Here is a 56,183-nt window from a genome sequence, read left to right on the forward strand (position 1 = left end):
GGCCGGGCACACCGGCCGGTCCGCCGCCGCGCAAACGTGCGCTCAGGCCCGGGTCAGCCCCTGGGGGAAGCCGAACACCTCGTCCGGGTCGTAGTCGCGGGCGACGGAGCGCAGGCGGCCCAGGTTCGGTCCGTAGTAGGCCGTCGGCCAGTCGGGTAGCGCCGGGTCGATGTAGTTCACATAACCGCCCCCCATGCCCAGGGAGGCGAGTTTGGCCACGACCTCGCCGACGTTGCGCGTCACTGCGGCCTCGGACGCCGCCGTCGCGGCCGCATAGATCTGCGCCGTGGCGAAGGCGTTGCGGTGCGGGAAGGCGGTCTGCTGGACGCCCACGTCGGCCACCGCGCCACCGAGCGGGTCGAGGATCAGACTCATGCCCGCACGGCCGGTGAGCAGGCCGACCACGGCGCCCGGATCGTCGGCGGGCGAGCTGAGGACCCGTGAGGAGGCGACGAAGGACTCCCGGTCGGGCTTGCCGGAGAAGAAGCGCATGGCCTTGAAGTAGTCGCGGTCCTCGATCCGCTTGGTCGGTACGACGCCGCAGCGTGCGATCAGGTCGTCCAGCAGCGGATGGCAGGCGGTGCTCGGGCCGACGAAGCAGCCGGCCACCGAGCAACTCGGTTTGGTCCCGCCCGAGATGTTGCAGTTCGCCCACAGCTCACGGGGCGCTTCCTTGATCCACGGTTGCCATGCGGTCAGCACCGCCGGCACCGTGCCCTCGCGGAAGGCGAGCCGGAAGATCGTCAGCGCCGGAGCCGGATCGGTCTGGAAGGTGAACTGGGTGACGACCCCGAAGTTGCCTCCGCCGCCTCCGCGCAGCGCCCAGAACAGGTCCGGGGCCCGGGAGGCCGAGACGGTCAGGGGCCTCCCGTCCGCGGTGACGATCTCGGCGCCCACGAGGTGGTCGCAGGTGAGGCCGAACTTCCGTTGCAGTACGCCGATTCCGCCGCCCAGGGCCACCCCGGCGATGCCGACGGTGAAGCAGGAGCCCGCGGGCACACAGCGGCCCGCCTGGCCCAGTGCGGTGTAGACCTCCCGCAGCGTGGCGCCGGCGCCGACGGTCGCGGTGCCGTCCTCCCGGACGTTCACGGCCGACATACGGCGCAGGTCGAGGGTGAGACCGCCGTGCGGCGCCGAGTAGCCGACGTAGGAGTGGCCGCCGCTGCGGGCGGCCAGCGGAACCCGGTGGGCGGCCGCCAGCACCGCCTCGCGGACGTCGGACACCGACTCGCACTGCGCCACCGCTGCGGGTACGTGGTCGTCGTTGAGCGGGTTGAAGAGCTTCCTGGCGTCCTCGAACCCGGGATCTCCGGGCCGCAGTAACGCTCCGCGCATCCGTTGGCGGAGGCCTGCCCAGTCCACGTTGGCCTGGAGGGCAGCCGTTCGTGCCGCGGTCCAGGTGGTGGTCTCCTCGGCTTTCCGGGCCTTGGTGCCGGCCCGGGGCGCATGGAACAGATGGTTCCGCGCCATGGTCACCATCTCCCTCTGGTGGTACGAGGAAAGCGGGGAGAACGGGCGAGCGCAGATATCCGCACGTCCGTTCGATGCGGATACGTTCACGCTAACACGGTGTGATCACCCCCTCCAGTCGAGGGAGGGATGCCCTGTCCTGCGTTGTGCGCGCGGGGTCGAAGTCCGCTGCCGGGCCGCCGTCATCACGTTCCGTAGGACTTCTGGGGGCGGTTTTCGAGACACGCCGACTCGAAGGGGTGAATTCGTGCACCCATTGTGACGCCTCCGCCGCGCAGCCCGGATTGGGGCGATCCTACGTTTGAGGCCTTCGGGGAGATATGTGCGTCCGCCCAAGGAAAGGCCCCTAGATGGACAGCTCGACGGACCAGCAGATAGTCCAGGTGAAGATCCACCCGGCCATCGGCATCGCCCGAGTCGGCAACAGCACCCAGCCGCCCTTCATCGGCCCCGAGTCCCCGGACCAGCCGCCGCTGGCGCCCGGCTCCTACAAGGACGGCTCGGGGAAGATCATCCGTCAGGCCGCCCGCTTCCGGCTCTACGGCTACAACCAGGCGGGGGAGGTCGTACGGGAACTCACCCTGGACGACGATGACGTGAGCGAGATCAAGTGGTCGGTGCACCTGGCCAACAAGAAGGCCGCCTGGTACCAGTTCCACATCCCGCTCGACATCCCCGAGGCCGGCAGCCTGACGTCCGACAAGCGCAGCCGGCGGAACGCCGACGTCACGGGCGCGGCGCGCAAGGACCTCGTCAACGACCCCGGCCGCAAGACCATCCGCGCCTCCGCGCACGAGACCGCCACCTTCGACGGCAAGATCATGCAGAAGCCGGTCAACCTCGGCTCGGCCTCCACCCAGGACGACGGCCGCCTGCTGGTCGTCGGCGGCGTCGGCACCTCGGCCTCGTGGGCCGACCCGGAGAAGGAGATCACCGGCGTCGCCAACAACGACACCTGGTACGACGACGTCTCCGACGGCCCGGTCACGGCGGAGGTCACCATCGACGGCGCCACCAGGACGGCGTCCCCGGCCTGGGTCGTGGTCGCCCCGCCGCACTACGCACCCGGCGTGAAGACCGTCCGGACCCTCTACGACGTGCTCTACGACGTGTACGTCACCGAGCAGACCCTGCCGGTCGAGCCGAAGCCGTCGTACCCGGACGACATCGAACCGCTGCTGACCCGCTTCTGCGACCTGCAATGGGTCAACCACGGCTTCGCCACCCAGTTCGGTTGGAAGGGCCCGCACGACTTCCGCCACCCGGACATGCGCAAACGGCTCGCCGACCCGGGCACGACCAGCCGCGAGCTGCGCCGTCAGGTCTACATCCACATGCGCGACTACTGCCGGGACGGGATGTCCCCGCTGCCCTGGCCGTGGCTCTACGGCGACGCCATGTCCAGCAAGCCCAACTCCGTCCGGCAGCACATCACGCTCTCGCCCACCCAGGACACCATGCTGGCGCTGTGGGCCGAAGGCCACTTCACCACCGGACCGCCCCGCACGGGTTACCCGGACGTGGACCAGGCGCCCGTCACCGAACGGCCGGGCCTGCTGGACCGGGCCGCGCTGGAGAACTGCGCCGCCGACGCCTTCCACCCGGGCTGCGAGGTCACCTGGCCGATGCGGCACAAGACCATGTACTCCGAGCCCTTCCGCATCCTGCACCGCACGAGCCCGGAACCCGACTACGGGGATCACTTCAACCTCCAGGAGATGCTGGGCAAGAACGGTCCGCTGCACGCGCAGGGGCCGGGCGACCTGACCCGCTGGATGGCCGCTCCCTGGCAGTGCGACACGGCCAGCTGCCGCTCCGGTTATGAGGTACTCGCCAACCTGGGTCCCCGCTACAGCCCTTATCTGCCGACCTTCTGGCCCGCCCAGATGCCCAACCACGTACTGAAGATGTCGGACTTCACCACCGTCAACACCAAGCCGAGCGGCAGCGACGACACCGCCAGGGAGAAGGCGTTCGAGAACCGGGCGGTGTGGCTGCGCGGCCTGGTCGGCACCGATTTCAACGTGCAGCGCCGGCAGATGATCAAGGACTGGTACAAGTTCGGCATCGTCGAGCCCCATGAGTACACCGTGGGCGACGGCAAGTTCCCCAAGTACATCCAGGTCGAGTCGGAGCCGGGATACGAAGGCGTCCCCGACCACGCCAACCTGATCAACATCCAGGTACCCGAGGCGGGCGTACCCCAACTGGCCGCCGTGGCCGGCACCTGGCGAGGCAGCATCCCGGCCGAGGACGTCGAGGCGGATCTCGTACAGCAGACGGTCCAGGAGGTCATGGCGGCGACCGGCCAGGACGAGGCGGCGGTCGCCGCCGGATACCTGGAGAAGCTCGATCCCTTCCACGGCACCCAGCAGTGAGCCCCCCGCCCGTCTACGACGTCGTGGTCGCGGGTGGTGGCCCGGCCGGCTGCGCGGCCGCGCTCGCCCTCGTACGGGCCGGGCGTACGGTCCTGCTGGCGGACTCGGGCACCGGCCCGCCCAAGACGGGCGAGGCGCTGGTGTCCGTGGGGCGGCTGCTCCTGGCCGACCTCGGCGTCGCCCAGCCGGTCCTGGCCACCGGCCATCTGCCCTGCCACGGCAACCTGTCGGCCTGGGGCTCCACCGAACTGCACGCCGTGGACTCCCTCCACGACCCCTACGGCCACGGCTGGCACCTCGACCGTCCGCTCTTCGACCGGCGGCTGCGCGCCGCGGCCCGTGAGGCGGGCGCCGACGTCGCCGAGCACACCGCCGTACGGCGCCCCTCCCGGCAGCCGGACGGCACCTGGCGACTCGCCCTGTGCGACCGCTCCGGCGGCGGGGAGCGCACGGTCCGCTGCCGCTGGATGGTGGACGCCACCGGACGGGGCGCCGCGATCGCCGTCCGCTGCGGCGCCCGGCGGCGCCGTGACGACCGGCTGACCGCCCTCCACCTCACCCTCGACCCGGCCCCGCGGACCGCGCCCGACGGCCGTTCGCTGGTCGAGTCCGACCAGGACGGCTGGTGGTACACCGCACTGCTGCCCTCCCGGCGGCGTCTGGTGGCCTACTTCACCGACCCCGACCTGCCCGGCGCCGCCGGTGGCGCGGAGCGGTTCCGCGACCGGCTGCTGGCGACCCGGCACGTGGCGCACCGGGCCCGTCCGCACGGACTGAGCCCGCTGCCGCCACCCCGCCGAGCCCCCGCGCACAGCGCACATCTGGACCGGGTGCACGGCGACGGCTGGACGGCGGCCGGCGACGCGGCGGTCGCCTTCGACCCGCTCAGCTCACAGGGCATCCTCACCGCCCTCTACACCGGGCTGAGCGCCGGTGAGGCGGTGCACGCCCACCTGCGCGGCGACCGGTCGGCGCTGGCCGACTACGCGGCGCAGGTCACCACCGCCCGCACCGCCTACCAGCACGGCCACCGTGCCGTGCACACCCAAGAGACCCGCTGGAGCGAGCGGCCCTTCTGGGCCCGGCGCCGGCGCGACACCCAACCGAACCCCACCCGATGAAAGGCGACAACGCACCATGACCAGCCACCCCGATTCCGACCACGCGGGACACCAGCACATCCACCGCTTCCTGATCCTGGGCAAGGAGAAGCTCTTCTTCTACCACCTGGCCCTGTACAACCCGCAGTCCGGCCACGACTACCAGGCGGTGTTCAGCTTCACCATCCAGGACAGCGGTGAGCTGAAGAAGATGTACCTCGACGACCGGGCGAAGCACGAGGACCAGCGGGTCTTCTACTCGCTGCGCTGTCCGCACCACTTCGAGCTCCCGGAGCTGCAGAACGGCAAACAGTTCAAGGTCCACCTGGAGCGGGTCGTGGTGAAGCCGGACGGCAGCCGCGACTTCCAGCAGATGACGACGGCCGAGACCACGGTGGACTGCAAGAAGGAAGACGTGCTGTCCTTCCGCAGGCTGGGCGACCTGTCCTACCCCGACTACCTCACCTACCTGGTGTTCGGCGAGGGCGACGAGATCCACCTCGCCCACCAGCTCGCCGAGCGCCCGAACTGGGACGAGGCCGTCACCATCGCCCCCATGAAGGCCATCGACCCGGCGACGCTGAAGAAGGTCCCGACCCTGGTCATCGACTCGATCCAGGACGCCCACGGCCAGCTGGTCGAGAGCCCGCTGAAGAAGGGCCAGCAGTACCAGGGCAAGCTCAACGGGAACGGCGCGACGGTCGACTTCACCGTCGGCCGCCAGGGCTGGTGGAACCACACCAGCCTCAACAGCTGACCCGCACCGCACCACACCACTGAGTCTCTCCCTGGCCCGGGTCGCGACACCCTTCGCGGCCCGGGCCAGCCGGGGCGACACCCCTATGGCCCGCAGTCACCGGGCCCGCTCGTACACCGTCACCCGGCGGCCTCCCGTCTCGGCGACGCCGGTGGCGGTGAAGTGGCGGTCGAGGACGGCGCGTTTGACCAGGTCGCGTGGCGAGGGCGGAAACGGGGCGGAGCCGGCGCTCTTGTCGTCGGCGTCGCTGACGACGACGATGCGCCGGTGGGCGAGCATGGCCGCCCGGATGCGTTCGGGGGCCGCCTCGACGCCGTACAACGTCCCGGAGGCGACCGGGCTTTCGGCCAGCGCGACATCGTCGAGTCCGCGGAACGCGCCGGGCGTGACGAGCGCGGCATCCCGCCGCTGGTCGGGCAGGAACACCACGCCGTCCCCCGGGCGAGCGAGCTCCGCGACCTTGTGGGCGGCCACCCGTACGTCGTCCGTCCGGCTCGCCCAGGTCCGCAGGCCCACCTCCAGCGGCAGCAGCGCCAGGAACGCGACCGCCATGACCCCGGCGAGCAGCGCCCCGCCCCGCACCCGGCCCCACTCGCGGCCCCGCGCCCGGCCGTACGCCGGCACCGCCCGCACCGCCCAGGCGACGGTGGAACCGACCAGCAGCGACAGCCCGATGTACGTGAAGAGCACATAGCGGTCGACATAGAGCGGCTCGACGAGCAACGAGGCCAGCAGCAGCCCCAGCTGCGGCACGGCGAGCAGCGGCAGCCCCACCGGGACCGGCGACGGCTCCTCCGGTGCGCGGCGCGGTATTCGGGCGCACACCAGGCCGACCGCCAGCATCGCGGTCACTCCCAGCAGGCTTGCGGCGGAGGCCGGCGGTATCCACGCCACCTGCGACGCCTGCGGACGGCTGGCGAGTATCAGCGGCAGCGTCCCCGGCACGATCACCACCGCGGTCGTCAACCACCGTGACAGCAGCGGGCGTCGGCCGTGGCGCCGGGCGAGGACGACGGTCACCCCGTGGGCCGCCCATGCGAACAGCGAGAGCCAGTTGAGCAGCGCGGTGACGAGCACGACCGCCGCGTAGGCGCCCCAGCGCCACCCCCAGGCGCCCCGCCACCGCCGGCCGTCGCGGGCGGCCGTGGTCCCCGCCGGGTACACCGCGCCCACCAACAGCCAGGTCGCCACCGCCACCCCCGCCGCGACCAGCGCGAAGGAGCGTCCCTCCTGCGCATACCGCTGCATCACCGGCAGCAGGGCCAGCACCAGTCCGGCCGCGAGTCCGGCCAGGGGCCCGCCGAGCCGGCGGCCGGTCGCCGCGGTGGCCGCCACGGCGACGACCAGGCCCAGCACCGAAGGCAGCCGCAGCGCCGCCAGACTCGCGCCGAAGACCTCGAACACGGTGTGGACCAGCAGGTAGTAGAGCCAGTGGACGACGTCCACCTGCCCGACCAGATGCCAGATCTCGGGTATGGACCGCCGTGCCACCTCCCATGTGGCGGCCTCGTCCCGCCAGATGGCGCCCTGGCGGCGCAGTCCCCACAGACCCAGTACGAGTGCCAGTAGCGCGGGCACCCCGCAGACCACCAGGCTCCGTGCCCGGGACGCTCCGACGCGGCCGCGGGCGGCGCTTCCCCCGAGGACGGCGGTGGTTCCGTGGCCAAGATCGAGAGACATGCCGGGCACTCTATACTTGATGCATACATGGCACGCCTGAGCGTGCAGACGCCGCGCACGTCCCGATCGCCCGCACCTTGGGACGGATCCACCACACCAGAGGCGCCGCAGCACGATCCACCAAGTCCGGGGAGTCACCCCCTAGACTCGCCGGATGGCGAAGTATTTCGACGTGCACCCGGAGAATCCTCAGCGGCGCACCCTCAGCAGTGTGGCCGACAGCATCCGCTCAGGCGCTCTCGTCGTGTACCCGACGGACTCCTGCTTCGCGCTGGGATGCCAGCTGGGAAGCCGTGACGGCCTCGACCGGATCCGCTCGATCCGCAACCTCGACGACCGTCACCACTTCACCCTCGTATGCCAGAACTTCGCGCAGCTGGGGCAGTTCGTGCACGTCGACAACGACGTGTTCCGCGCCGTCAAGGCCGCGACCCCGGGCAGCTACACCTTCATCCTCCCCGCGACGAGGGAGGTACCGCGCCAGCTGCTGCACCCGAAGAAGAAGACGGTCGGAGTCCGGATTCCCGACCACGTCGTCGCGCAGGCCCTGCTGGCCGAGCTGGGTGAGCCACTGCTGTCCAGCACCCTGCTCCTGCCCGACGAGGACGAGCCGATGACGCAGGGGTGGGAGATCAAGGAGCGGCTCGACCATGTCGTGGACGCGGTGGTCGACTCGGGCGACTGCGGCACCGAACCGACCACGGTCATCGACTTCTCCGGCGGCGGGTTCGAGATCGTACGCCGGGGCGCGGGCGACACCGCGCGGTTCGAGTAGCCGCGACCGGCCCGGGGCCGTCGGACGGCCCCGCCGCGGTGCTCCCCGCGCGGCCGGGACGGCGTGCGCCTAGCGTGGGAAGTCGGAGAGGAGTGAGCCACACCATGACCGATTTCCCCGAAGGCGCCCCCTGCTGGGCGGACGCCATGTTCAAGGACGTCGAGGGCGCCAAGAGCTTCTACGGTGAGGTGCTCGGGTGGACGTTCGGCGAGGCGTCGAGCGAGTACGGCAGCTACACCCAGGCCTACTCCGGCGGCAAGGCCGTCGCCGCCGTCGTCCCGCCGATGCCCGGCAGTGAGGACTCGCCCTCCGCCTGGTGTCTGTACTTCGCCTCCTCCGACGTGAACAGGACCGCCGAGAAGATCAAGGGTGCGGGCGGCACGCTCCTCATGGAGCCGATGCAGGTCGGCCCGTTCGGCTCGATGGCACTTGCCAAGGAGCCCAGCGGTGCCGTCTTCGGCGTGTGGCAGGCCGGCGAGCACCACGGGTTCGAGAAGGCGGCCGAACCCGGCGCGTACTGCTGGGCCGAGCTCTTCACCCGCCGGCCGGACGCGGCCGACGACTTCCTGAAGAAGGTCTTCCCCTACTCCGCGCGGAAGATGGAGCCCGGTGACGACCCCGAGGCCCAGGGCATGGACTTCAAGGTCTTCAGCATCGGTGGCACCGACAACCCGGTGCTGGGCCGGATGAAGATGGGCGAGGAGTTCCCGGAGGAGATGCCCAGCTACATCCAGATCTACTTCGACGTCGAGAACTGCGACGACGCCGTCGGCAAGGCCAGGAAGCTCGGCGGCCAACTGCACTTCGGCCCGATGGACACCCCGTTCGGCCGCTTCGCCGCCCTCACCGACCCGCAGGGCGCGGCCTTCGCGGTGATCGACATGCGCACGACGGTCGGCGAGATGCCGCAGATGAGCGAGGCGTGACGGGGTCGGTGCCGCCCCGTTCTTCCAGGCCGGTGGGGGCGCCGGGTCAGCCCGTTGTTCCCACGCGGACAGCCGCTCCGCTGTGGCGCTGCGGACGTCAGCCCGTATCCCCGTCCCCGTCCGTGTCGGTGGCCGTGTTCGCGTGGCGTACGGCGTAGCCGAGGGCGCGCTCGCCCAGCATCTCCTCGACGAGGTCGAGGAGTTCCAGCGCGGCCCCGGCGATCTCGTCGGGTTTCTCACCCGCCTCGATGCGCCGGCCGATCTCGCTGTAGAGCAGTGCGTGGAACCAGCCGATCTGGCTGGCCACCAGGCGCGGTGTCTGGTCGTCGGGGGCGGCCGCGGTCTCCTCGGCGAGGACGTGGGCGAGCGCCTCGGTCATCTGCCGGCCGAGGTCCTCCAGGCGGGCGGTGAGGGTGGGGGCGGCCCGCATCATGGTGAAGACGCGGCCGAAGCCCGCGGTCAGGCCCACCTTGCGGTCACGGCGCCGCAGTTCGTCCCGGAGACGGTCGAGTACGGCCCGCGCGGCGGACTCGCCCGGCTGCCGGTCGCGGACGATGTCGGCGAGCCGCTGCGGGGAAGCCTGGTCGGGCGGCAGGACGAGGTCTTCCTTGGCCTCGTAGTAGTTGTAGAGGGTGTTGACCGAGACCTCCGCCGCCGCGGCGACCTCGGCGATGGTGACGTGGTCGAAGCCCCGCTCCACGAACAGGCCGACCGCCACGTCGGAGATGCGCTGCCGCGTCTGCCGCTTCTTGCGTTCCCGCAGCCCTTCGCTCATGCCGCAACCCTAATCGCCCTACCGTGGTGCACTCGCTCCCGTTGCTCAGCCGAAGAACACCAGCAGCAAGGACACCACGGTGACGACGGCGGCACCGATCGCGAACCCGGTGATCACCTTCCGCTGCCAGGGCGCGAGAGGGCCACCGCGCAGCGCGCTCCCCATCCGGCCGTACTGATCGATCCGCCCCGTGGGCGTGAGCGGATCCGTCGGTCCCTGAGGCATGCCCTGTGTCCAGTCGGGTCCCGGCTGCGGGTAGCGTCGCCGCCACCCCTCGTCCTGTCGCCACGGCAGTGTCATCTGTTGCTCCTTGCTTTTCGTTCCGTGCCCTCGGCTACCCCGGATCTGTCGCCCGATGCGGCCGGACCGCAGCCGTTCGCGCAGGTGAGGAGGTCGGCCTCGCGGTGGGGCAGCTCGGTTGCACGGTCAACCACTTGCCAGGGTCCTAAGCTGGGAAGGAGCCCATGTAGGGAGGTTCGCCGATGTCAACAGGCACCCTTCTGGCGATCATCATTCCCATCGTGGTGGTGCTTGCGCTGATCGCCGTCGCGATCACGCTCAACGTTCGACGACGCAACCAGCTCCGTGAACGCTTCGGCCCGGAGTACGAACGCACCGTCGAGTCCGCCGACAGCCGGCTGGCCGGTGAGCGGGAGCTGAGATCACGCGAGAAGCGCCACGATTCGCTGGACATCAAGCCGCTGCCCAGCAGCAGCCGCGAGCGGTACAGCCGCGACTGGGTCAGCGTGCAGGAGGAGTTCGTCGACCGTCCGGAAACGGCCGTGCACGATGCGGACCGTCTGGTGACGTCGCTGATGCACGAGCGGGGCTACCCGACCGAAGACTTCGACCAGCAGCTGCGGGACCTCTCCGTCGAGCACGGCCGCACACTGGAGCACTACCGCGCCGCCCATGAGGTCGACGCTCTCGGTACCCAGCACAAGGCGACCACCGAGCAGCTGCGGGGCGCCATGGTCCACTACCGCGCCCTCTTCGACGAACTGCTCTCCGACGGCGGCCAGGCACGCCACGCCCCCGCCTGAACGCACACCGTCCGCCACGACACCCGAGGGACGAAGAAATGCAACGAGCACCCCACACCGGCCGCGAGCCGGGTGGACTGACCACCGAGGATCTGGCCCAGCCCGGCGGGCGCGAGCCGCCTCCGGACGAGGAACCGCAAGCGACCGCCGACGCGCCCACTCTCCCCGGCGAGGCCACCGCCGTGCAGACGGAAGCCTCGGCGGCGCCCGCCCCTGAGGATGCCGGCGCCGCCGAGGAAGAGGCTCCGCAGCTGCTTTCCCCCGAGGACGCCGACGGCTTCCGCGGTCGCTGGCAGGAGCTCCAGAGCAGGTTCGTGGACGACCCGCGCGACGCCGTACAGGGTGCCGACGCACTGGTCGCGGAGGTCATGCAGAGCCTCGCTGCGACGTTCGCCGACCACAAGCAGACGCTGGAAGAGCAGTGGAACCGCGGCGATCAAGTGGACACCGAGGGCCTGCGCATGGCGCTGCGCCACTACCGGGCCTTCTTCCACCGCCTGCTTGCCGAGTAGGCCCGTCGAGCGGCCGGGCGTCCGCCGCCACCAGATCGGGGCGACGGCAACCCGCGAGCCTTTGACCACACGCCGACCTGCGAAGAACCGGCCGCGCCCGATCACTGCCGTGGTGGGGGCGGGCCCTCCAGGCTCGGCTCGGAGAACGCGGCGAGGTCGCGGCGGCGCAGCTCCTCCTCCTCGGTCTGTTCGATCCTGCGCATCGCGATACGCAGGACGGGGGGAGCCATCACCGAGGTGACGACCGCGACCAGGACGACGACGGTGTAGGTGGCCGTGGTCAGTACACCCAGCCGCAGGCCCGCCGTGGCGACGACGATCTGGATGACACCGCGCGCGTTCATTCCCGCGCCCATGGCCAGTGCTTCCCATGCCCCGAGCCGGGCGAGGCGCGCCCCGAGGAACGCTCCGGCGAACTTCCCGAACACGGCGACGGCCAGCACCACCAGTGCGGCGACCGCCACCACGGGATGGGCCAAGGCGGCCAGGTCGATGTGCAGGCCGGCGGTGGCGAAGAACAGCGGGGCGAACACCGCCATGACGACCGCCCGGAGCGGGGCGAGCTTCCTGAGGTCGACGTTGCTTCCGGAGCCGATGAGAACGCCGCCGATGAACGCTCCGAGCATGGCCTCGAGGCCGAGCGACTGCGTGGCGGCGGCGCCCAGTACGAGGACCGTCGTCACCACGGCGATCGTGGGCCCGGCATCGCCGGCCCGTTCCGCCATGGCCAGCGCCCGGCGCACCAGGGGCCGGACGACGGTCAGTGCCAGGATCACCACGCCCGCCATGTACCCGACGGAGAGGAGCACATGGCCGGCCCGGACCTGGCTGCCGGCCATGGCCGACACCACCGACAGCAGGAGCCAGCCGATGGCGTCGTCCACCATGCCGGCCCCGAGAATGAGCTGCCCCACCGTGCGATGAAGCAGGCGCATGTCCGCGAGGATCTTGGCGATCACGGGGATGGCGCTGACGCACAGGGCCACACCGAGGAACGCGGCGAACACCGGCTGCTCGCTTCCCACGGCGACCAGTGACGACGGCAGCCAGAACCCCGCCGCCACCCCGAGCCCCAGCGGTACCAGCAGCCCGGTGGTGCCCACGGTCAGGGTCGCCGCTCTCCTGCGGCGAAGCATCTTCGTATCGATCTCGATACCGGTGGTGCCCACCAGGAGCACCACACCGAGCTGTCCGATCGAGTCCAGCGGGCCGTGCGGCACGGCCGCGTCGGGCAGCCAGGTCGACAGGGCGGGGACGGCGTGGCCGAGCACCGAGGGGCCCAACAGGATCCCCGCGCACAGCTCACCGACCACGGGCGGCATGCCGACACGTACGGCCAGCCGTCCCAGCACCAGGGCCGTGGCCAGCAGCACGCCGGCCTGTACGAGAAGTCCGCCGCTCATTCCGCGCTGACCACTTCCCGGGGGCCGCCCGTCGCCCGCACGGCGGTCACGGCCTCGAAGACGGAGACCCGGTCCGCGATGTCGGGAAGCGGCCTGCGCTGGCGGAGGCCCTCCGGAGGCGTACCGATGTCCAGCGAGCCCAGTAGTCGTTCCTCTTCCGCCATGTGTAACAGGCCGCGCACGCCGGGGCTGGTGCACAGCCGGCCGGTGCGCCAGATGCTGCCGTAGCCACGGGCGTGCAGCAGCATCATGAGCGCATGCGTCATGGAGCAGCTGGCGGCGAGCTGCTCCCATTCGGGAATCTTGTGTCCCGGAACGGGGGCGAAGACCAGGAGCGCCCGCAACGGCGGCTCCGGCAGGCCGGCCGAGCCCTGCTCGACGGCGCGGGGTTCCCTGGGGACCAGCGCGCGAGCCAGAGCGGCGCGCGCTTCACCGCGTACCAGTATCCAGCGCCAGGGGCGCAGCCTTCCGTGATCGGGCGCCGTGGCCGCGCCGCGGAGGAGGTACTGGAACTCCTCGTCGCTCGGGGCGGGTTGGGCGAGTATCTTCTCGCTCCTGCGGGTGACGATCGCGGTCATGACGTCCATGGGGCGTCGGTTCCTTCCAGGTCGGGTGGCGGGCGGACTCAGGACCAGGCGACCAGATCACCCGCCGGGGTGAGGCCGAGGAAGAACGTCACGGTGATCCGCCGGCCCTCCCCGCCCGGCCCGTTCGGCAGCACGCGGTGGTAGTGGTTCGGGTTGAACAGCAGGGCGTCACCGTGGCCCGGGGCGATGGTGACGCGCCGACAGCCCTCCACCACACGGGGGTCGTAGCCGTACCGTTGGCGATGGACGTCGTCGGACGCCTCCCAGCGGTGCTGCCACAGACTCGTCCCGCCCCCCTCCTCCGGCACCACCAGGTAGGCGTTGTAGGTGAGCTCGGAGACGATCTCCTGGTCGAAGAGGCCACCCGGGTATTCGAGGTGGATGTCGTCGTAGTGCAGCAGGGTGCCCGCGTTGATCTCGCGCATCATCCCCGCGAAGGCGGGGCGCCCACCGATGGTGGCGGTCGTCACCGTCGTCCCCCATGCCTTGCCGAGCATGTCCAGGGACACCAGGGTCGGATCCGGCTCCATGCCGGCCTCCCGCCACATCCGCTCCGCGGCGTCGGCGTCCGGCCAGTAGCGATCCGCCTGCAACACGCCCTGGGGAGTCCGGTAGTCGTTGAGGGCCGGGCCGAACCTCGTCATGGCGACGCGGACCGGGTAGTAGTCGACCGTGGGCAGACGGTGCAGTGCGGCCGTCATGCTGTCGAGGGTCGCCCGGTCGAAGAAGCCGGGAATGCGGGCCGCGGCGAGTTTGCCCGCCGCGATATCGGTGAGGTGCTGCCTGGAGAAGGCGGAGACGTCCTCGGCGGAGAAACTCGGGTCGAGTGCTGTGCTGGGCATCATGCCTCCACATCCGATATCAGGACTGGGGTGCCGGGCTTTGCAAAAGGCAAGGCGGAGCAGCGTCTTCGCACACGGGAACGCATGGGCTCCTGACATTGGCGGCGCAGCGGGCAGCAACGGGGCGGTCGTCAACTCCCGGCGTGAGGAGCCTGGTGGATGTCGGCCGCACCACGATATGCCCCGCTGATTATTCGCGCGAGTGGGCAGCGTGGCAACGGGCTCTCGGTAGAACGTGGTCGTCGAACCGTCGAGAGGTCGAAATTGGCCGTCGTGCGATTCGCGCCACGTTAATCGAACGAGGACCGGGTGAGCGGCCCGGAAGATCCATCACGTCGTGTCTCGAACGCCCGTCTGCCCATTCCCCGAAAGTCGATCACCCACGACTTCGCGGTCCGGCGCCGGTCGCGCTTCCCCCAGCGGCCACAAGTGCCCGGAGATTGTCCCCCGAGTTGACCGGAATCCACGCCTTCACGTGATCGTGTGGTTGATCAGGGCCGGGAAGCGCACCTACGGTCCTGAACGCGTGTTCCACCAGGCACCACCTCTGATCAGTGCAGCCGATCCCGCATTCACCAGCCGAACATCGGAGACCCTTCGTGAGCGGTAACGGACTTGGCCCCAAGAGCGTCTGCACCCCGCTGGACAACAGCGAAATCCGCCGGATGTCGCACCATTACCACCGGTACGGCATCGCCACCGTAACCGACCTGATCGAAGAGCACACACGTCAACTGGTGCGGACCGAAGCGGAACGCCTCCTCGAGAAGCACGCCGAGCGACGCGACTTACGTCTCCAGACCACCGACTACACCCGCCGTTCCATGTCCGTGGTGCCCAGCGAGATGATCGCGGCCAACAGCGAACTGGTGACCTCGCTCTATGCGAACCCCGAGCTCTTGGGTGCTCTCGAAGCCCTCGCCGGTGAGAAGTTGCACCCCTGCCCCAAGGCGGACGAGGAGTTCCTGATCACCCGCCAGGAACAGCGTGGGGACACGCACGGATGGCACTGGGGCGACTTCAGCTTCGCTCTCATCTGGGTGCTCCTGGCACCGCCGATCGACGTCGGCGGTCTGCTCCAGTGCGTACCCCACACCACATGGGACAAGGCGTCACCACGGATCAACAGCTATCTCGCCGAAAACCCCATCAACACCTATCACTTCGCTTCGGGAGATGTGTACTTCCTACGGACCGATACCACGCTGCATCGCACGATCCCGCTGCGCGAGGACACCACCCGCATCATCCTGAACATGACGTGGGCGGGCGAACGGGACCTGAAGCGCGAGCTCGACGCGGACGACCGGTGGTGGGACGACGCCAACGTCTCGGCGGCGTCCGCCATCAAGAAGTGAAAGTGCCCGACGCCGATTCCCGTCCACGAAGAGAGACGACGATGACCGAGCTGAACACCCCGGACTCCACCGCCACAGCCGTATGGGACCACTTCGACAACGTCGAACCGGGAATCCGCCGCCGGATTGCCGTCCAGGACCCGGCAATCAAGGAATACCTGGACGGCATGCTGGCCCGCATCGCCGGGCACCGTGGTGTCGAACACCCGTACCTGAACGCCTATCGCACCACGCGGCTCTCCCCCGAGCAAGAGCGCCTCATGTACAGCGAATGCCACTACTTCTTCCGCCATCTCCCCTTCTACATCACCGGGATGGCGATCAAGACCCGGGACGAGATGATCCTCCGGGAGATCATCCTGAACGTGGCCGACGAGGTCGGCGGCGACCCCACGCACTCCGTCCTTTTCGGCGACTTCCTCGCCCGGATCGGAATCGACAAGGAACACCTCGACCGTTACGAGCCGCTCGAGGTCACCAAGCGCCTGAACGACGGAATCCGGATTCTGTACACCGAATCGTCGATCCACAAGGCCCTCGGCGCGCTGTACGCGGACGAGACCATGTCGTCCATCATGGTCTCCAAGATCAATGACGGGCTGGGCAACCAGGGCTACGACAAGGACCTGCGCCACTTCTGGCAACTGCACATCGACGTCGAGGTGGGCCACAGCAACTCCGTCTTCAACGCGATCGCCCCCTATGTGGGATCGCCGGCCACCCGCGCGGAGTTCGAGGAGGGCGCCTTCGAATTCCTCGGGCTGGTGGAGCGCTACTGGGACGGCGTGCAGCAGCTCGTGGGCCTTGAGGTATGACCCTCGAGGCATCCGGGGAGTCCGGGGACATCGGGTCGGCCCGCGGCCTGCGGCACATCGCCGTCGGCCGGCCCATCCCCGGCTCCATCCACTCGGTGTCCGTCTCGATCCCCGACGTCGCGGCGGTCGTCGGCTACGAGTCGGGCGACGCGGCCACCCGGAGCCGCATCTCCTGGGGCTATCCGCGCTTCCGTACCCATCCGTATGTGACACGGGTGGCGGGGCTCCTCGCGCAGGACGGCATCGGACCGGGCGAGGACCTCGTCCTGACCCGCTCGGCACGAGCCGCGGAAGCCGCCGCGGCCTACGCCGGGCTCTCCCCTGACGCCGCGTTCGACAGACACGGCCTGCACGGCGTGCGGCTCCCCGCCGACGGCCCCTCGGCCGCACGGGTCCGTGCCTACGTACAGCACACGGGCAGCCACCTGTCCTCGCGCGAGGCGGAAGACGTCCTGCTGGACGCCGGTCTGATCGACAGCCGGCAAGCCGAGGCCGCGGTCGAGGACGCGCCCTCGGAAGCCGTCAGGGCCGTCCTCGCCCACGCCTACGGTGTACGCGACACAGCGGACGTCTCGCTGCACAACAGCGGCATGAACGCCGTGGCGGCAGCCATCGCCGCGGTCTCCGGGATCCAGCGGGAGAACGGCCGGCGCAGATGGCTCCAGCTCGGCTGGATCTTCTTCGACACCATGAGCCTGTTGGAGAAGCGCGTCATCGACGTCGAACACACCACGGTCCCCGACCCGTTCGACCTGTCGGAGATCGCCCGCGTCGCCGACGCGCACGCCGGGGAGCTCGCCGGCATCATCGCGGAGGTCCCGAGCAATCCGAGCCTGCGCGCCCCGGACATCCCGGCCCTGCGGGAGATCGCCGCCCGGGCCGGCTGCGCACTGGTGGTCGACGCGACGATCGCCACCCCCTACAACGTCGAGGTGCTTCCCCACGCCGACGTGGTCTGCGAGAGCCTCACCAAATACGCCACCGGCTCGGCCGACGTCCTGATGGGCGCGGTCGTGGTCAACCCGGACTCCTCCTTCGGGCCGGACCTCCGCACCGAGCTGCGGCGCCACGGCGACGAGCCCTACCACCGCGACACGGCACGCGTGGCGGCCCGGATCCGCGGCTATGCGGAACGCATGGAGCGGGTGAACGCCAACACCCTTGCCCTCGCCGCCTGTCTCGAACGCCACGACCGGGTCGTCCGACGCGTCGACTGGGCGTACGACGCCCACTCCGAGGGCAACTACCGCAAGGTCGAACGCCGGCCCGACGCGCCGGGGGGCCTGCTCATGGTGGACCTCAAAGTCCCGCTCGAGCAGGTATACGACCGCCTCGCGGTGGCCAAGGGCCCCAGCTTCGGTGCCGAGTTCACGATGGCGTCACCACAGATCTTCATCGCGCACTACGACCTGCTCTCGACGCCGGAGGGCCGTGCCGCTCTGCGAGCCAGAGGACTGCACCGGGACATGCTGCGGATCTCCGTCGGGACCGAGGAACCGGAGCGCATCGTGGAGACCTTCGAGCGGGCCCTGCGCCCCGGCTGAGCGAGATGAACCGCCCTGGTCACGCGGGGCGGTTCATCGTCTCGGGCCGGCCTCCCTCAAGCACGCATCAAGGACGCCTTCGCCGCCTTGCTGTACGCGTCGGCGGCCTCGAAGGTGGGCGCCAAGGCGGTCAACTCCACGAAGCCGCAGGACTTCAGGGCCCCCAGCACATGCAGGGCCACGCCCTCGCCCTTGTCCTGCTCGTAGAGCAGCCCCTCCGCACGCAGCCGCTCGACAGCGGTCCTCGGGTCGATCCTGCCGAGCGCCTCCGGTTCGTGCAGCCGCCCGTGGACGTAGCACATCGGCTGTCCGTCGCTCCGCCGCAGCAGTCCGTCGTCCCCGACCTCCCTGCCGACGAGTGCCTCGGCGTACTTCAGCACATGACTGGGACCGACCTTGCGCAGGTTGATCTCCACCGCGAGCGGTCCGCGCTCTCCCGCGATCACGAAGTCGATACCGAACGTGCCCCGGTGACCGAGCTCGGCCAGCACCGCACCCGTGCGCGCGACCGCGTCGTTGATGACGGGCCGCCACCGCTCCTGGGCCGGGAACCGGCACCCCCAGTACTGGCCGCCCGACAGCACCTGGTCGTGGCTGGCGACCACCTTGACCGTGCCGTCCGCGCGGATGTCCCCGAGCCCGCTGGGCGACGAGGTGACGTCGTCGAGGAACTCCTCCACGATCGCCCCTCCTTCGGCGAGCTCCCGGTAGAAGTCGTCGGAGGGCATCCGGATCACCTCGGCCGCCGCGAGGAGATCCCCGGTGCTGCCGAGCTTGTCGCAGTCGACCAGCACATTGCCGATCGAGGCGGCGTAGGTGTCCGGGCTCAGCTTCACCATGACGCGCCGCGCCCGGCGCGGGCCCGAGGCGAGCCGCTCGATCTCCCGTACCACGGCCTCCTCGCTGCGCAGTTCCTCCGCCGTCCCGTCGGGCACCGCGACACCGGCACGCAGGAGGATCTCCTTGCCGCCGGCCTTGCTTCCCCAGCGGGCGACGAAGGACCGGTTGCCCTCTTCGAGATCGGCACCGACCCGGCGGGCCAGCTCGTCGAGGGAGTCGGAGGCCATGAAGTGGACGATGGACGTCTGCGCGCTCTCCTGCGCGGCGCCCCGCAGCGCGTCCACGATCCGGCCCTCGTCGAGGACCAGATCATCGAGCGGGCGCGGCTGGTGGGAGCTCGGCGTCAGCAGGGTCAGCCGCTCACGGGCGCTTTCGACCATGCGGTCGTCGAACCGGAAGACGTCGCGGAAGTGGTACTCGAGCGTGTAGGGATCGACCGGTTCCGACGTGATGACGACAGCCCGCACCGCCGGGTCGCGGAGGTCCCACAGGAAACAAAGGCTCCGCTCCGCCGAGTAGCGAAGGTACGAGACCTCCTGCAGTATCCGGTCGGCGTAGTTGAACGCATAGATCAGAATCCGCGTGAAGTCGTAATCAGCCATAAGAAGCGCTCTGCCTCGCTTGTCTGGGTTGCGGCCGACGGTCCGCACAGATCCATACGGACCGGGTGCTCCAGGTGAGGCTACGAGCTTGTCGGTAAAAGTGGGATCGGAATTACCCGTTCCGGTGATTTCTCGCAAGAAAGTACGAGTGATCGTCGCAACGTGTGTGGCCAGAAACGACCCGAAACCCCTTTATTTGCGTCTGGGGCATTTGCTCCGGACATGCGTCGGTGACACGATCGGGCTCGTGAAGATCCCGAAAGCCATCTGGGCCCTGGCCCTTACCGTCTTCGCGTGGGCCTCGGCCTTCCCCGCCATTCGCGTGGGCCTGCAGGGCTTCGGTGTCGCCGGCCTCTCGCTGGCCCGCCTCATGGTCGCCTCGGTCGCCCTGGCGATCGCGGCACCGTTCCTCGGCGTACGCGCACCACGCCGCCGCGACCTGCCCATGATCGTGCTGTGCGGTGTGAGCGGCATGTCGGCCTACCAAATCCTTCTGAACTGGGGCGAGGTACACGTCCCCGCCGGCACCGCGAGCCTGCTCATCGCCGTCGCACCGGTGTTCAGCGTGCTGCTCGCGGCGGCCTTCCTCGGGGAGCGGATCACCTGGTTGAAGTCCGTCGGAAGCGTGGTGGCGATCGTCGGCGCGGCGGTGATCGCGGTGGCCGGAGGTCATGCCCAATACACCGCCTCGGCGTGGGTCGTCCTCGCCGCGGCCGTTGTCCAGGGCGTCTACCACTTCGCGACCAAGCCCCTCCTGGCCTGGTACACCGGCCTCGAGGTCGCCTGTTACGCGATGTGGGCGGGGACCCTCTTCCTGCTCCCCCTCGTCCCCTGGATGGTGCACGGCTTCGCGACCGCGTCGGCGGCGTCACTGGCGTCCACCATCTTCCTGGGACTGTTCCCCTCCGCGGTGGGCTTCGTAGTCTGGGGGTACGCGGTCGCCCGGCTGTCCATGGCCTCGTCCACCGCGGCCCTGTACCTCGTGCCACCGGTCGCCCTCGTCGTCGCGTACGTATGGCTGGGGGAGGTGCCGTCCCCTCTGGCACTGGTCGGCGGGGCGCTCGGGATCACGGGCGTCGCACTCATCAATCGCCGTCCGCGCCGGGAGGCCTCCGGCGACGCCCCCGACGCGCTGACCGGAGAGCCCGAAACGTCCCACACGGACGAGTGGGACGGGGCGAGCGGGAAGGAGCCGCCGTCCCAGCACAGAACGGCGCGACCGGCCGAACGGCGCGGACCGGCGGCACCGGGGCTTAAATAATTCGCCATTTCCGCCCCTCGATCTTCTCTTGTAGCGCACCATGAGCACTCTCCCGCAACACACCGTGAGCCATACGGAAGGCACCCCAAAGACAGTGGGCACGCAGCACAACGTCTATCTGACCCAGACGTACACCTACGAGGCCAAGAGCAGGATTCTGAGTTCCGCGTCGAGCGCCGCCGGGATTCGACTGGCCCTGGTGGACAACATTTTCCATCCGCAGGGCGGAGGACAGCCGAGTGATCGGGGCTGGGTCGACGATATTCCTGCCTCCCCGGTCCGTGACCCCGAATCGGGATGGGTCTACGTCGACCTGGTCCCGGAATCCGGCAACGACGACCTTGGATTCTCCGAGGGTCGAGTGGTCACCGCGGCCATCGACGCCGAACAACGCCGTCTGCACGCCGCCCTGCACACCGCGGGTCACCTGGTCGACGCGCTGATTCGCCCGTTCGGCGTGCGGCACGTGGGCAGCAATCACTTTCCCGGTCAGGCTCGGGTCGAGTACGAGCTGGAGGGCGCGGAAGTGGACAAGCAGCACTTGGCCGATTCCCTGCGGGAGGGAGTGGCCAAGGCCATCGCGCAGGGCCTCCCGATCAGCTCCGGTGAGTGCGACGGGCGGCGGACGATCACCATCGAGGGGCTCGCGACGGAGTTCTGCGGTGGCACGCACGTCACCGACCTGAGCTGCCTCACCGATGTCTCCATCCGCTCCGTCAAAATCAAGTCGAGCCGGCTGAAGGTCGGCTATGAGGCGGTCCACGTGGCGCTCGACTGATCGGCGCCGGCCCGGGCGCCGGTGGAGCGTCCGTCCCGGGCGTGATCGAAGCCGCGCTCCACGAGGAGGCCGACGGCCACTGCGGAGACTGCCGTGGCCGCGGCCTCTTTGCGTTCCCGCAGCCCTTCGCCCCTAACCGGTGGCCGGACCGTACGGTGACGGGAACTCCGTCGGGAGCCAGGAGGCGGAGTCCCGGGCCCGGGCCGTGAGATGGGCGACGTAGGCGTTGCGGACCTCTGCCGCGGTAGCGAATCCCGGTTCGTCGGTGAGCCATGCGTCGGGAATGGCGGAGACCACTTCGCGCAGCAGTCCCGTGGTGATGCGGGGGGCGAACTCGGCGTCGGCCGCGGCCATGTCGGGCCGTCGGGTGCCGAGCGCGTGGTGCCGGAGGTCGTACGCCTTCGTGGTGGTGTCGGTCGCGGTGTCCCATCGGTGGTGGAAGACGAGGGCGGCGCCGTGGTCGATGAGCCACAGACGGGGGCGCTGGTGGCCGGAGGACGGCCAGGTCATGAGGTTCGGGCTGTGGGCCGTGCGGTCGACATTCGCGGTGAACGCGTCCAGCCAGATGACCCTGGCCGCCTCCGCCGGATCGACCTCGACGGCGTCCGCGGCGTCGGGGGTGAAGTCGGCCGCTCCCGGCAGACAGTCCATGCCGAGGTTGAGCCCCGCGCTGGCGTGCAGCAGGTCCTGCACTTCCTGGTGCGGTTCCTCCGCGGCGACCGAGGGGTCGAAGTCGACCAGCACCAACTCCGGTACCCGCAGGCCGAGTCGCCGGGCCAGCTCGCCGACGACGATCTCGGCGACGAGCGCCTTGCGTCCCTGCGCCGAGCCGGTGAACTTGACGACGTACGTCCCCAGGTCGTCGGCCTCGACGACGCCGGGGACCGAGCCACCGCTCCGCAGCGGGGTCACGTACCGGACGGCGGTCACCCTGCGCAGCGCGTCCGACGCTGTGGTGGTCATGCCTTCCCGCCCCTGCTTCGTCATGGGCCCACCGGGCCCGCCTCGGATAATAGTGAAGCCTACTCCAAATATGCAGTGCATTATAGTTTTCGTGGGGCGTGTGCGTCGTACCGCGCGCGCCCGCACACGACGGACCGCTGCGACGGGAGATGCGAACATGGCGACGCCGAACGGGCACGATGCGGCGGTGCGACGCGCCGACGAGGCCCTTCAGACGTACACGCTCTCGGGCGAGGGCTGGCGCCGCAGCCCCAGTGAGACCTTGCAGCAGGTGCTGGCCGATCTGCTGCACTGGTGCGACGACACCCAGCGGGACTTCGACGCCGCCCTGGCGCGGGCGCGTACCGAGCACGCCCGGGAGGCCGGGCGGGCGGCCGGCTGACGCCGGGGCGCGCACGTCGCCCGGGGAGCCGCCCGGGGCCGGGTGTCGGGCATCCGGGCCCGGGCGGTCGCGGACCGCACGGATCGGTCGGTCCTGCGGGTCAGCCGGTCTTCGCGAGGCCCTTGAGGAAGCCCATGCTGGGCATGAAGAAGTATTCGCCTCCCTTCATGTGCACGGACTGCTTCAGGCTCAGGGTGACCTTCTTGTCGGAGCCGTACTTCGCGGGCCACTGCTGGGCGACCGGTTTGCCCTGGCCGACCACGGGGTCCAGGCCGGTGGGCGGCTTCGACTGGACGAATTCCGGGGCGTTGACCCAGGCCGACTGCATGAACTCGAACTGGTTCTGGATGTTCCCCTGGACGCACAGGAAGAGCAGGCCGACCTTGCCCTTCTTCTCATAGCTGATGGCCCGGCGGGAAATGCGGTGGGTGCGCTCCTCTTTGAGCGTCCCGCCCAACTTGGTGGTGTCTCCGCGCGGGTTCGTCTTGCGAATGTGCGACTGGAACGGGCACTTCAGTCCGCCGGTGTCGGCGCTGAAGTTGAAGTTGTTGGGAATGTCCTTGTCGGCGCCGTCGGGAGTCGCGTTCTCCGAGACCGGGAATCCGTCGGGGAAGCGTCCCACCAGGTAGGCGCCCGCCAGTTCGCGGTCGGCGTGGTTGGGTTCGGTCCGGTTGTCCTCCTTCGCCAGGGCCTTGGCCAACTCGTGCCGGTCCATGTTGAACTGGTCGACGTTCTGTTCGAGCTTGCGGTACACCAGGAAAGTTCCGTAGCCGGTCTTGGAGTGCCCGCCGGGGTCCTTCACCAGTGCGAGCTTGAGCGGCGCCCCGGGGTTCCACTGCTTGCTGTTCTTGGGGATGTCCTTGGCGAAGAACAGCGGATCGCTCACGCCGTCGACAAAGCCGAAGTGTTCGTGGACGGGGCCGTTCTTGCCGCGCCGCAGGGCCCGGCCGACCTCGGTGTTCACCACCTTGCCGCTCTTGAGGGAGTCCGCGATGGCCTTGGCCTCGGCGGCGACCTTGCCCGGGTCGTCGTCCGCGATGACGACGAGCGCGTGCAGGTCCTCCTTGAAGGGCGTCTCCCAGTCCTTCCGGGGAGGGTCGGCGAGCCTGCTCACCGCGCCGGCGGCGCCCCCGCCGAACGTGGTGTCCGTCGGCTTCTTGCCGCTCAGGCCGAGGGTGTCGTACCCCTTGGCCGACAGCATGACGTTGACGAAGATGCCGCTGGGCTTCTTGGACAGCTCCACATCGAGATACGCCTCGGGGTCCTCCGCCTTCTTCGATTTCTCGAAGATTTCGGCGCGGGCGCGCGAATCGTCCCACTGCTTCAGCGCGGATGTCACCTTGGTCTTGCTCAATTCGGCGAGCCAGGCTCTGGCTTCCTGCGCCTTTGTCGCATCGAACTTGATGAAAAGGTGCCGGCTGTGGTCCCGGCCGTGGCTCTTCAGGATGTTTCCCTGAATATCACGGAGCAGGGCCTTCTCCTCGGTGGTGAGTTTTCCCTTCGGATCCGTGGGGCCGATACCGGTTTCCTTGTCGAAGTCGACGTCCATCGATCACTCCTTTCGTTCGGGGTCGGGAAGGCGGCAACGCCGCGCTTCCCGCATTCCCGGTCGGGAGCTGCTCGCCACGGTGGGGGCCGGCAGATCCCCCGTACGTCCGTGCGATTCATCCATATGGCCACGTCATATGACAGAACTCGCCACCGTCCCGCTCGATTTGACCGGCACGTCCGGCCACCCGGAGCGGAAGCCGTCCTCCGCGTCGGCGGCGGACGCCGGCTCACCCGGGCGGCGTGGCCCGAGCACCCGCCGCGCCGTCCGAGTCGGTGCCGATGAGCAGGGCGATCAGTCGTTCCGCCGGTTCGCGGGGGTGCGGGGCGCCGGCCCAGTTGGTCATCAGCAGGTGGTGGAGGGTGCCGACGAGAGCGAGTGCGACGGTCGCGGTGTCGGTGCCGTCCGCGAGGCGCCCGAGTCGTCGTTCGGCGTCCAGGTACTCGCCGATCGCGTCCTGTGTCGCCGTGAAGCCCGGCGCGCCGGCCTCCAGCGCCCGGCGAATCCGCAGGGCGGCGCCCGGGCGGGTCATGGCCAGGCCGACGACCGCGGGTTCCAGGGAGTTCAGCAGGGCGAGTGCGACCGTGACGAGGTTGTCGGCCACGGTTGCCCGACCGGCGCGCCCGGGGAGTCGCGCGGCTTCTCGTGCGGTGCGCGCGAGCCGGTCCAGGGCCAGCTCGGCGACGAATGCGTCCAGGCCGTCGAAGTGCGTGTGCAGCATTCCCTTGGCGCAGCCCGCCTCGGTGGTGATCGCTCGGCTGGTGAGGGCGGCCGGGCCCTCGCGGGACAGGACCCGCTCCGCGGCGGCGAACAGCCGCTCGCGAGGGTCGGGGATCGCTACCCCACGTGGTGACATGACACCTCTCCTGGTCCGTGCGCGGTGAACACCCCGGCACACAAAGGGCGTTGCCGGTATGGGCAAGCGCCCATACTGTTTGGGCGAGCGCCCATTCTAGGTCTCGGCAGACACCGGAGCCATCAGGAGGTCACATGCAACACCTCGTCAACACCGATCAGGCACAGGCATGGAACGGCTACGAGGGCACCCACTGGGCCCGGAACCAGGACCGCTGGGACGCCGTGAACGGGGGCTTCAACACCCCCCTGCTCACCGCCGCCGCCCTCACCGAGGCCGACCGCGTCCTGGACATCGGCTGCGGAGCCGGGAGCACGACCCGGCTCGCCGCACGCCGGGCCGTCCGCGGCCGGGCCCTGGGCCTGGACCTCTCCGCCCCGATGCTGGCGCGCGCACGCCGAACCGCCGAGCTCGAAGAGCTGGGCAACGTGGCCTTCGAGCAGGGCGACGCGCAGGCCCACCCCTTCGAGCCGGGCACGTTCGACGTCATGATCAGCCGCTTCGGCGTGATGTTCTTCGCCGACCCCGTCGCCGCCTTCGCCAACATCGGGCGGGCCCTGCGCCCCGGTGGCCGCATCGCCTTCGTCTGCGCGACGCGCGCTGAGGCCAACGAGTGGCTGCGGGCCGTCGCCGCACTGCGCGACATCCTGCCCATGGGGGGCTTCGGCGCACCGGGAGGCCCCGGGATGTTCTCCCTGGCGGATCCGGACCTGCTGCGCGAGGTGCTGTCCGCCGCCGGGTACCAGGACATCGAGGTGGCCGAGACCGAGGCCTACGGGACGTGGGGGCGCGACGCGGCCGACGCGGCCGCCCTGCTGCTGGAATCCGGCCCCGGACACCACCTGAGCCGCCAGGTCGGACCGGAGGAGCGGGAGCGCGCACGCCGAAGGCTCATCGACACCCTGCGCTCCCACGAGGACGACGACGGCGCGGTACGCCTGCGCAGCGCCGCCCTGCTGGTCACGGCCCACCGTCCCGGCCGGCCCGCCCGCTGAGCAGGCTGCCCGCGTCCGGTACGAACGGCGCGAGGTCCAGCGCGGTGAGGATGCGGTAGGCCGTGGCGGTGGCCGCCGAGAGCACCGGCAGTCCCGCCGCGTCCTCGACCGGCTGGATCGACGCCAGCGACGGCATCTGGACGCAGGCGGAGAGGACCAGTGCGTCGGCCCGGGAGAGGTCCAGGCGCCGCCAGTGTGCGCGCAGGTCGGCGGGGTCGAGGCGGGCCACCGCCAGATTGTCCGGCACCTCCAGGCTCAGCGCGTCCACCACCTCGGTGCCCGCGTCCTCGATGTACTCCGCGACCAGACGGGTCAGCGGCTTCATGTACGGAGTGACGATCGCGACCCGCCGCGCCCCCAGGGCCCTGATCCCGTCGAGCAGCGCCCCGGCGCTGGAGACGACGGGGGCCGGCGCACCCTGGTCGCGCAGCACGGTGGTGATCTCGTCCTCCGCGGTGCAGTGGTGCCCCGGGCCCTGCGCCATGATCGCCACGAGGCAGGCCGTGGCGACCACGTCGGGCCGCGCGTCGGCGAGTTCCAGCGCGGCGCGTCCGGTCTGCGCGTTCATGGCGCGCAACTGCTCCGGCGTGACGTGCTGCATGCGCATCCGGCTGCTGTGGAAGACGAACCGGTCCTCCGCCAGGACGGACTCCCGCGCATGCAGCATGCGCGGCAGCTCCGTTTCCATGGTGCGGTTCGAGCTGGGCACGATCAGGCCGATGTGGTGGTCGGGGCGGGGCACGGCATCCTCCGGGGTCCGGTGTGCGGACGGTCGTTGACGAGCGGGACCGGGACCCGTGGAGCGCCGCGGCGCGCGGCTACAGGTCCTCGGTGAGTCGCTCCCAGTGGTCGGCGAGCGAGGTGAGCAGGTGCACGATCTCTTCGCGGCGCTCGTCGCCGAAGGGCTCCAGGAGCCGCTGGTCGAGCTGCCGCGCACGGCTGTTGGCGTCGTCGAGGGTCTGTTTGCCCTCCTCGGTCAGGTACAGCAACTTGCGGCGGCCGTCGTCGGCGGCCGTTCTGCGGACGATCAGCCCCCGGGTCTCCAGCCGCCGGGCGACGTCCGCCATCGTCGAGGTGTCCAGGGCCACCGCCGACGCCATCGACCGCTGATCGTGCCCCGGCGCCGCGTCCACGGTCTGCAGTACCGCGAACTGCGGACCGGTGAGCGTCGGGTCCACCGCGCGGATCCAGACCGCGAGATATGCCTGGTAGAGGCGTCGGACCTGGTAGCCGGGCGCGGTCGTCAGGGCGGCGGGAGGCCGGGGCGGGATGGAGGTCGAGGGTGCGGTTTCGTCAGCCATGGGCTCACTTAAGCACGGCTCCGCGTCGGTTCGGCAGCCGGAACGGGACGGTCCGGCAGCCGGTCCGCGGACGGGGTGTCAGGTCAGCATCGGGCCCAGGGCCGCGCGCAGCGCCGCGAGCGCGGCCGGCGGGTTGTCCCAGAACAGCATGTGGCCGGCGTCCGGAATCCTGACGAGCGCGGCGGACGGGTGGAGCCCGGCCGCCTCCCGCGCGCCCTCGGCGGTGACGACGGGGCTCTCGGCGCCGTACAGCAGCGCCGTGGGGACCGGCACATCGGGCCACCAGCGGAAGAAGTCCTCGCTCTCGAAACCGTGATGGGTGGCCACGACGGCCTCCCGCCCGCAGCTGGCCAGCCAGCGCGCCCGCAACTCCTGCTCCGGCCGCGGCCAGCGCGGCCACGACTCGGCCACCTCGTCCGCGTCCGTGCCGCGTGCGGCCTGCGCCAACTGGTCCAGGAACGCCGTCAGCGCCGTCGGGTAGGGCCCGCGCCCCGGCCCGCTCATCGGCGGGTCGCCCAGCACCGTGCCCCGCAGCGCGACCTTGCCCCGGACGGCCGTCACGGCCGCGATCCGCGCGCCCATGGAGTGCCCGAAGAGCACCGGACGGTCCAGTCCGAGCCCGGTGACGACGGCTTCGGTGTCCTCGGCGTACGCGTCGAGGTCGTAGCGGCCGCCGTCGTCCGAGAGCCCGCGGCCGCGGACGTCGAGCACCAACGGGCGGACCAGGTCGGTCAGTTCCCGCGCGACGAAGTCCATCGTGATCGCGGGGCTGGTGATGCCGGGCAGTACGACGAGCGGGACGCCGTCGCCGCCGTAGTCCAGGACGTGCAGACGGGTGCCGCCCGAGCGCACCCAGCGGCTCGTGGCGGGTACGTCGGCGAGGTCGGCGAGCGCGGACTGCGGCAGACAGCGGGTGGGCTGGTTCGGCGGCACGGGAACCTCCAGTGGCGGACGGGGGAGTGGGGGCGGGGTCACCGGGCCGAGCCCGGTAGCCCGCCGAGATAGCCGACGGCGTCCGCGAGGCCGATCACATCGCCGTACTTGGCCTGGATGTCGAAGAGATTCGCCTCGTGCGGGCCGGCCGCCCGGTCGCCGACGCACTCGCGCGGCACCAGCACCGAGAACCCGGACTGCACCGCGTCCACGGCCGTCGCCCGCACACAACCGCTCGTCGTCGCCCCGCACACCAGCACCGTGTCGCAGCCCAGGCCGGTCAGCAGGGCGGCCAGCGAGGTCCCGAAGAAGGCGGAGGCGCCCTTCTTCACGATCAGGTGGTCTCCGGGCCGGCGCGGAAGCCGGGGATCGACCACGACCTCCGCACTGCCCTCGCGCAGCGCCCGCATGCCCTGCGCCTTGTGCAGCCAGGGGAGGGCGTCGCCGGTCGCCTCGGCCGTCGTGTACGCGATCGCGGTGAACACGACGGGCACGCCGGACCCGCGCCCGGCTTCGATCAACTCGCCGGTGGCGCCGACGACACCGGTCAGGTCGGCGCCGGACGGAAAGACGTCCTCGGTGAAGCCGCGGGTGAGGTCGACCACGACGATGGCGGGCCGCTCACCGCGGCGCACAGGGGCGCCGAAGCCCGCCCGGGTATAGGCGAGTTCGGTCTCCGGCCCGTACCGCGCGGCGCTCATGACGCCCTGCGCAGGGCGCGCAGCTCCCGCGCCTGGGCGCCGAGCCGGCCCAGCAGCCAGCCTTCGAAGAGCCCGAACACGAACGCCCCGGCGACCAGGCCGTACTTGGCGGCGGACGGGCCGAGCAGCGTCGCCAGGCCGTCGAGTTCGGAGCTCTGCGCGAGGGCGGGCCGCTGCGCGGCGGGCGCGGTGGAAGCGCCGGCCGCGTCCCGGGGCGCCGCCGCGCCGGCCCGGTCCTGGTCCAGCAGACTCCCCAGATTCCGGGCGAACTGCTGCAGGATCCGGTCCGACACGGTGGCGATCGCACCCTTCCCGAACTGGGCGATCTTGCCGCGGATCACCAGGTCCGTGCAGAGCTGGAGCACCGCGCCCCCGGGCGCCGCCACCACCTCCAGCGCGACCTCGGCCTCCGCGTCCCCGCTGCCGTGCGCATCGGCCCCACGGGCGTGCACCCGCAGCCGCCGCCGCTCGGCGTCGACGTCCAGGAACCGGACCGTGCCCGCGTACGCGGCGCTGACCGGACCCACCCTGACCTTCACCCGGCCCTGCCAGGCGTCGCCGTCCTGCCCGTCGAGCGCGGCGCCCGGCATGCACCCGGCGACCCGCTCGACATCGTTCATCAGGGCGAAGACCTCGTCCGGCGAGGCCTGTACCGGCACCTCGTGGGTCAGTTGCATACGTCATTTCTCCTTGCTGTCACAAAGACCCGCGCAGGCCCGGCGCCGGGCCCGCGCGCACCCGTCGATCGCTTCGACGATGGTCTGGTAGCCGGTGCACCGGCACAGGTTGGCGGCGACGACCTCCCGGATCTCCTCCTTGGTCGCCTCCGGCCGCTCGGCGAGGAACCCCTCGGCGAGCATCAGGAAGCCCGGTGTGCAGAACCCGCACTGCAGCCCGTGGTGCTCGCTGAACGCCCGCTGCAGATCGCTGAGCCCGTCCCCGTCCGAAAGGGACTCGACGGTACGGATCCGGGCGCCCTCGGCCTGCGCCGCGAACATCAGGCAGGCGCGTACCGGCCGGTCGTCGACCAGCACGGTGCAGGCGCCGCAGATGCCGTGCTCGCAGCCGACGTGCGTACCGGTCAGCCGCAGCTCGTGCCGGAGCACGTCGACGAGGGTGCGGCGCGGCTCGGTGATCACCTCGTGCTGCTCGCCGTTGACGTCGAGGGTCAACAGCTGCAACTCCCGCTGCGTCACGACTGCGTCATCGGTCATCGGGTGGCCTCCTGGTGCAGGGCGCGGTACACGGTCTCCGGGGTGACCGGCGTGTGGTCGAGCTCGACGCCCGTGGGGCGCAGGGCGTCGTTGACGGCGTTGAGGACGGCGGCGGGTGCCCCGATGGTGCCGCCCTCGCCGGCGCCCTTCGCGCCGGTCTCGGTGAAGGCGCAGGGCGTCTCCAGGTGGTGGATCAGGACATCGGGGATCTCATGGGCGGTGGGCACCTTGTAGTCCATGAAGCTGGTCGCCGACGGCTCGCCCTGGGCGTCGTAGGTGACCTGCTCGAACAGCGCACCCGCGATGCCCTGTGCGATGCCGCCGCGGCACTGCCCCTCCACCACCTGCGGGTTGATGGCGACGCCGCAGTCCTCCACGCAGACGTACCGGAGGATCTCCACCCGCCCGGTGCCCTCGTGCAGTTCGACGACGACGCCGTGGGTGGCGTTGGAGAAGGTGCCGTCGTTGAAGACGTCGAAGGTGGCGGTGGCCGACAGGCCCGGTTCGATGTCCTTGGGCAGCAGCTGCGCCTGGAGGTAGGCGATGTCGGCGATCTCTTCGTAGGTCATCACGGCGGAGTGGTCGTCGCGGCGGCGGACGCGGCCGCCCGCCAGCTCCACCTCCTCCGGGGCGACGTCCCAGCGGGCCGCGGCGATCGCCCGCAGCTTGTCGCCGAGCTTCGCCGCGGCCAGGCGCACCGCGCTGCCGCCGACGGTGATGGAGCGGCTGGCGAAGGTGCCCCAGCCGTAGGTGACGCGGTCGGTGTCGCCCTGGTGGAGCCGCACCTTGGCCATGTCCAGACCGAGTTCGTCGGCGACGATCTGCGCCATCGTGGTCTCGTGGCTCTGCCCGTGGCTCATGGTGCCGGTGGTGACGGTCACCGCGCCGCTGGTGTCCATCCGCACCTCGGAGATGTCGAAGCCCGGCACGACCTGCATCTTGCGCTGGGCGAAGGTCGCCGAGCCGTAGCCGGTGCGCTCGCTGAAGCACGCGTAGCCGATGCCGAGGTGCCGGCCCTCGGCCGCCGCCGCGGCCTGTTCGTCGTACCAGCCCTCGTCCCTGACGAGCCGCTCGCAGAGGTTCAGGGACTCCAGATAGGAACCGGGGTCGTAGGTGATGCCGTTGACGCCCGTGTACGGGAAGTCGGTGATGACGTTGCGGCGGCGGATCTCGACCGGGTCCAGGTCCAGTTCGCGGGCGGCCCGCTCGAAGAGCCGCTCGACGACCATCACGTACTGCGGCCGGCTCACGCCCCGGTACGGCGCGGTGGGGGCTTTGTTGGTGGTGACCGCCCGGCCGCGCACCCGGTAGGCGGGCACCCGGTAGACGCCGGGCATCTCGGCGGAGGCCATCAGCGGCTCGATGCCCGCCGTGAACGGATAGCAGGAGTAGGCGCCCATGTCGCACACCACGTCCGCGTCGAGCGCCAGGATCCCGCCGTCCGCGTCGAAGGCGGCGCGCACCCGATAGTGCTGTTCGCGCGCGAGGAACGACGCGGACAGCGCGTCCTTGCGGTCCTCGATCCACTTCACCGGCCTGCGCAGCCGCAGCGCGGCCGCACCGGCCGCGATCTCCTCCCGGCCGACGACGCACTTCTGGCCGAAGCCGCCGCCCATGTCGGGCACCACCACCCGCACCGCGCGCTCGTCGAGGCGCAGACTGCGGGAGGCCACCGTCCGCACCTGATGGGGGACCTGGGTGCAGGTCTGCAGGACGAGCTGTTCCTCGCGGTCGTCCCAGTGCGCCACGACGCCGCGGGTCTCCAGCGGCAGCGCGTTCTGCCGGCCGGTCCTGGTGTCGACGTGGACGACGCAGGGCGCGGAGTCGAAGACGTCGTCGATGCCGTCCGTGGCGAACAGCGAGACGTCGACGAGGGTGTTGCGGGCGGCCTCGGCGTGGACCAGGGGAGCGCCCGGGGCGAGGGCCGCCTCCTCGGACGTGACCGGTGGCAGCGTGGTGTACGTGACCCGCGCCGCCTCCAGCCCGTCCTCGGCCGCGTAGGCGTCCCGGGCCACCACGATCGCGACGGGCTCCCCGACGTAGCGGACTTTGTCGCGGGCCAGGACGGGCATCGAGGTCGGCACGAACTCCGAGACGGGGCGCCCCAGTTGGGCGGTGATGTCGCCCAGCGCCAGGTCGTCCGCCGTGAACGCGGCCACGACACCCGGGACGCGGCGGACCGCCGACAGGTCGACCGAGGCGATCTCGCCGTGGGCGACCGTACTGCGCACGAACTGGGCGTGCAGCATGCCGGGCAGCGCGATGTCGTCGACGAACCGGCCGCGCCCGGACAGCAGCCGCGGGTCCTCGCGGCGGGCCACCGACCTGCCCACCAGCTTGCGTTCCGTCATCGGGACATCGCCTCCTCGCAGGCCCGTCGGACCAGCGTCCGGACCAGTCCCCGGCGGTAGTGCGTGCTGCCGGACGCGTCGGCGGGCGGATCGACGGCCTCGGCGGCGGCGGCCGCGCAGGCCTCGAAGGAGCCGCCGCCGGCCAGCACGGACTCCGCCTCGGGCACCCGTACCACCGTGGCCGCCACACCGCCGAGCGCCACCCGGCCGCCGCGTACGGTCCCCTCCTCGACGTCGAGGTCCACGACGGCCGCCACCAGGGCGAAGTCACCGCGCCGCTCGGCGAACTCGGTGAGGGCCGCATACGGAGCGGGCCGGGGAAAGACGATCTCGACCAGCAGTTCGTCCGGGTCGAGGGCGGTCGTGTAGTAGCCGAGGAAGAAGTCCGCGGCCGGAATGCTCCGCTCGCCGCGCGGACCGCGCGCCACGAACTCGGCGTCGAGGGCCACCGCGAGCAGGCACCACTCGGCCGTGGCGTCGGCGTGCGCGATGCTCCCCCCGACCGTGCCGCGCGTACGGATGGGCAGATGCCCGATCCAGCCCATGGCGTCCCGCAGGACCGTGAAGCCCGCCCCGAGCACCTCCGCGGGAGCGGTCTGCACCGTGTGGTGGGTGGTGAGCGCCCCGATGCGCAGACCGCCCCCGGCGTCCCGGTGCAGCCGGTCGAGCTCCCGGATGCCGCCGATGTCGACCAGGTGCCGCGGGCGGGCCAGTCGGAAGTTCATCATCGCGACCAGGCTCTGTCCGCCGGCGATGGCCTTGGCGTCCTCACCGAGTTCGGCCAGCAGCCGGGTGGCTCCTTCGACGTCGGGGGCTCGGTGATACCGGAACGGTGCGGGCTTCATCGGTGCTCCTTGGTGGATACCCCGTGCTTGAGCTTGGGGAGGACGCGAAGCTCCTGCGGAGCAGGGCAGGGAAAGCCGAATGGCCGTCGGGTGATTCGGTGTTGACCACGGTGGTGATGAGGCAGCCCGCGACGATCACTGATCCTCAACTGTCCTACCTCCCGGGTAGGTTGTCGGGTATGGCGACGGAAGCGAAGACGGAGGAGGCCGGGCATGCCCGGTACACCTACCGTTTGCGGCTGTCGTCGTCGGCCCGTGCGGCTCTTGAGGCGGAGTGGTCGCGGTGCCGGTGGGTGTGGAACGAGTGCGTGGCCAAGTCCAAGCAGGCCCACGCTTGGAACCGGTCCAGGCCCGAGGGCGAGGGTCCGCGGACGTGCGGGCCGGTACAGCTCGCCAAGATGCTGACCGGGGCCCGTGCCGCGAACGGGTGGCTGCGGGAGGGCGCGTGTGTTCCGCAGCAGCAGTTGATACGCGACTTCGGCAAGTCCCGTGCCAAGGCCATGAAGGACGTCAAGGCCAGGCTGCCGATGCGGCAGCGGGCCGGGATGCCGAAGTACAAGAAGAAACGCGACGCGCTGCCGACGCTGGAGTACACCCGGCGCGGTTTCCGTCTCCATGACGGCCGTCTGCACCTGGCCGGCGGGATCGTGGTGAGGGTGGTGTGGTCGCGGGAGCTGCCCCATCTCCCCTCCAGCGTCCGCGTGTACCGGGACACTCTTGGCCATTGGTATGCGTCCTTCGTCGTGCCAACCGTGACCGAGGAACTGCCAGCCACCGGTCGGGATATCGGCATCGACTGGGGTGTGAAGCAGACCGCAACCACCACCAGCGACGCACACGACCTTCCCCATGCCCAGCACGGCGGGACAGCTGCCAAACGCCTGGCGCGGTACCAGCGGATGATGGCGCGCCGAAAGCCGAAGCGCGGCCAGGCCGCATCGAAGGGCTACCGCGAGGCGAAGCGGCAGACGGCCAAGCTGCAGAAGAAGGTCGCGCGGCAGCGTGAGGACACCGCTCGAAAGTGGGCCAAGCGCGTCGTCCGCGACCATGATCGGATCGCGGTCGAAGACTTCCACCCGAAGTTCCTTGCCAAGTCCACGATGGCGAAGAAAGCCGCCGACGCGGCGATCGGCGCGACCAAACACGCGCTGATCCACATGGCCCGCAAGCATGGCCGTGAGCTGTATGTTGTCCACCCCGCGCACACCACCATGGACTGCGCACAGTGCGGAGCGAGAACCAAGCACGCGCTACCTCTCTCAGAACGAACGTATACGTGCACCGCGTGCGGAGTCGTGTCCCCCAGGGACAAGAACTCCGCCCGCGTGATGCTCGTCCGGGCTGGTCTTCAACCCGGCTGGTGCTGATCGTGTAAGACCTGCTGGTCCGCAGGGCCGCAGGCGACGTGAGCTAGGAATCCCCTTCGTTTACGAAGGGGAGGATTCAAGGTCCTCCTGTAGTGCGTGGTGTGCTGTGGTGCTGAAGGATCGTCAGAGCGGTGCCTGCTCGGGGACCGCGCGGGCCGCGGCCGCCGACGGGTCCTGGCCGGCGCTGTCCAGGGCCCGGCCCTTGGTCTCCGGAGCCGCCACGGCCATCCACCCGACGGCCACCAGCACCGCCAGCGCCAGCACCGCGAACGTCACCGGGAGCCCCAGCACCGGCCACATCACCGAGCCGAACAGCAGCGGCGCGAAGCCGGTCAGCGCCCGGCTGACCGAGGAGGCCCAGCCGAAGCCGCTGGCCCGCAGGGGAGTGGGGTACAGCTCGGCGACGTAGGCGTACAGGACGGGGATGGCCAGCTGCATCAGGAAGCCGAACACCGCGATCGTCACCACCGACCCGGTCGGCATCTTCATCACCAGCGCGAAGACCACCAGCGCCAGCGACCCGACCGGCGCCGAGACCCCGATGAGCCACTTGCGGCCGACCACGTCGACGAGCGCGGTGGAGACCAGGACACCGAGGATGCCGACACCGCTCATCAGCGTGGTGCTCATGAAGGCGGCCGTGTCACCGAGGCCCTCCTCCTTGAGGATGGACGGCAGCCAGCTCAGCGCCGCGTAGTAGACGAGCATGATGGTGGCGAACAGCAGCCAGGCCGCGGAGGTGATCCGGGGACTGAACTTCCAGATGCGGCCGAGCTGTTCGGCGGCCGCGGCCACTCCGCGCGGCCCCGACGCGGCGACCGGCTCGGGGATGACGTACGGCTCGGCGGGGGCGCCGGTGCGGGCCACGAGCCCGTCGATGACCTGCCGGGCCTCGGTCTCCCGGCCCTTCTTCGTCAGATAGATCGGCGACTCGGGGATGCCGCGACGCGCCCAGAACAGCAGCAGCGCGGGCAGCACCATCGTCGCGAGCATCCAGCGCCAGTTCCCCTCCAGGGGCAGCATCGCCGTCGAGACGAACCCGCACAGCGTCACGCCGATCGGCCACCACAGATCGAGCGCGGTCAGCACCCGGCCCCGGTACTTGCGCGGCGAGAACTCGCCCACCAGCGCGTAGTCGACGGGGATGCAGCCGCCCAGCCCCACACCGGCGAGGAAGCGCAGCCCGAGGAAGACCGGGTAGTTCGGCGAGAGCGCGCCGAGCACCGAGAACAGCGCGAAGATCAGCAAGGTGACGCTGAAGGCCTTCTTGCGGCCGATCCGGTCGGCGACCGCGCCCCAGGCGATGGCGCCCACGGCCATGCCGACGAGGTTGGCGGTGGCCACCAGGCCGCGCGCGCTGAGCGAGAGGTCGAAGTGCGCCCCCAGCAGCGGCATGAGGAAGCCGTTCAGGGCGATGTCATAGGCGTCGAAGAGGTAGCCGAGGCCACCGATGATGAAGATCCTGCCCTGGACGGACCATCTCCAGGGGAGTTCCTGAACGATCTGATCTCCTGTTTTCACGTTCGCTCCACGGTGTTGCGTGTCGGTACGTGCCGCATCATCGCGGACGTAAAGCTCACCGCCCTCGCCTGCGGGTGTCGGATGCAGGTTCCTGCAAGAAGAATTTTCAGCGGGCGAACTGGTAGGAGAATGCGCCGCTGTCGTGGTCGTTGAGCGGGGTGCCGCCCCACAGCCAGCGGTACGACAGGTCCGACTCGCCGTCGAAGTTCCGCAGCTTCGCGTCCCTGGCCCGCTGCTCCGGGCCGTCGGGCAGGTGGTAGAAGGTCTTGTTCTGCAGTGAGGCGTCCTGGACCATTCCGGCGTGTCGGGCGCGCCGGTCGACATAGCGGCGCAGCGCCTCCTCGACGCCGCCGGCGGTGACCGCGCCCAGCTCCTCGGCGAGGACGGCGGCGTCCTCCATGGCCTGCGAGGCGCCCTGTGCCTGGTAGGGCAGCATCGCGTGGCAGGCGTCGCCGAGGAGGGCGACGCGTCCGTCCATCCACACCGGGTCACGCCGCCGGTGGTGGAGCGCGAAGACGGAGACGTCCTCCTTCGCCTTGGACAGCATCGCCGGTACCCGGTCGTCCCACCCCGGGAAGGCGTCGACGAGGTCCTGGGCCGTCGCGGGGAGCGTCCAGCTCTCGCGGACCTCGTCCGTGCACGGCACGCACGCCACGATGTTGAGGTACTCGCCGCCGCGGATCAGGTAGTGCACGAGGTGCCGGTCGGGCCCGTACCAGATCGTGCTCTGGTAGCGGTCCACGAGCCAGCGCGTCGCCGGGTCGGCCGCGATCAGCTCGCCCGGGATCAACGCCCGGTAGGCCATCTCGCCGGAGAACAGCAGCGTGTCGGGGGCGCCCATCAGCTCGCGTACCCGCGAGCGGATCCCGTCGGCGCCGATCAGCACGTCGCAGGGGTGGCGCCGGCCGCCCTCGGTGACCGCCACGGGGCGCTGGGGATCCGTGCGGTCCAGCGCGGTGACCCTGCTCGCGGTGTGCACCGCCACGACGGGGCCGGGCCCCGCGGGGTCGAGGCACGCGTCCAGCAGGATGCGGTGCAGGTCGGCCCGGTGGTAGTGCCAGTAGGGGGCGTTGAACTCGTCCGTGCAGCGCTGCCCCAGCGAGGTCTGGCCGATGACGCGGCCGTCCTTCCAGCGCCGCCGCACCTGGTCGAGCGGCTCGGTGTGGATGGCCTCCATCTGCCGGCGCAGTCCGAGGCCCAGCAGGATCCGGCTGGCGTTGGGCGCGGTCTGGATGCCCGCGCCGACCTCGCCGAGCTGCGCCGCCTGCTCCAGGACGGTGACCCGCAGACCGCGCTGCCGCAGCGCCAGCGCGGCGGTCAGCCCACCGAGACCTCCCCCTACGACGCCGACTTCGTACGACTGACTGGACGCCACTCTTCCTCCAACTCGCGGGCTACTACGGACGGTTCGCGGTACGGCGGGCGCGCTCAGCGGTCGGCGAGCCGTCCCGCGGTGACCACTTCGGTGCCGTCCACCGCGACGGTGCAGCCGCGCATGGCGATGTCGAGATGGGCGTAGGACTCACGGCCCAGCACCGGATGGGGCCCGGTCGACCACAGGAAGTTCCCGGCGAAGGCGCGGGCGTCCATGCCCATCAGGTCGTCCTTGCCGTACATCGCGGTGGCGAACCAGTCGGCCGAGCGCATCAGGCCCCAGCCCATGTGGGAGAGGCTGCGGGCCCACTGGTCCTGTGCGTCCTCGAAGAACGTCGACAGCATCGCGGCCTCCGCGCCGCCGGACACCTTCTCGATGTGCCCGCCGGCGATCTGCAGCGTGACCGGGTCGCGCACGTACTCCTTGAAGGGCAGCAGGATGTCGCCCTCGGCCAGCACGATCTGCCCGTCGGAGATCTCCGGCCAGCACAGCACCATCGTGCTCGGCCAGTGGTCCCAGCGGCCCGGATCGTCGGCGAACCCGCACTGGAACTCGGGTTCGGCGCCCGCCAGTTGCACGGTCAGGTCGGTGCCGGCGTCCGAGGTGACCCGCATGACGGACGACCGCTCCAACAGGTCGACGCCTTCTTGCACCTCGGCCTTGTCGCCCTCCTCGGGCAGATTGCGGACGAGCACGTCGGGGGCGTCGCAGACGAAGATGATGCGGGTGCCCGCGCGCAGGATCTCCTGCTGCACCGGTGCGTGGATGAAGCCCTCACGGGTCAGGTCGACGACCAGGTCCGCGGACTTCAGCAGGTCCTGCGCGGTGGTGTCGTGGAGGACGGAGACCAGGCCCGGGCCCGCACCGGTGTGGGTGCTGGGCATCGGGGCGGGACTGCCGCCCGGCACCGTCGCGGCGATGACGTGCGCACCGCACGCCTTCGCCGCGCCGAAGGCCGCCGCCACGTAGTCGCCACGGCTGCCGGGCTCCGCGAGCACGACGACATGCTCGCCGCTGCGCACCTTGCACAGCCGCAGTTCGCGGGTGAACGCATCGAGCAGATCGACGGACGAAAGATCGAACACGGGGTTCCTCCCAGGGCTCGCCTACGGGTACCGATCACGGCCTTCGTGCCGGCCGCGGCATCCGGCGGCCCTGCTCGGGACGCGCCGGTCGAGGGGGACGGGGCAGCGCGGGGCAGCCCGAAATCGCCCCGCGGCACAGGGGTTGACCAGCGGATACGACACGATCGGGGCCACCCGACGGAGATAATCCGAACACGTACGATCTGCCTTGGCAAGGGGGCGCGCACCGAGTTGACGCGGTTCTTTCCCGACGACCCGGCAGGGGAAAGCGCCCTTGGGGGGATCGTCGCGGGGCCCGGGGCCCGGAACGGCGCCGTCCCCCGGCCCGCCGAGGAGGCGGGACCGGGGGACGGGGGTGCGGTGCGGGGCGGTTCAGGTGGCGAGATGGAACCCGGCGCCGACTCCGCCCTGGGTGTTCATCGCGTCGATGATGCTGAGGATCGGCGAGCTGTGCTGGGCGCCCCAGGCGTTGCCGACCAGCGTCTGACCGTTGACGACGGGGGAACCCGAATCGCCGCCGTCGGTCCAGATGAGGTGGGTGAACCAGATCCCGTTGGTGCCCAGCTTCACGCCGCAGGTCAGGCCGGTCCGGTGGCCCTCCTTGCACATGCGGGTCCCGTTGGCGGGCGGGGCGCCGATCGATGTGATGGTCACCTGGCCGACGGTGCTGGTGGGGGCGACCCGGCTCTCGTCGAGTTTGATCACCGCGTAGTCCAGGCCCTTGGGGCCGGAGTTGAGCAGGTTGTTGGGTGTGCCGACGTACGTCACCGTGCCGATGGCCCCGGTTTCCAGGTCGGGGCGGCTGTCGGTGATCGGGGCGGGGGAGAAGGCCGTGCCCGCCGGCGAGGCGTCGCGGTAGACCCGCTCGCCGACCAGCTTGTTGCCCTGCTCGTCGATGAAGCAGTGCGCGTTGGTCAGCCCCACCAGGTTGCCGGCCGAGTCCCGGCCGACCGCGGTGAGGGTGCAGATGTAGTAGCTCGTGGGCGTCTCCGGCGTGGGCTTCAGCCGGAAGATAATGCCGGTTCCGCCTCCGACGGCCGTGCGGGTGTCGGCGCTCGCGGACGGGGCCGCGGCGATGGTCATGCCTGCCAGGAGGAGGGTGAGGCCGAGGGCGCGTAACACACGTAACATGCGATCACTTCCCGTGTGGGCTACAGCAGTCGGAACAAGGACTGCGTCCTCAGCCAATCGCGGAACCGACGCCTCAGGAGCGTCATCGTCTCTTTTGGACTATGTGATCCGCGTCACCCGCCCGCTCGCCCGTCTGTTCGTGCGGAGGGGCGTGAACTCCGACAAGAACGCGCTCGGTTGACGCGGCATCGGACCTGTCGGTCGCCGGGCGGCAGGTCGGTCACCCGTACACCAGCGACCGCGCCTGTGCGTAGGCCTCGCGGATGCGGCGGCCGGCCGAGCCGTCGGACGGTACGGGGATCTGCCGAGCCGCGGCGAGCGGCCACTGCGGCGGCTCGGGCGTACCCGCCAGGGCCCAGGCGGCCTGCCGGGCGGCGCCCAGGGCGACGTACTCCCCGGGTTCGGGCACGGTGACCGGGGTGCCGAAGACCTCGGCGGCGATCTCGCCGACCACCGGAGCCTTGGCCGCCCCGCCGATGATGTGGACGCGACGGGCGCTGACGTCCTGGGCGCGCAGCCGGTCCAGGGCGTCGGCCATGTTGCACAGCATGCCCTCGACGGCCGCCCGGGCGAGGTTCGGCGGGTGCATGTTCGCCTTGCGCATGCCCATCAGACTGCCCGCGGCCTCGGGGAGGTTGGGGGTGCGCTCGCCCCCGAGGTAGGGGAGCAGCACCAGGCCGCCGGCACCGGGCTCGGCCTCGCGGGCCAGGGGGTCGAGGTCGTCGAGGGCGATGCCGAGCATGCGGGCGGTGGAGCTGAGGACCCGGGCGGCGTTGAGGGTGCACACCAGCGGCAGGAAGCGGCCGGTGGCGTCGGCGAAGCCGGCGACGGCGCCGGTGGGGTCGCCCGCGGGGTGCTCGGAGAGGGCGAAGGCGGTGCCGCTGGTGCCCAGCGAGATCACCACGTCGCCGGGCTGGATGCCCAGGCCCAGGGCCGCGCCCATGTTGTCGCCCGTGCCCGCCGCCACCAGGGCCCCGTACGGTGTGCGGCCCGCCGCTTCGTTCGGGCGCAGCACGCGGGGCAGTTCGGGGACCCGGCCGCCGAAGGCGAGGGCGAGCAGATCCCTGCGGTAGGCGCCCTCGGCCGGGGACCAGTAGCCGGTACCCGAGGCGTCTCCCCGGTCCGTGACCGCTTCGGCGCCGGTACCGGGGCCGCCGCACAACTGCCAGGTCAGCCAGTCGTGCGGCAGCAGCACCCGGTCGGTGCGGTCCGCGAGGTGCGGCTCGTGCTCGGCCAGCCAACGCAGCTTGGCGACGGTGATGGCCGCGACCGGTACGGTGCCGACCGCCCGGGCCCACTTCTCCGGCCCGCCGAGCTCGGCGACGAGATCCGCGGCGGCCTGCGCGGAGCGGGTGTCGTTCCACAGCAGTGCGTCGCGCACCGGTCGGCCGGCCCCGTCGAGGGCGACCAGGCCGTGCTGCTGTCCCGCGACCGCGATGGCGTCGGCGTGTTCCAGCAGGCCGTCGCCCGCTTGGAGCAGCGCCTGCCACCAGGCCTCGGGGGAGACCTCGGTGCCGTCGGGATGGGCGGCGCGGCCCTGGTGGAGGACCTTCCCGGTGTCGGCGTCGCAGACGACGACCTTGCAGGACTGGGTAGAGGAGTCCACCCCGGCAACTGTGGGCATGACGATGTCGCTTCCGTGCAACTCGACGGGACGGTAAGGGGGTTCAGGCCTGCGGACGGAGCTGGATCTTGCGGCCCGATCCGTCGCGGAACGTCTGCAGGGCGGTGGCGAAGTCGTCCAGCCCGAAGCTGTGGGTGATCATCGTGTCGGCGTCGATGACCCCCTTGGCCATCAGGTCCACGGCCCGCCCGAAGCTGTGCAGGACGGCCATCGATCCGACGATGGTGATCTCGTCGTTGTACACGCGGAACGGCGAGAAGGACGCCTTGGCGGCGGACGGCGCGACGCCGAACTGCTGGAAGGTGCCGCCGCGTCGCACCCGGCCGAGGCCGTCCTCGATCACGGGGATGACGCCGGTGCAGTCGATCACGGTCTCCCAGCCCTGCGGCCGGTCCAGCGCCGCGGAGCTCACCGCCGTGGCGTCCGCGCCCAGCCGTCGGGCGACCTCCAGGCGGTCGGTGTTGATGTCGACGACCGAGAGGGAGGCCGCGCCGGCGGCCTTGGCGAGCTGGAGCATCATCAGCCCCATGGTGCCCGCGCCGTAGATCAGGTAGTGGTCGCCGAGGCGGCGCGGCAGGACGTCGAAGCCGCGTACCGCGCACGACAGCGGTTCGATCAGCGTGCCCTGCGCGATGTCGACACCCTCGGGCAGTCGGTAGCAGTTGGCCGCCGGGACCTTGACGTACTCGGCCATCGCGCCGTCCACGGTGTCGCCGATCGCGCCCCAGTTCTCGCACAGGTTGCCGTGCCCGATCGCGCAGTAGTGGCAGGCGCCGCAGAACAGCGACGGGTCGACGGCGACCTGCTCCCCGGTGCGCAGCCCGGTCACTCCCGCCCCCAGCGCGACGATCTCGCCGGTGAACTCATGGCCGGGAATGATCGGGTACGGGGTGGGTGCGAACTCCCCCTGGACGATGTGCACATCGGTGCCGCAGATGCCCACCGCGGCGGGGGCGACGACGACCTCGCCGGGGCCCGGGGTGGGGTCCTCGACGGTGGTGACCTCGTGGTGCCCGGGGGTGTGGATGACGACAGCGCGCATGGATCGGGGCCTTTCTCGGGGCGGCGCTCGGGGGAGTGCGCTCGGGGATGCGGGGAGCTGCGGCGCGGGGCCGGCTCAGCTGTGGGGGTCGACGGTGCGGACCTCGACGCCGAGGTCGCGGACGGGCTTGAGTTCGCTCTCCGGGGTTTCGGCGTCGGTGACCAGCAGGTCGTAGCCGCTGACATCGCCGTACGGATAGGTGGCGGTGCGGCCGAACTTGCTGTGGTCGACGGCCAGTACGGCGCGGTCGGCGGCCTGCAGATACGCCTGCTTGTTGTCCGCGTACTCGCGCACCGGGTGGAAGAGGCGGCCGCCGCTTATCGACGTGGCGGTGACGAAGGCGACGCCGGCGCGGATGTCCTGCAGCTGCCGCCGGGTCTGCGGACCGGCGCAGGACTCGAAGTCCTCGTAGAAGCGGTCGCCGAGCAGCGTCACCTCGGCCGGCGAGGCCGCCAGGAGGTAGGTGATGCGCAGCGAGTTGGTGATGACGCGGATGCCTTCGACGGCCGCGAGCCGGCGGGCGAGCGGGAAGAGCGTGGAGCCGCAGTCGATCAGCACCGTGTCGCCGGGGGAGACCTCCGCCACCAGCGCGTCCGCGATGGCGGTCTTGACCGCGACGTTGGCGTTCTCCCGGAAGCGCAGCGCACTCTCCATGGCGACGTTGGAGAAGGCCGTCGCCACCCCGCGGCCCTTGCGCAGCAACTGCCGCTCATGGAGGTTGTCCAGGTCCCGGTGCATGGTCATCACGCTGACGCGCATGCGCTCGGCGAGGTCGGCGATGCGGATCTCGCCTTCCTGGGCGACATGGCGCAGCACCGCCTGCCGGCGCTCCTCCACCTCTGCCTCGGAGCCGCGGCTCGGTCGCATCGTGGGCACCCCCGTTCGTTTCCGCCGGCGGTCGTCGCCGTGCTCTCACCCTAGAACATCACACACTTTATGTGAAGCTCTTGAAATTCTCTGTGATGTTGTTCAGTCTGATGGCCATGTTCGGGCGAACGCCCGGCCCATCAGGAGGTCCCCGCCGTGCTGCGCACACCCCGAAAGCGCGATCTGTCGCTGCCCCGCCCCGCCGTCCTCGGGATGCCCCGGGCCCTCATATGGGGCTATGTCGGCGTTCTGCTGTTCATGATCGGCGACGGTGTGGAGACCAGCTATCTGCCCGCGTACTTCAAGACCGACCTCGGCTTCGCGGAGGCCGGCGTCGGCGTCGTCTTCACGGTGTACGGAGTCACCGCCGCGGTGGGCGCCTTCCTGGCGGGCGGGCTGTGCGACCTGTGGGGACCGCGCCGGGTGATGATGGCCGGGGCGGCCTGCTGGGTGGTCTGCCACGCGCTGATGCTCGCGGTCGCCGTCCCCGCCCACTCCTACCCGCTGGTCCTCGCCACCTACGGCCTGCGCGGCTTCGGATATCCGCTGTTCGCCTACGGGTTCATGGTCTGGATCATGGCGGGTGCCCCGGAGCGGCAGCTCGGCAAGGCGCTCGGCTGGTTCTGGTTCTGCTTCACCATGGGCTACCCCGTCCTCGGCTCCGCCCTGGTCTCGTTCCTCAAGCCCTCGATCGGCTTCTACCACACGCTGTGGGCGTCGCTGGCGATGATCGTCGCGGGTGCCCTGGTCGTCCTGCTGCTGTTGCGGGAACGCACCGGATTCCAGGGCCTGTCCAGGGAGTCCGAGCGCGTCAGCCTGCCCCGTACGTTCCTGGGCTGCTTCACCGTCATGTTCGCCGAGCCGCGTGTGGGCATGGGAGCGGTGGTCCGGCTCGTCAACACCACGTCCCAGTTCGGCGTGTGGGTCTTCGTCCCGCTCTACCTCGTCGACCAGGTCGGCTTCCGCGCCCAGGAGTGGGCCTCACTGCTGATCGTCATGATGGTCAGCAACCTCGCCTGTGTGGTGCTCTTCGGCGCGCTCGGCGACCGGTGGAGCCGGCGTGGGACCGTCGCCTGGCTCGGCGGCGTGGTCTCGGCCCTCGCCTGCCTGGCGCTGTACTACGTACCCGAGGCCGTGGGGCACGACTACCTGCTCGTCGCGATCGCCGCGGGCGCGCTGGGCGTCGGCATGGCCGGATACGTCCCGCTGCCCCCGCTGATGACCGCGCAGGCCCCCGAGCGCAAGGGGCAGATCATGTCGGCCTACACGCTGGGCGCCGGGGCCAGCATGGCCCTCGGTCCGCTCATCGGCACGCTCTTCATCGGGTCGCTCGGCATCGGGGGAGTCATGTGGATCTACGCCGCCCTGCATCTGCTCAGCGCCGTCCTCGTGCTGTGCATCAAGACGCCCGAGCCGCGCACGGAACCCGGTGCGCCCGCCGTCGTGCACCACGCGGAGCGGCGGGAGACGGCGGCGTTGACAGCGCCTTCCCGGGGGCTTTAATGGAGAAAAGGTGCATATGAGACGTCTGTGCTCACGTGAGCAGTCACGTGACACGGCGTCCCGTCCCGGAAGGCCAGGGCTGCTATGCGCACACACCACACCGGCCCGGAATACCTGGTGCAGACCGCCGCGATGGCCAAGAGGTTCTACCTCGAAGGCAAATCCAAGATGGAGATCGCGGAGGAGTTCGGGATCAGCCGGTTCAAGGTGGCCCGGACGCTGGAGTCCGCCCTCCGCGACGGCCTGATCCGGCTGGAGATACGCCTGCCCGCCGAACTCGACGCCGGTCTCTCCGACGCCCTGCGCACGCGGTACGGCCTGCGGCACGCCATCGTCATCGACTCCCGGCACGAAGACCCGGACGACACGGCCCAGGCCACCCGCCGCCTCGGTGCGGTCACCGCCGACCTGCTGGCCGAGATCGTCACCGAGAACGATGTCCTCGGCCTCGTCTGGGGCCCCGAGGTCGAAGCCCTCGGTCTCGAACTGACCACACTCGCCCGATGCACGGTCGTCCAGCTCTGCGGAGTCACCCCGCTGCGTCCGGTCAACGTGTCGGCCGTCGAGGCGGTGCGCCGGGCCGCGACCATATCCAGGGGCGTGGTCTACCCCATCTACGCACCCCTGCTGCTGCCCGACGCCACGGCGGCCCGGATGCTGCGCGAGCAGCCCGGCGTCGTCGACGCGGTGCGCCGCTTCGGCGACGTGACCAAGGCCGTCGTCACCGTCGGCGGCTGGGGCCCGGGGCTCTCCACCGTCTTCGACGCGCTCAGCGACGCCGACCGGGAGGACTACCGGCGCCGGGGCGTATGCGCCGAGGTCGCCGGCCGGCCGCTCGACGCCGAGGGCCGCGACATCGTCCCCGAACTCACCGAACGGATCATCGCCATCAGCTTCGACGAACTGCGCCAGGTCCCCGACGTCATCCTCATGGCCGACGGCGTCGAACGGGCCACCGCCGCCGCGGCGGCACTCAAGACGGGCCTCTTCAACGGCGTGGTCACCGACGCCGGGGTCGCCGAGAGCCTGCTCTGAGACCACGCCGTGCTCTACGGTGACGTCTGCGCGACCGGAGGCCAGCGACCCGCGCGCCGCGTCCGTGGGCGCGGGTTCTTTGCTCCGTTGGTGGGAGTGCGGAAGGAAACCGGCATTGTTGCCGCGGCCGGGTGAAAGGTGCCAGCCGTGAGAGCACGACGCCGTGGAAGGACCGGCCGTGGCCGTTTCGGCCGCGCGGTCGGCGGTGCCGGGGTGGCCCTGGCCGTGGCCGTGATGGCCGGCGGCTGCTACCGGGGCGCCGGCGATGTAGGCAACCGCGGCCGCGACACCCTCAACGTGCTGATGGTGAACAACCCGCAGATGGTGGATCTGCAGAAGCTCACCGCCGAGCACTTCACCAAGGAGACCGGCATCAAGGTGAACTTCACCGTGCTGCCGGAGGACGATCTGCGCGACAAGATGAGCCAGGACTTCTCCAGTCAGGCCGGGCAGTACGACGTGGCGAGCGTGAGCAATTACGAGACGCCGATCTACGCCCGCAACGGCTGGCTGACCGAACTGGGCACGCGCGCCGCCAAGGACCGCGCGTTCGACCAGGGCGACATCCTGGCCCCGGTCCGCACGTCCCTGACGGCCGCCGACGGGAAGGTGTACGCGGAGCCGTTCTACGGCGAGTCCTCGTTCCTGATGTACCGCAAGGACCTGTTCAAGGAGGCCGGGCTGCGCATGCCCGCCCGTCCCACCTGGCGGCAGGTGGCCTCGATGGCCGCCGAGCTGGACGGCTTCCGCAAGGGGATGAAGGGCATCTGCCTGCGCGGCCAGCCCGGTTGGGGCCAGCTGGTCGCCCCGCTGACGACCGTGGTGAACACCTTCGGCGGCACCTGGTTCACCAAGGACTGGAAGGCGCAGCTCGACAGCCCGGAGTTCACCAAGGCCACCCAGTTCTACGTCGATCTGGTCCGCAAGCACGGAGAGGCGGGCGCGCCGCAGGCCGGCTACACCGAGTGCCTCAACGACATGCAGCAGGGCAAGGTCGCCATGTGGTACGACGCGACCGCCGGCGCCGGCTCCCTGGAGAGCGCCGATTCCAAGGTCGCGGGCAAGGTCGGCTACGCACCGGCCCCGGTGGAGCGGACCGCCGACTCGGGCTGGCTGTACACCTGGGCCTGGGGCGTGCAGAAGGCCAGTACGCACCAGGACGCGGCCTGGAAGTTCATCCGCTGGGCCTCCGGCAAGGAGTACGAGCAGCTGGTGGGCCGCACCCTGGGCTGGTCGAAGGTGCCCGGCGGCAAGCGGGCCTCCCTCTACCGCGATCCGCAGTACATCCGGTCCGCCCGTGCCTTCGCCGGCCCGACCGAGCGGGCGATCAGCTCGGCCCGGCCCGACGACCCGGGCCTCCAGCCCCGTCCCGCGCCCGGGATCCAGTTTGTGGGCATCCCCGAATTCGCCGACCTCGGCACCAAGGTCTCCCACGAGATCAGCTCGGCCATCGCCGGCAAGCAGAGCGTGCCCGCCGCACTCCGTCACAGTCAGCGACTGGCGCGGGAGGTGGCCCGTGCCTACGGAGGCAACTGACGCATCGCGGTACGGCTCACACGGAGGCTCCCGCACCCGCCGCCGTCCGGCCCTGGACCGGGCCAGGGCCCGGACCCGCCGCGCGCCCCTCCTGCCCGCCCTGGTCTTCCTCGTCGTCGTCACCCAGCTCCCGTTCGTGGCGACGGTGGTGATCTCCTTCCTGCGCTGGAACGCCCTCGCCCCGGACAACCGCGGCTTCGCCGCCTTCGGCAACTACCGGGCCGTCTTCACCGACCCCGTACTGCGCAACGCGGTGTGGACCACGATCCTGCTGACGGTGACCGTGGTGCTGGTCAGCCTGCTGCTGGGGCTGGGCCTCGCGCTGCTGCTGGACCGCACCTTCCGCGGCCGCGGCATCGTCCGCACCCTGCTCATCACCCCGTTCCTGGTGGTGCCGGTCGCGTCCGCGCTGCTGTGGAAGCACGCCTTGTTCAACGCCTCGTACGGGCTCCTCAACGGCTCACTGACCTGGCTGTGGGGCCTGTTCGGCAGCGACGACCCACCGCAGCCGGACTGGTTGACCAGCGCTCCGCTCGCCGCCGTGGAGGTGGCGCTGATCTGGCAGTGGACGCCGTTCATGATGCTGATCCTGCTCGCCGGGCTGCAGAGCCGGCCCGCCGACGTCGTCGAGGCCGCGCGGGTGGACGGCGCCTCCGCCGTCGACGTCTTCCGCTATCTGACGCTGCCCCACCTGCGCCGCTACCTGGAACTGGCCGCCCTGCTCGGGACCATCTTCATCATCCAGAACTTCGACGCGGTCTTCACCATCACGTCGGGTGGCCTGGGCACGGCCAATCTCCCCTACACCATCTACCAGACCTTCTACCAGGCCCACGACTACGGACGGGCCTCCGCACAGGGCGTCGTCGTCCTCATCGGCTCCCTGCTCGTGGCCACCCTCGCGCTGCGCACCGTCTCGTCCCTGCTCCGCGAGGAAGGCCCCCGATGACCGGCCCGCCGCGTGCCGCACACCGGCTTCCCGCCTCCGCCCGCCGCCGGCGCCGCCGGAGCGCGTACCTGGGCCTGCTCGCCTGGCTGTGCGGTCTGCTCTTCTTCGTGCCGGTGGCGTGGATGGTGCTGACGTCCTTCCACAGCGAGACGGACGCGGCGAGCAATCCGCCGAGCGTGGGTGCCCCGCTCACCCTGCACGGCTACCGCGAGTTCTTCGGGGCGGGAACCGGCGTCAGCCCCTGGCCGCCGCTGATCAACTCGCTGACCGCCTCGGTCGTCTCCACGCTGCTGGTACTGGCGCTGGCCGTACCCGCCGCGTACGCGCTGTCGATCAAGCCGGTGCGCAAGTGGAGCGATGTGATGTTCTTCTTCCTTTCGACGAAGATGCTGCCGCTGGTCGCCGGACTGCTGCCGATCTACCTCGTCGCGCAGAACACCGGGATGCTCGACAACATCTGGCTGCTGGTCATCCTCTACACCGCCATGAACCTGCCGATCGCGGTATGGATGATGCGCTCCTTCCTGGCCGAGGTACCCGTCGAGATGCTGGAGGCCGCGTCCATCGACGGCGCCGGACTGCACACCACCCTGCTGCGGATCGTCGCCCCGGTCGCCATGCCCGGTATCGCCGCGACCGCCCTGATCTCCTTCATCTTCAGCTGGAACGAACTGCTCTTCGCCCGGGTCCTGACCGGCACCGTGGCCGGCACCGCACCGGTGTTCCTGACCGGCTTCGTCACCAGCCAGGGCCTGTTCCTGGCCAAGGTGTGCGCCGCGGCCACCGTCATCTCCCTCCCGGTGCTCCTCGCCGGGTTCGCCGCCCAGGACAAGCTCGTCCAGGGCCTCTCCCTGGGAGCCGTGAAATGACGCCCCGTTCACCGGGCACCACCGCTCCGCCGCGCACCGTCACGCATCACGCGGCAATACCGCTCGTCTGAGCAGAACCAGCTCATCTTTCAAAAATGCGGCCGCAGGCTATTGACACCGCATTTCACGGATCTTTAATGGAAGGGAAATTGCATATATGAGCTGTTATTGCTCACATGAGCAAAAAGCCGCAGATGCGGCCGCGTTGATCGCACGCTTTGCTTGCTTGAAGGGTCAAGGAAAATGACTGTTGTGGCTGAATTCGCCATCCCCCGTGATGTCGAACTGACCTCTGCCTCGTGCGCGTTGCCGGCAGTCCTGTCCTCCGCCCGGCAGGCGCGCACCTTCACCTCGGAATTTCTGCGGCTCCGGGGCGAGGCCGAAGAATTCATCGAAGCGGCCGTACTGATCGTCTGCGAGCTGGCCACGAACGCCATTCGCCACGGTGCCCGGCTGCTCGCCGAATACGGGCGCGAGCGGGGGCCGGATTCCGCGATCGCCCTCCGGCTGGCGCTGGAATCCGATGTGCTGCACATCGAGGTGCACGACGGCTCCGTGATCCTTCCCGTCCAGCGTGCGGCCGGGCGTGAGGAGGACTGCGGACGCGGGATGATGATCATCGCTGCGCTCGCCGAGTCCTGGACGTGCGGACTCGATCCCGCGGGCGGCAAGTGGGTACGGGCGACCCTGCGGCGGTCGACCGACGCCCTCCAGGCCTGACCTGGACCGTGACCCGGCCGGTCCACTGCCTGACCGAGGCGCCCCTGCCCCGATGAGTTCCGGCCGGGTCACGAGTCTGATCTGGTGACCGTCGTAGGGCGTCGTACGACGCTGCCGGCACGAGACGCCACGTGACACCACGGAGGACACCATGACCACCACGCCGAACGACCCGACCACCGCGTCGCCCGGCCGCCCGCCCGTCGTCGACCTGGCCACCTGGCAGGCCGCCCGCGACGAGCTCCTGGTCCGCGAGAAGGCCCACACCCGCGAGGGCGACGCCCTCGCCGCGGCCCGCCGCCGGCTGCCGATGGTCGAGTTCGACGGGACGGTCGAGGTCGTCGGGGCCGACGGCCCGGTCCCGTTCCTGGACCTGTTCCAGGGCCGCGACGAGCTCGTGGTCTACCAGCACATGTGGTACGACGGCGCGCCGCACCAGGGCCAGTGCGAGGGCTGCACCACCACGGCCTGGCACCTGAAGGACGCCGTCTACCTCAACGCCCGCGGCGTCTCGTTCGCCATCCTGACCACGGGCCGCTGGGACGAGGTGGCCCCCTACGTCGCGTTCATGGGCTACACCCAGCCCTGGTACTCCGTGCGTGACGTCGACGCGCCGGTCGGCGGCGAGATGGGCCACCTCACCTGCTTCCTGCGCGACGGCGACCGCGCGTTCCTCACCTACTCCACGACGGGCCGCGGCAACGAGCGGGTCAACGGGTCCCTCGGCCTGCTCGACATGACGCCCTACGGCCGCGGCGAGGCATGGGAGGACAACCCCGAGGGCTGGCCCGTGATCGGCGACGTCCGTGAGGGGTACCCGTCCGTGGCCCGCCAGGCCTGTTGGTCCTGGCGCTCGGACGCGGACGGGAACGCCACCTGGGGCCCGACCAGCCGCCCCGTACCGCAGTGGACCCGCCCCGGCGCGACCCCCGTGGAGACCCTCGGCCGGCACGGCCACCACCACTGACGCGCGGCGGACGACGGCGAAGTCGCGGGCGCGGCGGGCGCGTCCTAGGGGGTGCCCCGGACGGGCCGGTACGTGAGGAAGACAAGGTCGTCACCGAGGGTGCGGGTGCTGATGAGGCGCAGCGGTTTCATGGCGCTGATCTCGCCGAAGAGGCGCTCGCCGGCCCCGAGCACCACCGGAAACACGGTGAGCCGCAGTTCGTCGACGAGGTCGTGCTCCATCAGCAGCTGCACGAGCCGGATGCTGGCGTAGACGACGATGTCGCCGTCCAGCTCCTGCTTCAGCTGGGAGACCTCGGCCACCACGTCGCCCTTGAGCACCCTGCCCTTGGACGCCGTCGAACTGCTCCACAGGGGCTCTTGGAGGGTGGCGGACACCACGTACTTGGGCATGCCGTTCAATCTGTCCGCCCACTCACCACTGCGGGAGAGCCACCGCGTGGCGAACCACTCATCGCTCCGCCGGCCGAGCAGCAGCGCGGTGGCGCCCAGGGCCTCGTAGAGCTCGAGCTTGGCCCACGCCTCGCGGTCCCTGTCCCCCATCTGGAGGAACCAGCCGCCGCGGCTGAAGCCCTCCTCGCCGGTGGGGTCCTGGACGACACCGTCGAGCGAGACGTTCTCGCTGATGATGATCTTCCCCATCGCGGTCTCCTCGACCGGTGGCGTCAGCTCACCGGTGCCTTGGCCCTCGGCTGGTCTGGGCCACCCACTCCGGTGCCGGCTCGGCCTCGCCGTATGCGTCGTGCCAGTCCCACCATTCGTACGGCGGGGTCTGGGGGTAGCCGTCCGGCGAGTCCTCCCATGTCTCCTGCCGCCCGAGCGCGGTGATGTCGAGGTAGCTCCAGAGGCTGCCCATCGCCTCGTCGCCGCGGGCGTTGACGAAGTACGTGCGGAACACGCGGTCGCCGTCGCGGAGGAACGCGTTCGTGCCGTGCCACTCGTCCACGCCGAAGTCGGTGTCGAACTCGTCGGTGATCGTGTACCACGGCATCGCCCAGCCCATCCGCGCCTTGACGCGCTCGATGTCCGGCTGCGGCGCCCGCGACACGAAGACGAGAGTGGTGTCGCGGGCGTGCAAGTGGGCGAGGTGGCCGACCTGGTCGGCCAGCATGGAGCAGCCGCGGCAGGCGTGGTCGGGCCAGCCGAAGACGCCGGGCTCGAAGAAGGCACGGTAGACGATCAACTGACGGCGCCCCTCGAACAGGTCGAGCAGACCCGCCCTGCCCTCGGGGCCGTCGAACGCGTACGTCTTCTCCACCGCCTGCCACGGCATCCGCCGGCGCCTGGCGGCCAGTGCGTCACGGGCGTGGGTGAGCCGCTTCTCTTCCACGAGCAGCTGCCGGCGCGCCGCCTCCCACTCCTGCGGTGAAACGATCGCGGGTGTCGTCATGGCGAAGTCCACCTTCCAGTGTGGTCCGAGCGCCTGCGCCGGGCCAGGGGCGTGAGGGGGCGCTGCCCAGCAGGCCCTCTGCGTCGGGAGCCGACGGCCACAAGGCACGGGTGCGCTCCGGTACGCCGCACAGCTCTGGCGGGACCTCGTCCCCGTCCAGCTCGTCGACCGTCACCTTTCCTGTCTACTCCTGCCGCCGCCCCGAGGCACCTCAGACGACCGGCGGCCCCGCTTCGATGCGGCGCAATACCGGGGGCAGGCGGTCCAGGTCGGGGCCCGTCTGGACCTGCCGCTCGTCCCACCAGGTGGCGCCGGCGTCGCGCAGCGGACCGATCACGTCCCTGGCCTTGGCCGCGTCCAGGGGCGTGGCACCGCCGAGCACGAACTCGAAGGGGTTCCCGGCACGCTCGGCCGCTGCCGTACGCTGCTCGCGCACATAGCCGACCAGCTCCCGTACTTCTGCCGCGTCCGGCACATGGCCGTGTCGCGCCGACTCGAAGAGCGGCACCGCGCCGTCCCACCGCGCTGCTCGCCGCATCGGCGGGCGACGCGGCCAGAACCCGCCGATCCATACCGGCGGACCGGGCCGCTGAACGGTGGCGGGCAGCAGCGTCACGTCCCGGGCCTCGTAGTGCCGGCCGTGGTGGTTCACCGGCTCGCCGGACCAGAAGTGCCGCAGCAGCTCCAGTCCCTCGTCCAGCCGTTCAGCGAGGACGCGTGGCTCGGCGGGGTCGCCGAAGCTGCGGTATTCGTCCTCGATCGGACCGCCCAGACCTGCGGCGAAGATCGCCCGGCCGCCGCTGAGGTGGTCCAGGGTGGCCACTTGGCGGGCGAGTTGCTGCGGACGGTAACGGGGGACCGGCGTCAGCAGCGTGCCCAGCCGGATCCGGGAGGTCGCCAGCGCGGCCGCGGTCAGCAGCATCCAGGGGTCTGCGAAGGGGCGCCCCTGGTGTTGTCGGTGCAGTACGTGGTCCCAGACGAAGAGCCCGTCCCAGCAGGCCTGTTCGGCAGCGGCCGCCACGGTCGCGACGTTACGGGGGTCCGCGAAGTCGCCGAAGTTGGGAACGTTGATGGAGAAGCGCATCACAGCAGGATGCGCAACCGGCCGTGAAGAGGCAATGGGGGCTGGATACGGGCGAGTTCAGGGCGGCCACCGACAACGGCCGGATGACCTGCCGGCCTTGTTTCATCGGCATTTCATTCTCCGCTGCCAGGGTCGACGGGTCGGTGCTGAGAGCGCTACCGGAGTCATGTCCGGGCTGTCCCGTCCGCAGGGGCTTGTCCGATCCGGCTCAGTGAGAAATGGGTGGACGCATACGAAACCTCTCAGCCCGGCGGAGCAGATCTTCTCGCCGGTAGCGGCCGGCTGGTCCACCCGTGTTGATCTGGAGGTGTTCACCTTGATCGAGACGCAGAACTTCGAGATGCGGAACGTCGGGACCGCTGACGTGTACGAGGCCCCGCTGCTGACCGAGGTCGGCGACTTCGCCGACCTCACGCAGGGCAACACGGGGCTGTACCCCGAGGCGGGCGCTACCTGGTACGTCTGGTCGTGACCCGGTGTGCGGGTGCCGGTGCGTGACCGCCATGCGGCGCGGGCCGGCACCCGCACCTTCCGGTGGGGGGCCTCGCGGGAGCACCGCCGGTGGGAGGAATCCAGGGTCCGGCGAACCGGGCCGGAGCCCGTTCGCGCTTCGGGGCAGGCGTGCCGGGGCGCGGGTGGGCGCGAGGTGTCGAGGGTGGGCTGCGCAGTGGGTGACATGGTGGCGAGCTGGTTCGTGGCGTTCCCGGATCGGGAGACGCGGCAGGGATGCGCCGGACGGTTGCGGGAGTCGACCGTCGATGTGGTGTGTCATCCGTCGGGCCGGCCGTGGCTGGTGGGTTCCTGGCCGTCGGAGCGGATGGTGCTGGCTTCGGAGGGCGGGCGGATGCTGGCGGTCGTGGGCACCTCGTCCACGACACCTGCGGACCTGACGGCCCGTCTGAAGAGGGTCCGTACGGTCGCGGACGTCGAATCCGCGCTGAACGGGGTGCACGGCGGTTTCCATGTGGCCGCGTCCGTGGACGGCCACATGTACGTCCGCGGGAGCGCCTTCGGGGCCCGGCGCCTGTACCGCGCCGAGGTCGGGGGAGTGACGGTGTGCGCGGACCGGGCCCGCACGCTGGCCCACCTCACCGACGCCGGCCTCGATCCGGCCCGAGTCGCCGCCCGTCTCGCCGCGCCCTGTCTGCCGCACCCGTTGGCCGACGCCGGGATGTGGACCGGCGTGGAATCCGTCGAGCCCGGCCACGCTCTCCGCGTCGCTCCTGACGGGCGTACGTGCACCACCGCGTGGTGGCGGCCACCGCCCGCGGACCTGCCCATGGCGGACGCCGCGGGCCTGTTGCGTGCGGCCCTGCGAGCGGCCGTGGCGCTGCGCGTGCGTCCGGGCCGGGTGCTGGCCGCGGATCTGTCCGGCGGAATGGATTCCACTTCGCTGTGCTTCCTGGCCGCCGAAGCCGGCGCTCATCTGGTCACCTCGACCCAGCACTGGAACCGGCCCGGCAACCAGGACCACCACTACGCCCGATGCGCCGCCGACCACCTGCCCCACGTCGAGCCCCTGGTCTTCGCCTCCGCCGACCTGCCTGCGTGCTTCACCGGTCTCGACGAACGCCGCGAGCCCCTGGAGGAGCCCTCGGGCCTCCTGCGCGACCGAGCACGGCACTGCCACACGGCCGATGCGCTGCGCGCCCGGGGAGCCGAGCTGCGCCTGTCGGGGCACGGCGGCGACCACGCCCTCGTGCCCCCCGACGCCTACCTCCACGGCCTGTGGCGCCGTAGCCCGCTCACCGCGCTGCGGGTGACGAACGGGTTCAAGGCCCGCGGCCGTTGGAGCCTGCCGGCCGCCGCGCGGATCCTGCTGGGCGCCGGCTCCTACTCGGCCTGGCTCACCGGCGCCGCCGCACGTCTGCGCGAAGGCGCCGGGACGCACCAGGGCCCCGCTCCATGGGGGCCCCGGCCGGCCCTGCCGCCCTGGGCGAGCGACCACGCCGTGGACCTGGTCGCCACGGCCCTGCGTCGCGCGGCCGAACACTCCGAGCCGCTGGATCCCGACCCCGGCCGGCACGCCTGGCTCCTCCAGATGCGTGAGGCCGGGCGCGGCGCCGCCCTCCTCCACGAGGCGTCCACCGCTCATGGGCTGCCGACGGACAGCCCCTTCTGTGACGACGCCGTGCTGACCGCCTGCCTGACCGCCCGCCCCCATGAAGCGGGCCACCCCTGGGCCTACAAACCCCTGCTGGCCGCCGCGATGGACGGCCTGGTGCCCGCACACATCCTGCGTCGCACCACCAAGGACCACTGCGGCCCCGACTGGTACCTCGGTCTGCGCACCCACCGCCGCCACCTGGCCGGCATCGCCGACACCTCACACCTGGTCACCGCCGGCCTCGCCGACCGGGAACTCCTGCGCCGCGCCCTGATCAGCCCCGACCTGAACATCGGCGGCGCCCCGGAACTGGAGAACACGCTGGCCGCCGAGGTGTGGCTGCGCGACCTTGCCGCCCACCCCGACCCCGCCCACCTCGTCCCCCGCCGCCACCCACACCAGGAGTACCCCGTTGACACGGCTACGCACTGACGTCGCCTGCTGCCCCACCGAAGAAGGCATGGTCCTGCTGGACG

53 protein-coding genes and 1 pseudogene (1 of these 54 running past the window's edge) are annotated in these 56,183 nt (G+C 70.7%); 25 read left to right on the plus strand and 29 right to left on the minus strand.

The features are described 5' to 3' along the window. Positions 1 to 42 precede the first annotated feature (42 nt). Positions 43 to 1,470 carry an FAD-binding oxidoreductase gene (locus ACFWZH_RS05265; protein WP_384425680.1) on the minus strand — a complete coding sequence of 476 codons (1,428 nt, stop codon included), beginning with the start codon at positions 1,468 to 1,470 and terminating at the stop codon, positions 43 to 45. A gap of 350 nt (positions 1,471 to 1,820) precedes the next feature. Here ACFWZH_RS05265 and ACFWZH_RS05270 point away from each other — a divergent pair, with 350 nt between their 5' ends. Genes ACFWZH_RS05270 through ACFWZH_RS05280 form a run of 3 tightly spaced genes read left to right on the plus strand, consistent with a single transcriptional unit; the run spans position 1,821 to position 5,705 of the window. Beyond that, on the plus strand, positions 1,821 to 3,848 hold the full coding sequence (locus ACFWZH_RS05270; RefSeq protein ID WP_384425682.1) for a LodA/GoxA family CTQ-dependent oxidase: 2,028 nt from the start codon (positions 1,821 to 1,823) through the stop codon (positions 3,846 to 3,848). Further along, the gene (locus tag ACFWZH_RS05275; protein ID WP_384425685.1) at positions 3,845 to 4,969 is read left to right on the plus strand and encodes an NAD(P)/FAD-dependent oxidoreductase; all 1,125 of its coding nucleotides are present in this window, start codon (positions 3,845 to 3,847) and stop codon (positions 4,967 to 4,969) included. Before ACFWZH_RS05270 ends, ACFWZH_RS05275 begins: the two co-directional genes overlap by 4 nt. A gap of 16 nt (positions 4,970 to 4,985) precedes the next feature. Beyond that, on the plus strand, positions 4,986 to 5,705 hold the full coding sequence (locus ACFWZH_RS05280; RefSeq protein WP_384425687.1) for a hypothetical protein: 720 nt from the start codon (positions 4,986 to 4,988) through the stop codon (positions 5,703 to 5,705). A gap of 96 nt (positions 5,706 to 5,801) precedes the next feature. Here ACFWZH_RS05280 and ACFWZH_RS05285 read toward each other — a convergent pair whose 3' ends face one another. Next, positions 5,802 to 7,385 (minus strand): hypothetical protein, encoded by a 1,584-nt coding sequence (locus tag ACFWZH_RS05285; RefSeq protein WP_384425689.1) that lies wholly within the window; start codon positions 7,383 to 7,385, stop codon positions 5,802 to 5,804. A 154-nt stretch (positions 7,386 to 7,539) separates the two neighbouring features. Between ACFWZH_RS05285 and ACFWZH_RS05290 the strand changes: the two genes are divergently transcribed. Continuing rightward, on the plus strand, positions 7,540 to 8,160 hold the full coding sequence (locus ACFWZH_RS05290; protein WP_384425692.1) for an L-threonylcarbamoyladenylate synthase: 621 nt from the start codon (positions 7,540 to 7,542) through the stop codon (positions 8,158 to 8,160). Between the two features lie 104 nt (positions 8,161 to 8,264). Beyond that, positions 8,265 to 9,086: a VOC family protein gene (locus ACFWZH_RS05295; protein ID WP_384425694.1), complete on the plus strand. Its 822-nt coding sequence runs from the start codon at positions 8,265 to 8,267 to the stop codon at positions 9,084 to 9,086. Between the two features lie 97 nt (positions 9,087 to 9,183). On the opposite strand, the gene ACFWZH_RS05300 is transcribed toward ACFWZH_RS05295, so the two are convergent. Together ACFWZH_RS05300 and ACFWZH_RS05305 are read right to left on the minus strand one after the other, a co-directional pair. After that, complete coding sequence (locus ACFWZH_RS05300) at positions 9,184 to 9,861, minus strand: TetR/AcrR family transcriptional regulator (protein ID WP_384425696.1); 678 nt, start codon at positions 9,859 to 9,861, stop codon at positions 9,184 to 9,186. A gap of 45 nt (positions 9,862 to 9,906) precedes the next feature. Further along, a complete protein-coding gene (locus ACFWZH_RS05305) occupies positions 9,907 to 10,161 on the minus strand; it encodes a hypothetical protein (protein WP_384425699.1) in 255 nt (84 codons plus the stop codon). A 182-nt stretch (positions 10,162 to 10,343) separates the two neighbouring features. Between ACFWZH_RS05305 and ACFWZH_RS05310 the strand changes: the two genes are divergently transcribed. Continuing rightward, entirely contained in the window at positions 10,344 to 10,904 is a 561-nt protein-coding gene (locus ACFWZH_RS05310) for a hypothetical protein (protein ID WP_384425702.1), read from the plus strand. Positions 10,905 to 10,942: 38 nt separating this feature from the next. Beyond that, positions 10,943 to 11,416, plus strand: coding sequence for a hypothetical protein (locus tag ACFWZH_RS05315; protein WP_384425704.1), 474 nt, complete (start codon positions 10,943 to 10,945; stop codon positions 11,414 to 11,416). Positions 11,417 to 11,517: 101 nt separating this feature from the next. On the opposite strand, the gene ACFWZH_RS05320 is transcribed toward ACFWZH_RS05315, so the two are convergent. The 3 genes from ACFWZH_RS05320 to ACFWZH_RS05330 are packed head-to-tail and all read right to left on the minus strand — an operon-like array spanning position 11,518 to position 14,248. After that, the gene (locus ACFWZH_RS05320; protein WP_384425707.1) at positions 11,518 to 12,819 is read right to left on the minus strand and encodes a cation:proton antiporter; all 1,302 of its coding nucleotides are present in this window, start codon (positions 12,817 to 12,819) and stop codon (positions 11,518 to 11,520) included. After that, the gene (locus tag ACFWZH_RS05325) at positions 12,816 to 13,406 is read right to left on the minus strand and encodes a nitroreductase family protein (RefSeq protein WP_384425709.1); all 591 of its coding nucleotides are present in this window, start codon (positions 13,404 to 13,406) and stop codon (positions 12,816 to 12,818) included. The genes ACFWZH_RS05320 and ACFWZH_RS05325 overlap by 4 nt, the downstream gene beginning before the upstream one ends. Positions 13,407 to 13,444: 38 nt before the next feature. Beyond that, on the minus strand, positions 13,445 to 14,248 hold the full coding sequence (locus ACFWZH_RS05330; protein WP_384425712.1) for a proline hydroxylase: 804 nt from the start codon (positions 14,246 to 14,248) through the stop codon (positions 13,445 to 13,447). A gap of 599 nt (positions 14,249 to 14,847) precedes the next feature. On the opposite strand from ACFWZH_RS05330, the gene besD reads away from it, so the two are divergent. The 3 genes from besD to besB are packed head-to-tail and all read left to right on the plus strand — an operon-like array spanning position 14,848 to position 17,965. Continuing rightward, a complete protein-coding gene (besD, locus tag ACFWZH_RS05335) occupies positions 14,848 to 15,606 on the plus strand; it encodes an L-lysine 4-chlorinase BesD (RefSeq protein WP_384425713.1) in 759 nt (252 codons plus the stop codon). 41 nt (positions 15,607 to 15,647) lie between these two features. Next, positions 15,648 to 16,421: a 4-chloro-allylglycine synthase BesC gene (gene besC / locus ACFWZH_RS05340; protein WP_384425716.1), complete on the plus strand. Its 774-nt coding sequence runs from the start codon at positions 15,648 to 15,650 to the stop codon at positions 16,419 to 16,421. Next, on the plus strand, positions 16,418 to 17,965 hold the full coding sequence (gene besB / locus ACFWZH_RS05345; RefSeq protein ID WP_384425719.1) for an L-2-amino-4-chloropent-4-enoate dechlorinase/desaturase BesB: 1,548 nt from the start codon (positions 16,418 to 16,420) through the stop codon (positions 17,963 to 17,965). The genes besC and besB overlap by 4 nt, the downstream gene beginning before the upstream one ends. A 56-nt stretch (positions 17,966 to 18,021) precedes the next feature. On the opposite strand, the gene besA is transcribed toward besB, so the two are convergent. Beyond that, a complete protein-coding gene (gene besA, locus ACFWZH_RS05350) occupies positions 18,022 to 19,407 on the minus strand; it encodes an L-propargylglycine--L-glutamate ligase BesA (RefSeq protein ID WP_384425721.1) in 1,386 nt (461 codons plus the stop codon). Positions 19,408 to 19,654: 247 nt separating this feature from the next. Between besA and ACFWZH_RS05355 the strand changes: the two genes are divergently transcribed. Both ACFWZH_RS05355 and ACFWZH_RS05360 read left to right on the plus strand, forming a co-directional pair. Continuing rightward, positions 19,655 to 20,668 (plus strand): DMT family transporter, encoded by a 1,014-nt coding sequence (locus ACFWZH_RS05355; protein WP_384425724.1) that lies wholly within the window; start codon positions 19,655 to 19,657, stop codon positions 20,666 to 20,668. Positions 20,669 to 20,762: 94 nt separating this feature from the next. Beyond that, complete coding sequence (locus ACFWZH_RS05360) at positions 20,763 to 21,446, plus strand: alanyl-tRNA synthetase (protein ID WP_384425727.1); 684 nt, start codon at positions 20,763 to 20,765, stop codon at positions 21,444 to 21,446. Positions 21,447 to 21,578: 132 nt separating this feature from the next. Here ACFWZH_RS05360 and ACFWZH_RS05365 read toward each other — a convergent pair whose 3' ends face one another. Next, a complete protein-coding gene (locus ACFWZH_RS05365; protein ID WP_384425730.1) occupies positions 21,579 to 22,409 on the minus strand; it encodes a HipA family kinase in 831 nt (276 codons plus the stop codon). A gap of 157 nt (positions 22,410 to 22,566) precedes the next feature. Between ACFWZH_RS05365 and ACFWZH_RS05370 the strand changes: the two genes are divergently transcribed. Next, entirely contained in the window at positions 22,567 to 22,791 is a 225-nt protein-coding gene (locus ACFWZH_RS05370; protein WP_384425732.1) for a hypothetical protein, read from the plus strand. A gap of 100 nt (positions 22,792 to 22,891) precedes the next feature. Here ACFWZH_RS05370 and ACFWZH_RS05375 read toward each other — a convergent pair whose 3' ends face one another. Both ACFWZH_RS05375 and ACFWZH_RS05380 read right to left on the minus strand, forming a co-directional pair. Then, positions 22,892 to 24,340 carry a Dyp-type peroxidase gene (locus ACFWZH_RS05375; RefSeq protein ID WP_384425734.1) on the minus strand — a complete coding sequence of 483 codons (1,449 nt, stop codon included), beginning with the start codon at positions 24,338 to 24,340 and terminating at the stop codon, positions 22,892 to 22,894. A gap of 229 nt (positions 24,341 to 24,569) precedes the next feature. Next, complete coding sequence (locus ACFWZH_RS05380; protein ID WP_384425737.1) at positions 24,570 to 25,196, minus strand: TetR/AcrR family transcriptional regulator; 627 nt, start codon at positions 25,194 to 25,196, stop codon at positions 24,570 to 24,572. Between the two features lie 134 nt (positions 25,197 to 25,330). Here ACFWZH_RS05380 and ACFWZH_RS05385 point away from each other — a divergent pair, with 134 nt between their 5' ends. Continuing rightward, positions 25,331 to 26,191 carry a class I SAM-dependent methyltransferase gene (locus tag ACFWZH_RS05385; RefSeq protein WP_384425739.1) on the plus strand — a complete coding sequence of 287 codons (861 nt, stop codon included), beginning with the start codon at positions 25,331 to 25,333 and terminating at the stop codon, positions 26,189 to 26,191. Here ACFWZH_RS05385 and ACFWZH_RS05390 read toward each other — a convergent pair. The 8 genes from ACFWZH_RS05390 to ACFWZH_RS05425 form a co-directional block, all read right to left on the minus strand. Next, a complete protein-coding gene (locus ACFWZH_RS05390; protein ID WP_384425742.1) occupies positions 26,157 to 26,933 on the minus strand; it encodes an Asp/Glu racemase in 777 nt (258 codons plus the stop codon). The genes ACFWZH_RS05385 and ACFWZH_RS05390 overlap by 35 nt on opposite strands. A gap of 76 nt (positions 26,934 to 27,009) precedes the next feature. Then, on the minus strand, positions 27,010 to 27,492 hold the full coding sequence (locus tag ACFWZH_RS05395) for a MarR family winged helix-turn-helix transcriptional regulator (RefSeq protein WP_384425744.1): 483 nt from the start codon (positions 27,490 to 27,492) through the stop codon (positions 27,010 to 27,012). A gap of 78 nt (positions 27,493 to 27,570) precedes the next feature. Then, positions 27,571 to 28,425 (minus strand): alpha/beta fold hydrolase, encoded by an 855-nt coding sequence (locus ACFWZH_RS05400; protein WP_384425747.1) that lies wholly within the window; start codon positions 28,423 to 28,425, stop codon positions 27,571 to 27,573. A gap of 38 nt (positions 28,426 to 28,463) precedes the next feature. Then, on the minus strand, positions 28,464 to 29,126 hold the full coding sequence (locus ACFWZH_RS05405) for an isochorismatase family protein (protein ID WP_384425750.1): 663 nt from the start codon (positions 29,124 to 29,126) through the stop codon (positions 28,464 to 28,466). After that, positions 29,123 to 29,803: an SRPBCC family protein gene (locus ACFWZH_RS05410; RefSeq protein ID WP_384425755.1), complete on the minus strand. Its 681-nt coding sequence runs from the start codon at positions 29,801 to 29,803 to the stop codon at positions 29,123 to 29,125. Before ACFWZH_RS05410 ends, ACFWZH_RS05405 begins: the two co-directional genes overlap by 4 nt. Before the next feature lie 3 nt (positions 29,804 to 29,806). Next, positions 29,807 to 30,340, minus strand: a complete 534-nt coding sequence (locus ACFWZH_RS05415) for a (2Fe-2S)-binding protein (RefSeq protein WP_384425758.1) — start codon at positions 30,338 to 30,340, stop codon at positions 29,807 to 29,809. Further along, positions 30,337 to 32,691, minus strand: coding sequence for a xanthine dehydrogenase family protein molybdopterin-binding subunit (locus tag ACFWZH_RS05420; protein ID WP_384425760.1), 2,355 nt, complete (start codon positions 32,689 to 32,691; stop codon positions 30,337 to 30,339). Before ACFWZH_RS05420 ends, ACFWZH_RS05415 begins: the two co-directional genes overlap by 4 nt. Then, entirely contained in the window at positions 32,688 to 33,536 is an 849-nt protein-coding gene (locus ACFWZH_RS05425; RefSeq protein WP_384425762.1) for an FAD binding domain-containing protein, read from the minus strand. The genes ACFWZH_RS05420 and ACFWZH_RS05425 overlap by 4 nt, the downstream gene beginning before the upstream one ends. A 179-nt stretch (positions 33,537 to 33,715) precedes the next feature. Here ACFWZH_RS05425 and ACFWZH_RS05430 point away from each other — a divergent pair. Beyond that, positions 33,716 to 34,922 (plus strand): annotated as a pseudogene (locus ACFWZH_RS05430) (RNA-guided endonuclease InsQ/TnpB family protein); the annotation flags it as partial. 104 nt (positions 34,923 to 35,026) lie between these two features. Here the strand turns inward: ACFWZH_RS05430 and ACFWZH_RS05435 are convergent. The 7 genes from ACFWZH_RS05435 to ACFWZH_RS05465 all read right to left on the minus strand — a co-directional run bounded on the left by ACFWZH_RS05435 (position 35,027) and on the right by ACFWZH_RS05465 (position 43,548). Then, positions 35,027 to 36,424 carry an MFS transporter gene (locus ACFWZH_RS05435; RefSeq protein WP_384425765.1) on the minus strand — a complete coding sequence of 466 codons (1,398 nt, stop codon included), beginning with the start codon at positions 36,422 to 36,424 and terminating at the stop codon, positions 35,027 to 35,029. 106 nt (positions 36,425 to 36,530) lie between these two features. Continuing rightward, entirely contained in the window at positions 36,531 to 37,799 is a 1,269-nt protein-coding gene (locus tag ACFWZH_RS05440) for an FAD-dependent monooxygenase (RefSeq protein ID WP_384425768.1), read from the minus strand. Between the two features lie 53 nt (positions 37,800 to 37,852). After that, positions 37,853 to 38,884, minus strand: coding sequence for a hypothetical protein (locus tag ACFWZH_RS05445; RefSeq protein WP_384425771.1), 1,032 nt, complete (start codon positions 38,882 to 38,884; stop codon positions 37,853 to 37,855). Positions 38,885 to 39,256: 372 nt separating this feature from the next. Continuing rightward, complete coding sequence (locus ACFWZH_RS05450) at positions 39,257 to 40,015, minus strand: trypsin-like peptidase domain-containing protein (protein WP_384425774.1); 759 nt, start codon at positions 40,013 to 40,015, stop codon at positions 39,257 to 39,259. Between the two features lie 220 nt (positions 40,016 to 40,235). Then, positions 40,236 to 41,639, minus strand: coding sequence for a xylulokinase (gene xylB / locus ACFWZH_RS05455; protein ID WP_384425777.1), 1,404 nt, complete (start codon positions 41,637 to 41,639; stop codon positions 40,236 to 40,238). A gap of 43 nt (positions 41,640 to 41,682) precedes the next feature. After that, positions 41,683 to 42,681 (minus strand): zinc-dependent alcohol dehydrogenase family protein, encoded by a 999-nt coding sequence (locus ACFWZH_RS05460; protein ID WP_384425780.1) that lies wholly within the window; start codon positions 42,679 to 42,681, stop codon positions 41,683 to 41,685. A gap of 75 nt (positions 42,682 to 42,756) precedes the next feature. Beyond that, positions 42,757 to 43,548, minus strand: a complete 792-nt coding sequence (locus ACFWZH_RS05465) for a DeoR/GlpR family DNA-binding transcription regulator (RefSeq protein WP_384425783.1) — start codon at positions 43,546 to 43,548, stop codon at positions 42,757 to 42,759. A 156-nt stretch (positions 43,549 to 43,704) separates the two neighbouring features. Here ACFWZH_RS05465 and ACFWZH_RS05470 point away from each other — a divergent pair, with 156 nt between their 5' ends. From ACFWZH_RS05470 to ACFWZH_RS05500, 7 genes are all read left to right on the plus strand, one after another. Then, complete coding sequence (locus ACFWZH_RS05470) at positions 43,705 to 45,051, plus strand: MFS transporter (RefSeq protein WP_384425786.1); 1,347 nt, start codon at positions 43,705 to 43,707, stop codon at positions 45,049 to 45,051. Between the two features lie 84 nt (positions 45,052 to 45,135). Next, the gene (locus ACFWZH_RS05475) at positions 45,136 to 46,086 is read left to right on the plus strand and encodes a sugar-binding transcriptional regulator (protein ID WP_384425789.1); all 951 of its coding nucleotides are present in this window, start codon (positions 45,136 to 45,138) and stop codon (positions 46,084 to 46,086) included. A 147-nt stretch (positions 46,087 to 46,233) separates the two neighbouring features. Then, positions 46,234 to 47,622, plus strand: coding sequence for an ABC transporter substrate-binding protein (locus tag ACFWZH_RS05480; RefSeq protein ID WP_384425792.1), 1,389 nt, complete (start codon positions 46,234 to 46,236; stop codon positions 47,620 to 47,622). A 52-nt stretch (positions 47,623 to 47,674) separates the two neighbouring features. Further along, on the plus strand, positions 47,675 to 48,571 hold the full coding sequence (locus tag ACFWZH_RS05485) for a carbohydrate ABC transporter permease (protein WP_384426763.1): 897 nt from the start codon (positions 47,675 to 47,677) through the stop codon (positions 48,569 to 48,571). Continuing rightward, positions 48,568 to 49,440 carry a carbohydrate ABC transporter permease gene (locus ACFWZH_RS05490; RefSeq protein ID WP_384425794.1) on the plus strand — a complete coding sequence of 291 codons (873 nt, stop codon included), beginning with the start codon at positions 48,568 to 48,570 and terminating at the stop codon, positions 49,438 to 49,440. The genes ACFWZH_RS05485 and ACFWZH_RS05490 overlap by 4 nt, the downstream gene beginning before the upstream one ends. Before the next feature lie 252 nt (positions 49,441 to 49,692). Continuing rightward, a complete protein-coding gene (locus ACFWZH_RS05495) occupies positions 49,693 to 50,160 on the plus strand; it encodes an ATP-binding protein (RefSeq protein WP_384425797.1) in 468 nt (155 codons plus the stop codon). Positions 50,161 to 50,311: 151 nt separating this feature from the next. Beyond that, positions 50,312 to 51,127, plus strand: coding sequence for a DUF899 family protein (locus tag ACFWZH_RS05500; RefSeq protein WP_384425800.1), 816 nt, complete (start codon positions 50,312 to 50,314; stop codon positions 51,125 to 51,127). Positions 51,128 to 51,171: 44 nt separating this feature from the next. Here ACFWZH_RS05500 and ACFWZH_RS05505 read toward each other — a convergent pair whose 3' ends face one another. From ACFWZH_RS05505 to ACFWZH_RS05515, 3 genes are all read right to left on the minus strand, one after another. Beyond that, the gene (locus tag ACFWZH_RS05505; protein ID WP_384425803.1) at positions 51,172 to 51,768 is read right to left on the minus strand and encodes a dihydrofolate reductase family protein; all 597 of its coding nucleotides are present in this window, start codon (positions 51,766 to 51,768) and stop codon (positions 51,172 to 51,174) included. A gap of 28 nt (positions 51,769 to 51,796) precedes the next feature. Further along, positions 51,797 to 52,516: a DUF899 domain-containing protein gene (locus ACFWZH_RS05510; protein WP_384425804.1), complete on the minus strand. Its 720-nt coding sequence runs from the start codon at positions 52,514 to 52,516 to the stop codon at positions 51,797 to 51,799. A gap of 211 nt (positions 52,517 to 52,727) precedes the next feature. Then, positions 52,728 to 53,600, minus strand: coding sequence for an LLM class flavin-dependent oxidoreductase (locus tag ACFWZH_RS05515; RefSeq protein WP_384425807.1), 873 nt, complete (start codon positions 53,598 to 53,600; stop codon positions 52,728 to 52,730). A gap of 316 nt (positions 53,601 to 53,916) precedes the next feature. Between ACFWZH_RS05515 and ACFWZH_RS05520 the strand changes: the two genes are divergently transcribed. From ACFWZH_RS05520 to ACFWZH_RS05530, 3 genes are all read left to right on the plus strand, one after another. Further along, positions 53,917 to 54,072, plus strand: a complete 156-nt coding sequence (locus tag ACFWZH_RS05520; RefSeq protein ID WP_384425811.1) for a lasso RiPP family leader peptide-containing protein — start codon at positions 53,917 to 53,919, stop codon at positions 54,070 to 54,072. A gap of 183 nt (positions 54,073 to 54,255) precedes the next feature. Then, a complete protein-coding gene (locus ACFWZH_RS05525; protein ID WP_384425813.1) occupies positions 54,256 to 56,139 on the plus strand; it encodes an asparagine synthase-related protein in 1,884 nt (627 codons plus the stop codon). Next, on the plus strand, positions 56,120 to 56,183 hold the 5' portion of the coding sequence (locus ACFWZH_RS05530) for a lasso peptide biosynthesis PqqD family chaperone (protein WP_384425816.1). It continues 197 nt past the right edge of the window; only the first 64 of its 261 coding nucleotides appear in the window; the start codon lies at positions 56,120 to 56,122; its stop codon lies off the right edge, out of view. Before ACFWZH_RS05525 ends, ACFWZH_RS05530 begins: the two co-directional genes overlap by 20 nt.

The sequence above is a fragment of the Streptomyces sp. NPDC059008 genome (assembly GCF_042749045.1).
Lineage (GTDB): Bacteria > Actinomycetota > Actinomycetes > Streptomycetales > Streptomycetaceae > Streptomyces.

Bases quoted from the DNA above. Each gene is read 5' to 3' on its own strand.
- ACFWZH_RS05385 (WP_384425739.1), top strand. From the start codon at position 25,331: ATGCAACACCTCGTCAACACCGATCAGGCACAGGCATGGAACGGCTAC.
- besB (WP_384425719.1), top strand. From the start codon at position 16,418: ATGACCCTCGAGGCATCCGGGGAGTCCGGGGACATCGGGTCGGCCCGC.
- ACFWZH_RS05505 (WP_384425803.1), bottom strand. From the start codon at position 51,768: ATGGGGAAGATCATCATCAGCGAGAACGTCTCGCTCGACGGTGTCGTC.
- ACFWZH_RS05265 (WP_384425680.1), bottom strand. From the start codon at position 1,470: ATGGCGCGGAACCATCTGTTCCATGCGCCCCGGGCCGGCACCAAGGCC.
- ACFWZH_RS05270 (WP_384425682.1), top strand. From the start codon at position 1,821: ATGGACAGCTCGACGGACCAGCAGATAGTCCAGGTGAAGATCCACCCG.
- ACFWZH_RS05280 (WP_384425687.1), top strand. From the start codon at position 4,986: ATGACCAGCCACCCCGATTCCGACCACGCGGGACACCAGCACATCCAC.
- ACFWZH_RS05310 (WP_384425702.1), top strand. From the start codon at position 10,344: ATGTCAACAGGCACCCTTCTGGCGATCATCATTCCCATCGTGGTGGTG.
- ACFWZH_RS05305 (WP_384425699.1), bottom strand. From the start codon at position 10,161: ATGACACTGCCGTGGCGACAGGACGAGGGGTGGCGGCGACGCTACCCG.
- ACFWZH_RS05420 (WP_384425760.1), bottom strand. From the start codon at position 32,691: ATGACGGAACGCAAGCTGGTGGGCAGGTCGGTGGCCCGCCGCGAGGAC.
- ACFWZH_RS05450 (WP_384425774.1), bottom strand. From the start codon at position 40,015: ATGTTACGTGTGTTACGCGCCCTCGGCCTCACCCTCCTCCTGGCAGGC.
- ACFWZH_RS05405 (WP_384425750.1), bottom strand. From the start codon at position 29,126: ATGAGCGCCGCGCGGTACGGGCCGGAGACCGAACTCGCCTATACCCGG.
- ACFWZH_RS05475 (WP_384425789.1), top strand. From the start codon at position 45,136: ATGCGCACACACCACACCGGCCCGGAATACCTGGTGCAGACCGCCGCG.
- besA (WP_384425721.1), bottom strand. From the start codon at position 19,407: ATGGCTGATTACGACTTCACGCGGATTCTGATCTATGCGTTCAACTAC.
- ACFWZH_RS05510 (WP_384425804.1), bottom strand. From the start codon at position 52,516: ATGACGACACCCGCGATCGTTTCACCGCAGGAGTGGGAGGCGGCGCGC.
- ACFWZH_RS05380 (WP_384425737.1), bottom strand. From the start codon at position 25,196: ATGTCACCACGTGGGGTAGCGATCCCCGACCCTCGCGAGCGGCTGTTC.
- ACFWZH_RS05315 (WP_384425704.1), top strand. From the start codon at position 10,943: ATGCAACGAGCACCCCACACCGGCCGCGAGCCGGGTGGACTGACCACC.
- xylB (WP_384425777.1), bottom strand. From the start codon at position 41,639: ATGCCCACAGTTGCCGGGGTGGACTCCTCTACCCAGTCCTGCAAGGTC.
- ACFWZH_RS05300 (WP_384425696.1), bottom strand. From the start codon at position 9,861: ATGAGCGAAGGGCTGCGGGAACGCAAGAAGCGGCAGACGCGGCAGCGC.
- ACFWZH_RS05290 (WP_384425692.1), top strand. From the start codon at position 7,540: ATGGCGAAGTATTTCGACGTGCACCCGGAGAATCCTCAGCGGCGCACC.
- ACFWZH_RS05320 (WP_384425707.1), bottom strand. From the start codon at position 12,819: ATGAGCGGCGGACTTCTCGTACAGGCCGGCGTGCTGCTGGCCACGGCC.
- ACFWZH_RS05325 (WP_384425709.1), bottom strand. From the start codon at position 13,406: ATGGACGTCATGACCGCGATCGTCACCCGCAGGAGCGAGAAGATACTC.
- ACFWZH_RS05425 (WP_384425762.1), bottom strand. From the start codon at position 33,536: ATGAAGCCCGCACCGTTCCGGTATCACCGAGCCCCCGACGTCGAAGGA.
- ACFWZH_RS05465 (WP_384425783.1), bottom strand. From the start codon at position 43,548: ATGCGACCGAGCCGCGGCTCCGAGGCAGAGGTGGAGGAGCGCCGGCAG.
- ACFWZH_RS05330 (WP_384425712.1), bottom strand. From the start codon at position 14,248: ATGCCCAGCACAGCACTCGACCCGAGTTTCTCCGCCGAGGACGTCTCC.
- ACFWZH_RS05375 (WP_384425734.1), bottom strand. From the start codon at position 24,340: ATGGACGTCGACTTCGACAAGGAAACCGGTATCGGCCCCACGGATCCG.
- ACFWZH_RS05285 (WP_384425689.1), bottom strand. From the start codon at position 7,385: ATGTCTCTCGATCTTGGCCACGGAACCACCGCCGTCCTCGGGGGAAGC.
- ACFWZH_RS05395 (WP_384425744.1), bottom strand. From the start codon at position 27,492: ATGGCTGACGAAACCGCACCCTCGACCTCCATCCCGCCCCGGCCTCCC.
- ACFWZH_RS05490 (WP_384425794.1), top strand. From the start codon at position 48,568: ATGACCGGCCCGCCGCGTGCCGCACACCGGCTTCCCGCCTCCGCCCGC.
- besC (WP_384425716.1), top strand. From the start codon at position 15,648: ATGACCGAGCTGAACACCCCGGACTCCACCGCCACAGCCGTATGGGAC.
- ACFWZH_RS05415 (WP_384425758.1), bottom strand. From the start codon at position 30,340: ATGACCGATGACGCAGTCGTGACGCAGCGGGAGTTGCAGCTGTTGACC.
- ACFWZH_RS05460 (WP_384425780.1), bottom strand. From the start codon at position 42,681: ATGCGCGCTGTCGTCATCCACACCCCCGGGCACCACGAGGTCACCACC.
- ACFWZH_RS05500 (WP_384425800.1), top strand. From the start codon at position 50,312: ATGACCACCACGCCGAACGACCCGACCACCGCGTCGCCCGGCCGCCCG.
- ACFWZH_RS05295 (WP_384425694.1), top strand. From the start codon at position 8,265: ATGACCGATTTCCCCGAAGGCGCCCCCTGCTGGGCGGACGCCATGTTC.
- ACFWZH_RS05365 (WP_384425730.1), bottom strand. From the start codon at position 22,409: ATGACCACCACAGCGTCGGACGCGCTGCGCAGGGTGACCGCCGTCCGG.
- ACFWZH_RS05515 (WP_384425807.1), bottom strand. From the start codon at position 53,600: ATGCGCTTCTCCATCAACGTTCCCAACTTCGGCGACTTCGCGGACCCC.
- ACFWZH_RS05410 (WP_384425755.1), bottom strand. From the start codon at position 29,803: ATGCAACTGACCCACGAGGTGCCGGTACAGGCCTCGCCGGACGAGGTC.
- ACFWZH_RS05370 (WP_384425732.1), top strand. From the start codon at position 22,567: ATGGCGACGCCGAACGGGCACGATGCGGCGGTGCGACGCGCCGACGAG.